Raw genomic sequence first — 47,817 nt, 5'->3', positions numbered from 1 at the left:
TACTGCAGGGGGGACCCTGTGGGAGAGTAGGACGCCGCCGAACAATCATTGTGGGAAAGCCCCGCACCAGTCATGGTGCGGGGCTTTCCTGCGTTTACCGGACGTGCATGTATACATCGCTGTAGACTCTGGTCATGTCCGACGCAATGATCCGAGTGCCGGCTGAGGTACGCGATCGCCTCGCGGTCATCGCCGAGTCCCGCGGCACGTCCATCAGAGCCCTGGTCCAGGAGTTCGCGGAGTCTACGCTGACATCCGAGGAGCGGCGCGAGCGGGCCGAACGGGCCCGTGAGTACATGGCCGAGCACTTCGGTGTGCGAGTGACGGATGAGGAGAGCGCGGAGATGGGGCGCAAGATCCGCCAGGCCTTCGCGGGCCGACAGGAGAATGCGGCGTGATCCAGCGGCACCTCGTCCTGGACAGTCCCTCACTGCTTGCCTTATCGGGCAACCGGCAGGTTTCGGCTCTGATCCACCAGGCTTTTCTCGACGGCGACACACGGCTGTGGGCGCCCGTGCTGGCGATCCTTGAGGCCGATCGGGAGCACCCGGGACTTGCCGAGCACGTCGGCCAGCTGGACGTCATCCATACCGTCGACCTTGACTACGCAGCCGTGTTGGCCGTGGCTCGGCTGTGTCGGAAAGGCGTACCTGCGGGAGTCGCCGCAGCAGCACAAGCCGTCCGCAACCTCCCCGACTGGGGTGCTGACGCGCTGGTGGCGACGATCGAGCCCAAAGTGTACGAGGGTCTGGACGTAGGCGTGCTCGACCTCGGTCGTTGAGGTGGGCTGCCGGTCTCACAGGCGGCCGGCGGACTTCAGGGCGAGGTAGGCGTCGGACAGGGCGGGGGCCAGGGTGTCGGGGGTGGCGTCGACGACGTGGACGCCGTGCCGGGCCAGGCGCTCCGAGGTGTGCCGGCGCTGGGCCTGCGACTGGGCCGCCGCCGCTGCCTCGTACACCGCGTCCAGGGAGCCGCGGGCTCCCGCCATCTCGGCCACCTTCGGGTCCGCCACCGAGGCCAGCAGGACCGTGTGCCGTTGGGTCAGGCGGGGGAGGAGGGGGAGCAGGCCCTCCTCCACCGGGGCCGCGTCCAGGCTCGTCAGGAGGACCACCAGCGAGCTGCGGGGGGCCGTGCGGAGGATCGTGGAGACCAGGGAGCGGGCGTCCGTCTCGATGAGTTCCGGTTCAAGGGGCGCCATCGCGTTCACGAAGGCCGGCAGCACGTCGCCCGCCGCGCGGCCCTGCACCTGGGCGCGGACCCGGCGGTCGTAGGCCAGGAGGTCCACGCGGTCGCCGGCCCGGGCGGCCAGGGCCGCCAGGAGGAGGGCCGCGTCCATCGAGGCGTCCAGGCGGGGGGCGTCGCCGACGCGGCCGGCCGAGGTGCGGCCCGTGTCCAGGCAGACCAGGATGTGCCGGTCGCGCTCCGGGCGCCAGGTGCGGACCGCGACGCCGTTCCGGCGGGCCGTGGCGCGCCAGTCGATCGAGCGGGTGTCGTCCCCCGGGACGTAGTCGCGGAGGCTGTCGAACTCGGTGCCCTCCCCGCGGGTCAGCAGGCTCGTCCGGCCGTCCAGTTCGCGCAGGCGCGACAGGCGGGACGGCAGGTGCTTGCGGCTGGTGAAGGGCGGCAGGACGCGTACCGTCCAGGGGACGTCGTGCGTGCCCTGGCGGGAGGCGAGTCCCAGGGGGCCGGAGGAGCGGATCGTGACGCGGTCCGCCCGGCGGTCGCCGCGGCGGGTCGGGAGGAGACGCGTCGTCACACGGCGGCGTTCGCCCGGGGGGACTGTCAGCGTGTGGCGGGACGCCGCCTGTTCGGCGCCCGGCAGCCAGCTGCTCGGCGGCCACGCGTCGCGGATCCGGGCGCGCAGGGGACGGGTTCCCGGGTTGGTGACCGACAGGTGGACCTCGGCCGGCTCGCCCAGGCGGACCGCCGTGTCGCCCGAGCGGGACAGGACCAGGCCGCGGACCGGCGCCGCCAGCGCGTAGTCGAGGGCGCAGGCCGCGGCCAGCGGGCCGTTCACCGCGAGGATGCCCGCCCACGACGGCTCCAGCAGGCCGACGGGGAGGGCGCCGAGGGCCGCCAGCAGGGCGGCGCGTCCGGTGAGGGCCATCAGCGGGGCACGGGGACGTGGGACAGGATCGCGTTCAGCACCGCATCCGGTGTCACGCCCTCCATCTCGGCCTCCGGGCGCAACTGCACCCGGTGCCGCAGCGCCGGCAGGGCCAGCGCCTTCACGTCGTCGGGGGTGACGTAGTCCCGGCCGGTCAGCCACGCCCACGCGCGCGCCGCGGCGAGCAGCGCCGTCGCGCCGCGCGGGGAGACGCCCAGCGACAGCGACGGCGACTCGCGGGTGGCGCGGCAGATGTCGACGACGTACCCGGCGATCTCCGGGGATACCGAGACCGCGGCGACGGCCTCGCGGGCCGCCCGGAGCTCCTCCGGGCCCGCGACCGGGCGGATGCCTGCCGCCTTGAGGTCGCGCGGGTCGAAGCCCGCCGCGTGCCGGGTCAGGACGTCCACCTCGTCCTGGCGGGACGGGAGCGGCACGTGCAGCTTCAGCAGGAAGCGGTCCAGCTGGGCCTCGGGCAGCGGGTAGGTGCCCTCGTACTCGACCGGGTTCATCGTCGCCGCGACCAGGAACGGCTCCGGCAGGCCGCGCGGGGCGCCGTCCACGGTGACCTGCCGCTCCTCCATCGCCTCCAGCAGGGCGGACTGCGTCTTCGGAGGGGTGCGGTTGATCTCGTCGGCGAGGAGGAGGTTCGTGAAGACCGGGCCCGCCTGGAACGAGAACTCGGCGGTGCGGGCGTCGTAGACCAGCGAGCCCGTCACATCGCTCGGCATCAGGTCCGGGGTGAACTGGACGCGCTTCGTGCCGAGGTCGAGGGAGGCCGCCAAGGCGCGCACCAGCAGGGTCTTCGCGACACCCGGGACGCCCTCCAGCAGGACGTGGCCGCGGCACAGGAGGGCGACGACGAGACCGGTGACCGCCGGGTCCTGGCCCACGACGGCCTTGCCGATCTCGGTGCGGATCGCCTCCAGGGCGGAGCGGGCGCTGTCCGTGGTGGACGTCATGAGGAGCGGACCTCTCTTTCGAGGGCGTCGAGGTGGTCGGCGAGCGCGACGAGTGCCGCGTCGGTTGCGGGCGGGGTGCCGAAGAGCAGCGCAGCCGTGTCCCGGTCCGGGCCGGCGGTGCGCGACGACACGGCGGGCAGCAGGACCGACGGGTCGTGGCAGCCCGACCGCGGTACGCCCGTCAGGGCGGCGAGGCGCTCCCGGGCGGCCGCCCGCAGCACCGTGGCCGCGCGCTCCCGGGCCGCGGCCTTGCGGTACAGGCGGGCGCGGCCCTCGGTGGCCTCCGAGGCGCGGACCGCGACCGGGAGGCGTTCGGTGACCAGCGGGCCGAGGCGGCGGGCCCGCCACAGTGCGGCCAGGACGGCCGCGATCAGCAGCTGGAGGAGGGCCCAGTGCCAGCCCGCCGGGATCAGGTCGGTGAGCGCGGTGTCGCCTCCCCCGCCGTCCCGCAGCTCGGCGGGGGAGGGCAGGTACCAGACGAGGTCGGGGCGGCTGCCGAGCAGCTGCAGGGCCAGGGAGGCGTTGCCCTCGCGGGCCAGGTCCTCGTTGAGGAGGAAGGCGGCGGAACCGGCGACGACGGTGTCGCCGCCCGCGGTCGCCGACGGCAGGACGAGCAGGGTCGGGCGGCCGCCGTCCGGGTAGCAGGCGAGCGCGCCGGCGGCCGTCGTCGTGTAGCGCAGGCCGCCTCCGGTGCCGGCGCGGCCCGCGGCGCGGGCGGCGGGCAGCGCGCAGTCCGGGGCGGGGGCGTCCGTGCGGGAGGCGCCGGCGGTGCGCACCGCGGGGGCCAGGTCCCGCAGGGCGGTGTCGCCGGGCGCGAGGAGGACGGTGCGGCCGCCGGACAGGTCGGCGGCCGAGCGGATCGTGCCGCGTGCCTGCGGGCCCAGCAGGTCGGGGCGGGCGACGAGCAGGGTGGTGCCGGGGCCGGCGGCGTCCGCGGCGGCGTCGGCGGTCGTGACGACGCGGGTGGCGACGCCGCGGTCGCGGAGCAGGGCGGCGACGGCCCGGGTGCCCGAGGGGTCCGCGGAGCGGGGGTCGAGGCGGCCGTGGCGGCCGCCCGGGTCGAGGGCGGCGAGGACGATGCCGGCGGTGGCCAGGACGGCGAGGGCGAGGAGGAGGCCGCGGGCCTGGCGCCACACCGCGGCCGGTGTCGTCGCCGGGCGGAACGTGCCGCCGGCGGGTCCGGGCTCGGGCGGGGAGGCCGGGGGCGGGGCGGCGGCGGTCATGCGGGGCCGCCCGTCAGGTGGGGCCGGGTGCCGGCCAGGGCCAGGTCGAGGTCGCGGAGGCGGGCGTAGGCGGCGGCGTCGGCGGTGCGGCCGCCGTAGGTGACGTCGTCGAAGGTGCGGGCCGCGGCGCGCAGGGCGTCGGCGTGGCCGGGGAGGGCGGGCGCGGCTTCGGCGGCGGCCTCGTCGGCGGTGCGGCCGGGCCGCGGGTCGAGGAGGGCGCGCTCCTCCAGGGAGCGGACGACGGCCCGCATGCGCTCCTGGACGGCTTCGTTCCAGCGGGCGGCCGCGGCGTGCGCCTCGGCCGCGGTGCGGTGGTCGGCGGCGCTGCGCGGGCCGTCGGCGAACAGGGCGGCCCCCTCGGAGGCCGTCCGGCGGGGCGTGCCGAGCCGCCACCACAGGGCGGCGGCCGCGAGGACGGCCAGGGCGGCCGCGGCGGCCAGTCCGGCGGTGCCGCCGGGGGCGGCCGCGCCGGCCCGGTCGAAGAGGTCGCCGACCCACTCCCAGAAGGCCTCCAGCGCGCGCCGGAGCAGCCCCGGGTCGTTCTGGTGGTAGGCCGGGTCGGACAGTTCCCGTTCGGCCGCCTCGCGGGCCGGTCCGCGAGGCGTCGTGACCGGCGGCGTCTCCCCGGCCGCCGCGCCCGCGATGAGGTCCCCCCAGCTCGCCACGGGCGGTTAGCCGGCCGTGGGCGGGGCCGCGGGGTCCGTGCCGTACCCGTGGAGGCCGGCCGCGCGGGCCAGCTCCAGGTCGAGGGCCTCGCGGCGGATGCGCTGGTCGACGTAGAGGAGGACGGTGACGCCGGCCTGCATCGGGATGGTGACGGTCTGCACGATGACCGCGCCGATGCCGGAGATGACCAGGAACGGCCAGCTGGTGGCCGTGGTCTGCTGGTCGAAGCCGTCGAGGCCGCCCGCGACGACGAGGGCGAGGGCGCTGATCGGCGTCAGGATGACGAACGACACCACGAGCGTGATGATCGCGGTGAGGGCCGTGATGCCGAAGATCCGCCACCAGGAGCCCTGGACGAGCCGGGAGGAGCGGCGCAGGGCGGTGACGATGCCGGACTTCTCCAGCATCAGCGCCGGCGAGGCCAGGGTGAACTTGATCGCGAGCCAGAGCAGCAGCGGCAGGGCGGCCAGGCCGCCGACCAGGAGGAGGCCGGTGTTCCGGGTGAGGAGGCCCGGCAGGAGCAGCACGGTGACGAGGGCGGCGGCGCCCAGGCCGATGGCCAGGGCCAGGCCGGCCAGGCGCGGCAGCTGCGGGCGGGCCTCGCGCCAGGCCTCGCCGACGGACGAGGAGCGGCCGACGACGGCCCGGCTGAAGACCATGGTGAGCAGGGCCGTCGCCAGGATTCCGGCGATGAACTGCACGAAGGCGCTGCCCAGGCTCGACACGACGGTGTCGGTGAGCGAGTCGACGAGCTCCTCCAGGTCCGGCTCCTCGCTCATGACGGGGACGGCCGGGAAGGCGTACTTCTTCAGCAGGACGTCGGCGGTCTGGACGACCGTGGCGATGACGAGGGTGATCGCGAAGACGGAGCGCCAGTGGCGGCGCATGGTGGCGACCGCGCCGTCGAGGATCTCGCCCATGTCGAGGGGGCGCAGCGGGATGACGCCGGGCTTCGCGGCCGGGGGCTTGCCCCACTTGCCGGGGCCGCCGGGGTGTCCGTACGGGCTGCCGGGGCCGGTGCCGCCGCCCCAGCCGCCGGGGGCGGGCTGCTGCGGGGCTGCCGGGGGCTCGGGGGTCTGCGGGGCGCCGGGGCTCTGCCAGTCGCCTGGCGGCGGCTGGCGCTCGGCCCACTTGCGGCCTTCGGCGGGGGGCCGGGCGTCGGAGCCGGGCCCGGGGGTGTCGGGTGCGCCGGGCCGCTCGCCGTCGGACGGAGAGGATCCGGGCGCGGCCCAGCCCGGAGAGTCGTTCATCGTCGCTCCTTCACGTGTGCCTGCCGGGGGCGGGGGCGCTGGTCGGCTGCCATCGTGCCACGTGGGAACAGCGTGCGGGCGGGCCGTCCCCCGCCGAACCGGGCCGCCTGCGGGTTCAATTGTCACCCCGATCCGGGGCAGACTGGTCGATGCGATCTCCACACGGAGCCGAGGGGCGGTTTCCGGCCATTCTGGCTGTGGGGCAGCTCACCGCCTGGTAACGATTGGCTAATGGGATGATGTCAAGCATGAAGGGACGCGTCCTTGTCGTCGACGACGACACCGCACTGGCCGAGATGCTCGGCATCGTGTTGCGTGGTGAAGGTTTCGAGCCGTCGTTCGTAGCGGACGGCGACAAGGCACTGGCTGCCTTCCGGGAGGTCAAACCGGACCTGGTCCTGCTGGACCTCATGCTGCCCGGACGGGACGGCATAGAGGTCTGCCGGCTCATCCGGGCCGAGTCCGGGGTGCCGATCGTGATGCTCACGGCGAAGAGCGACACGGTGGACGTCGTGGTGGGCCTCGAGTCCGGGGCCGACGACTACATCGTCAAGCCGTTCAAGCCGAAGGAGCTGGTGGCCCGCATCCGGGCGCGCCTGCGCCGCTCGGAGGAGCCCGCACCGGAGCAGCTGACCATCGGCGACCTCGTCATCGACGTCGCCGGGCACTCCGTCAAGCGCGACGGCAGCTCCATCGCGCTGACGCCGCTGGAGTTCGACCTGCTGGTCGCGCTCGCCCGCAAGCCCTGGCAGGTCTTCACCCGCGAGGTGCTGCTGGAGCAGGTGTGGGGCTACCGGCACGCCGCGGACACCCGCCTGGTCAACGTGCATGTGCAGCGCCTGCGCTCGAAGGTCGAGAAGGACCCGGAGCGCCCCGAGATCGTCGTGACGGTGCGCGGTGTCGGCTACAAGGCAGGACCGAGCTGACGTGATGTCCGGCAGGCCGCGGGGCGGCTCCCGCTGGGGGGCCCTGCGGGGCGGCCGGCTGCTCCAGGACGGAGCGCCCGGCGGTCCCCTGCTGCGGCTGCTCGTACGCCTCGTACGGCGGCCGCTGCTTCCGGCTGTCCGGCTGTGGCGGCGCAACATCCAGCTGCGGGTCGTCGCGGCGACCATGCTGATGTCGCTGGCCGTGGTGCTCGCGCTCGGCTTCGTCGTCATCGCGCAGGTCAGCAAGGGCCTCCTCGACGCGAAGGAGGAGGCGGCGCAGAGCCAGGCCGCGGGCGGCTTCGCCGTCGCGCAGGAGAAGGCGAACACGCCGGCGACGGTCGACGGCCCGGACGCCACCGACAACAAGGTCGGCCGGGACGCCAGCACCTGGATGAACTCGCTGGTCAAGCAGCTCGCGAGCGGCGGCCAGACCGCGTTCGAGGTGGTCGCGCTCGGCGTCGGCACCGGCACGGGCGCCCCCGGCGGCCCGGCCACCGGCGGCGTCACCGGCACCGGCCAGCCCGGCGGGCCCGGCGCCTCCGGAGTCAAGGGCGCCCGCGCCTCCGGCAACGTGGACCCGACCGCGAGCGTCCCGCCGGGGCTGCGGCACGCAGTGAACCACGCCACCGGCACCTTCAAGACGTTCTCGAAGATCAAGTACACGGCCGGGGCGGGGGACAAGGACCCCGAGCCCGCGCTGGTCGTCGGCAAGCGGCTCACCGACATCAACGGCGACCCCTACGACCTGTACTACCTCTTCCCGCTGACGCAGGAGGAGGAGTCGCTGAACCTGGTCAAGTCGACCATCGCCACCGCCGGCCTGTTCGTCGTCGTGCTGCTCAGCGCCATCGCCTGGCTCGTGGTGCGGCAGATCGTCACCCCCGTGCGGATGGCCGCGGGCGTCGCCGAGCGGCTGTCGGCCGGGCGGCTGCAGGAGCGGATGAAGGTCACCGGCGAGGACGACATCGCCCGCCTCGGCGAGGCCTTCAACAAGATGGCGCAGAACCTCCAGGGCAAGATCCAGCAGCTGGAGGACCTGTCGCGGATGCAGCGCCGGTTCGTCTCGGACGTCTCGCACGAGCTGCGCACCCCGCTGACGACCGTGCGGATGGCCGCCGACGTCATCCACGACGCCCGCGTGGACTTCGACCCGGTGACCGCCCGCTCCGCGGAACTCCTCGCCGGGCAGCTCGACCGCTTCGAGTCGCTGCTGGCCGACCTCCTGGAGATCAGCCGCTTCGACGCGGGCGCCGCCGCACTGGAGGCCGAGCCGATCGACCTGCGGGACGTCGTACGCCGGGTCGTCGAGGGCGCCGAGCCGCTCGCCGAGCACAAGGGCACCCGCATCCGGGTGCTGGGCGACACCCAGCCGGTCATCGCCGAGGCCGACGCCCGGCGCGTCGAGCGCGTGCTGCGCAACCTCGTCGTCAACGCCGTCGAGCACGGCGAGGGCCGCGACGTGGTCGTGCGCCTCGCCTCGGCGGGCGGCGCCGTCGCCATCGCCGTACGGGACTACGGCGTCGGCCTCAAGCCCGGCGAGGCCACCCGCGTCTTCAACCGCTTCTGGCGGGCCGACCCGGCCCGCGCCCGCACCACCGGCGGCACCGGCCTCGGCCTGTCCATCGCCGTCGAGGACGCCCGCCTGCACGGCGGCTGGCTCCAGGCCTGGGGCGAGCCCGGCGGCGGCTCGCAGTTCCGGCTGACGCTGCCGCGGACCGCCGACGAGCCGCTGCGCGGCTCCCCGATCCCGCTGGAGCCCGAGGACTCGCGGGCCAACCGGGCCCGCGCCGCGGCCGGCGCCGCCGACCGCCCGAAGGGCCCGCAGGCGCAGGCGCCGGCGCGCACCGACCGCTCGGCGATACCGCCCCGGCCGCCGGTCGGCGGGGCCGTTCCGGTGCCGGCCGACCCGACGGCCCTGCCCGGCAGCGGAGCCCGCGTCGTGGCCCGCCCCGCCGACCAGGCAGCACAGGAGGATGGAGCAGGTGGACGCTGAGCCGGTGGGCGCCGAGCCCGTACGAGCCGATGCCGGGGCGCCCGCGGGGCGCGGCGGCGCCCGCACCGGGCGCCGGCCGGCCGCCGCCCGCGCCTGCGCGCTCGGCGCGGGCCTGGTGCTGCTCGCCGGGTGCGCGTCCATGCCGGTCAGCGGCGAGATCCGGGAGGTGCGGGCCTCGCAGGGCGTGGACTCGCAGGTGCGGGTGTTCGGTGTGCCGCCGGCCGACAAGGCGGGCCCGACCGAGATCGTCGACGGCTTCCTGGAGGCCCTGACCAGCGACGACCCGCAGTTGCAGACCGCCCGCAAGTACCTCACCGCGGACGCGGCGCGGAACTGGAGGCCGGGCACGGCCGTCACCGTGCTCTCGGCGGGCATCGACCGCTTCTCCCTGCCCGGCGAGAAGGACGGCACCGGGCCCCGCTTCAAGATGTCCGGCAAGCGCCTCGCGACCGTGGACGAGCGCAGCGCCTACCAGCCGGCACCCGGCGACAGCCGCTACGAGGAGACCCTGCAGCTGGTGCAGGAGAACAAGCAGTGGCGGATCCAGACCCCGCCGGCCAGCCTCGTCCTCAGCGAGTCCGACTTCCAGCGCATCTACATGCCGGTGAACAAGTACTACTTCGCCGGCGGGACGCTCGTCGCCGACCCCGTGTACGTACGCCAGCGCAGCGACCCCGACTCGCGGATGGACCCGACGACGCAGACGGTGCAGTCGCTGCTGGCCGGGCCGTCCAAGTGGCTGGGCCCCGTGGTCACTTCGAGCTTCCCGACGGGGACGGAGCTGCGGGAGGGCACCAAGTCCCTGGCCACGGACGGGCAGAACATCCTGCGCGTGCCGCTGAACGCGAAGGCCGACGACGTCGCGCAGCCGCAGTGCCAGAAGATGGCCACCCAGATGCTGTTCACCGTCAAGGACCTGACGGCGTCCCGGCTGGAGCGGGTGGAGCTGCTGCGCTCCGACCGCTCCCTGCTGTGCTCGGTGACGGACGCGGGCGCCTCGGCGATCGCGCACCGCGTCCCGAGCCCCGACCACCAGTACTACGTCGACGCCGAGAGCCGCTTCGTGCGGATGAAGCTCGACGTCAACAGCGAGGACCAGCAGTACCGGGCCGAGCCCGTGCCCGGCCCGCTGTCGGGCAGCCCCGCCTTCAAGGCCGCCTCGGCCGCCGTGTCGTACGACGAGAAGCGCGCGGCCGCGGTCTCCGAGGACGGCCGCGGCATGTACCTGGTCAACCTGACGACCGCCGGGCCGATGCCGCCGCCGGTGCTCACCGCGAAGGGCGCCAAGCCGAACGGGCTGAGCACGCCCAGCTTCGACGCTGCCGGCGACGTGTGGGTCGCCGACCAGGACCCGCAGGCCTCGGCCCTGTACCGGGTGCCGGCGGGGACCTCCGTCGCGCAGAAGGTCGAGGTGGCCGGGCTGGACGGCCGGATCACCGCGGTGAAGGCCGCCCCGGACGGGGTGCGCCTCGCCCTGCTGGTGCAGAAGGGCAACCTCAAGAGCCTCTACATCGGGCGGATCGAGCGGCCCGAGGGCGGCAAGTCGGCGGTGGCGGCCGCGCCGCCGGTGACGGTGCGGGAGCTGCGCCCGGCGGCCCCGCAGATGGCCGACGTGACCGCGCTGAGCTGGGCGCCTCGCGGGCGGCTGCTCGTGGTGGGCCGGGAGAAGGGCGGCGTCGTGCAGGCCCGCTCCATGCTGGCCGACGGCTCGATGGTCGCGGCGAGCCTGCCCGGGGCGACCGGGCTGATCGCGGTGGCCGCCGCGGAGGACGACAAGAAGCCGGTCGTGGCCTGGTCGGAGGACGACGGCATCGTGTGGCTGCCGCCGGGCGCGCAGTGGCGTACGGTCGCGCTCGGCCGGGCCCCGGTGTACCCGGGCTGACGGGCCGCCCGGGCGGCGTTGTCCACAGGGGTGGCGGGGCGGCGGGCCGCCCGGCACCGTGGAGGCATGCGCGCGTGGTGGCGGGAGCTGTCGGGGCTGGTCCTGCCGCCGTGCTGCGCCGGCTGCGGGGCGGCGCGGGAGGTCCTGTGCGCGGCCTGCGGGCGGGTGCTCGCGGCGGGTCCGGTCGGCCGGGTGCGGCCGGCGGGCTGTCCGCCGGGGCTGCCCCCGGTGTACGCGGCCGCCGCGTACGGGGGTGCCGTACGGGCCGTGCTGCTGGCCCACAAGGAGCGCGGGGCGCTGCCGCTGGCCGGGCCGCTCGGCGGGGCGCTGTCCGGGGCGGTCCGCGCGGCCCTGGCGCGGGCGGAGGCCGGGGCGCGGGCGGGGCCGGGAGTGGTGCTGGTGCCCGTGCCGTCGGCGCGCCGGCAGGTGCGGGCGCGCGGCCACGACCCGGTGCGGCGCATCGCGCTGGCCGCGGCGGGGCGGCTGCGGCGGGCCGGGGTGGCCGCGCGGGTGGCGCCCGTGCTGCAGCAGGTGCGGCCGGTGGCCGACCAGGCCGGGCTGGGCGCCCGGGAGCGGCGGGCGAACCTGGCGGGGGCGCTCGGGGTGTGCCGGGGCGCGGGGCGTCTGGCGGCGGGGGCGCGGATCGTGCTGGTCGACGATGTGGCGACCACCGGGGCGACGCTCGCCGAGGCGGCGCGGGCGGTCGCGGAGGCGGGCCTGGGGGCTGTGGAGGGCGCGGCCGTGGTGGCGGCTCCGCATGGGGCGTTCGTACGAATCCGGCCGTTTACCCGGACAGACCAACTCCTGTGTGAATAGATTTGGAACTACGGGGGAAGGCGCATCGTTGCAGGTAGTGAGAGGGAGAAAGCTCCTGAACGGAGGTACGTTCCGGTAGCGGGTGCCGACAACCGTCATGGAGAGATATGTTCGGTTGTAAGGAACTGGCGACCCTGGGATTCGCACCGGATCGCACGTTTCGCAGGTCTTGAATCTTCGTGTCAGAGGCTGTCTCTCGACTCCGAAGTCGGTGGGGTGTAGATCTTGCCGATGGGGGAGGAGGAGGTGAAAGTCGCCAAGTCCGAGGCTCCGGTGCCCACCGGAGCCTGGTGCGAAAGGGAGACGCTTCGCCCCGAGGCGGAGCTATCCGGGAACGGAGTTCTGCGTGGACATCGTCGTCAAGGGCCGCAAGACCGAGGTGCCCGAGCGGTTCCGCAAGCACGTTGCGGAGAAGCTCAACGTGGACAAGATCCAGAAGTATGACGGCAAGGTCATCAGCCTGGATGTCGAGGTGTCCAAGGAGCACAACCCGCGCCAGGCCGACCGTTCCGACCGTGTGGAGATCACCCTGCGCTCGCGCGGACCGGTGATCCGTGCGGAGGCTGCCGCGGCCGACCCGTACGCGGCGCTCGACCTCGCACACGAGAAGCTCGAGTCCCGGCTGCGCAGGCAGCACGACAAGCGGCACAGCCGCCGCGGCGCGGGCCGCCTCTCCGCGGCCGAAGTCGCCGACGCGGTACCGGACGCCGCGACCCTGAACGGGAGCGGCCAGCCGGTCTCCGCCGACGAGGCGGACGCGATCCCGACCACCCGCATCGGATCGCTGGAGGTACAGGGCGAAGGCCCGCTCATCGTCCGCGAGAAGACGCACTCGGCCTCGCCGATGTCGCTCGACCAGGCCCTGTACGAGATGGAACTGGTCGGCCACGACTTCTACCTGTTCGTCGACTCCGACACCAAGATGCCGAGCGTCGTCTACCGGCGCCACGGCTACGACTACGGCGTGATCCACCTCAACTCCGACCAGGCCTCCAGCCACGGCGAGGCCGGTGCGGGGGGCGCGGGCGGCGCGCTGGGCGGCTGAGGCCGCACGGGATTTCCGCGCGGTGCCCCCGCCGGACGCCTCGGTGTCCGGCGGGGGCACCGCTGTGACCGGGCGGCCCCAGCCGCGGATGACCGGTATGCGCCGTTCGCGGTCCGGGCGCCCCCGCGGGGGGCCGCGGGCATGGAATCATGGCGGGCAGTCAACCGGCGGGCGCGCCCGGCGGGTTGGACGACAGCTCGGTACGTGCAGGGGGAGGAACGATGGCGGACGGTTTCGGGCCGGTGCGCGGCGAAGACGGCGGTGAGCCGATCCGGGTGCTCGTCGTCGACGACCACGCCCTGTTCCGGCGCGGGCTGGAGATCGTCCTCGCGCAGGAGGAGGACATCCAGGTCGTCGGCGAGGCCGGGGACGGCGCGGAGGCGGTGGACAAGGCGGCCGACCTGCTGCCGGACATCGTGCTGATGGACGTGCGGATGCCGCGCCGCGGCGGCATCGAGGCGTGCACCTCGATCAAGGAGGTGGCCCCCTCCGCGAAGATCATCATGCTGACGATCAGCGACGAGGAGGCCGACCTCTACGACGCGATCAAGGCGGGGGCGACGGGCTACCTGCTGAAGGAGATCTCCACGGACGAGGTGGCCACGGCGATCCGCGCGGTGGCGGACGGGCAGTCGCAGATCAGCCCGTCGATGGCGTCGAAGCTGCTGACCGAGTTCAAGTCGATGATCCAGCGGACCGACGAGCGCCGACTGGTGCCGGCGCCCCGGCTCACCGACCGGGAGCTGGAGGTCCTCAAGCTGGTCGCGACGGGCATGAACAACCGGGACATCGCCAAGGAGTTGTTCATCTCCGAGAACACGGTGAAGAACCACGTCCGCAACATCCTGGAGAAGCTCCAGCTGCACTCCCGGATGGAAGCGGTCGTCTACGCGATGCGCGAGAAGATCCTGGAGATCCGCTAGCCAGGCGTAGAAGGAGCGGGTCCGGCAGGGCGGGCGCGGCGCCGGTCAGAGCGCGGCCAGTTCCGCCGTGACGGCGGCCGCCTCCTGCGGGGAGGCGGCGCGTTCGACGCGGACGGCGTCGCAGCCGACCCACTCCGCCGCCTCGCGCAGGGCCGCCGCCATGTGCCGGGCGTCCCCGGGGGAGGCCAGCGACAGCTGCCGGGCCACCAGGGTGCCGCCCTCGCGGGCCGGGTCGACCCGGCCGCGCAGCCGCCCGCCCGCCAGCAGCGGCATCGCGAAGTAGCCGTGTATCCGCTGCGGCTTGGGCACGTAGGCCTCCAGCCGGTGCGTGAAGCCGAAGACCCGCTCGGTGCGCGCCCGGTCCCACACCAGGGAGTCGAACGGGGACAGCAGGGTGGTGCGGTGGCGGCCGCGCGGGACGGCGGCCAGGGCGGCCGGGTCCGCCCAGGCGGGCCTGCCCCAGCCCTCGACCTCCACGGGGACCAGGCCCGAGTCGGCGATCACCGCGTCGACCTGCTCGCCCTTGAGGCGGTGGTAGTCGGCGATGTCGGCACGGGTGCCGACGCCCAGGCTCTGCCCGGCGAGCGCGACCAGGCGGCGCAGGCACTCCCGGTCGTCCAGGTCGTCGTGGAACAGGGCGTCCGGCACGGCCCGCTCGGCCAGGTCGTAGACCCGCTTCCAGCTGCGGCGCTCGGTGCAGACCACCTCGCCGACGTCCAGCAGCCACTCCACGGCGATCTTGGTCTCGGACCACTGGAACCACTCGCCGCCGTTCTTGGCGCCGCCCAGCCCGGTGGAGGTCAGCGGCCCCTCGGTCCGCAGCCGGTCCAGCACGGCCCGGGTGGAGCGCTCCTGGTCCTCCAGGATGTGCCAGCGGTGGCCGCGGGCCCGGTTGGCGCGGCGCCGGAAGGAGAAGTGGGGCCACTCCTCCATGGGCAGGATGCAGGCCGCGTGCGACCAGTACTCGAAGGCGTGGCCCTCCGACCAGTACGCCGCCTCGACGGCCTTGCGGCCGACCGCGCCGAGGCGGGCGTAGGGGACCAGCTCGTGCGAGCGGGCCAGGACGGAGATCGTGTCGAGCTGGACGGCGCCGAGGTGGCGCAGCACGCCCCGCACCCCGGCCCGCCGGTCGGGGGCCCCGAGGAACCCCTGGGCGCGCAGGGCGATCCTGCGGGCTTCGTCGGCGGAGAGGGACACGGCGGCTGCGGGGGTCGTCATGGCCGCAGCCTAGGACGCGGCACTGACAGCGGGTCCCTGCCCGGGGGCCGGGAGGTAGGGAAGGGCGGATTCCATGCCCAGGTCGGCAGGGAGGAGGCCGCCCACCCAGCAGTCCCGCCAGGTGCCCCGGACCGGCAGGGCGGCCCGCAGGACGCCCTCGACGCGGAATCCGGCCTTCTCCGCGACGGCCCGGGAGCCGGCGTTGCCGACCTCGGCCCGCCACTCCACCCGCCCGGCGCCGAGCGCGGTGAACGCCCAGCGGGAGACCGCCCCGACGGCCTCGGCGGCGTACCCGCGGCCGCGGTGCTCGGCGGCCGTCCAGTAGCCCACCTCGTAGGCGGCGGGGCCGCGGACGTGCAGTCCGACCGCGCCGACGAGGGTGCCGGGGCCGGCGAGGCGGATCCCGAAGGAGTACTCGGTGTCCTCCCGCCAGGCGGCGGGCGCGACCTCGCCGGTCCAGGCGCGGGCGTGTTCCGCCTCGTACGGGGCGGGGACGGAGGTCCAGCGCTGGATGCCCGGGTCCTGGCAGGCCCGGTGGACTGCGTCGGCGTCCTCGGGGTCCCAGGGGCGCAGGACCAGCCGCGCGGTGGTCAGGGTGGTCGGTTCCATGACCGAATTCTGCTGGCGCTGCCCGGCCGGGGCGACCAGTTTTGCCGTGCGGCGGCACCTTCCGGCTCCCCCGTACGTTCTCATTCCGGGCGCTTGCAGCCCCGCGGCCACGGCGGACCTCCCGACGCGACCGGGTCCTCGCTTACGATGGCCGGTGCGGTGGGGCCCACCCTCCGTGCCCGCGTACGAACCAGTGCCAGGCCCGACCGGCAAGGAGACAAACCTCGGTGTCCGTCTTCAACAAGCTCATGCGTGCAGGCGAAGGCAAGATCCTGCGCAAACTGCACCGCATCGCGGACCAGGTCAACTCCATCGAAGAGGACTTCGTCAACCTCTCCGACGCCGAGTTGCGGGCGCTCACGGACGAGTACAAGCAGCGCTACCAGGACGGCGAGAGCCTCGACGACCTGCTCCCGGAGGCCTTCGCCACGGTACGCGAGGCCGCGAAGCGCGTCCTGGGCCAGCGGCACTACGACGTCCAGCTCATGGGCGGTGCGGCGCTGCACCTCGGCTACGTGGCGGAGATGAAGACCGGTGAGGGCAAGACCCTCGTCGGCACCCTGCCCGCGTACCTGAACGCACTGTCCGGCAAGGGCGTCCACCTGATCACGGTGAACGACTACCTCGCCGAGCGCGACTCCGAGATGATGGGCCGCGTCCACAAGTTCCTCGGCCTGAGCGTCGGCTGCATCCTGGCGAACATGTCGCCGGCGCAGCGCCGCGAGCAGTACAACTGCGACATCACCTACGGCACGAACAACGAGTTCGGCTTCGACTACCTGCGCGACAACATGGCGTGGTCGAAGGACGAGCTGGTGCAGCGCGGCCACAACTTCGCCGTGGTCGACGAGGTCGACTCGATCCTCGTCGACGAGGCCCGCACCCCGCTGATCATCTCCGGCCCGGCCGACCAGGCCACCAAGTGGTACGGCGACTTCGCGAAGCTGGTCACCCGCCTGACCAAGGGCGAGCCCGGCCAGCCGCTGAAGGGCATCGAGGAGACCGGCGACTACGAGGTCGACGAGAAGAAGCGCACCGTCGGCATCCACGAGGCAGGCGTCGCCAAGGTCGAGGACTGGCTCGGCATCGACAACCTCTACGAGTCGGTGAACACCCCGCTCGTCGGCTACCTGAACAACGCCATCAAGGCGAAGGAACTGTTCAAGAAGGACAAGGACTACGTCGTCATCGACGGCGAAGTCATGATCGTCGACGAGCACACGGGCCGCATCCTCGCCGGCCGCCGCTACAACGAGGGCATGCACCAGGCGATCGAGGCGAAGGAGGGGGTGGACATCAAGGACGAGAACCAGACGCTCGCCACGATCACCCTCCAGAACTTCTTCCGCCTGTACTCGAAGCTGTCGGGCATGACCGGTACGGCCATGACCGAGGCCGCCGAGTTCCACCAGATCTACAAGCTGGGCGTCGTCCCGATCCCGACGAACCGGCCGATGCAGCGCGTCGACCAGGCCGACCTGATCTACCGGACCGAGGTCGCGAAGTTCGCCGCCGTCGTCGACGACATCGCGGAGAAGCACGAGAAGGGCCAGCCGATCCTCGTCGGCACCACCTCGGTCGAGAAGTCCGAGTACCTCTCTCGGCAGCTGTCCAAGCGGGGCATCCCGCACGAGGTCCTCAACGCCAAGCAGCACGAGCGCGAGGCCGCGATCGTCGCCCAGGCGGGCCGCCGCGGCGCCGTCACCGTCGCCACCAACATGGCCGGCCGCGGTACCGACATCAAGCTCGGCGGCAACCCGGACGACCTCGCCGAGGCCGAGCTGCGCCAGCAGGGCCTCGACCCCGAGGAGCACATCGAGGAGTGGGCGGCCGCGCTGCCCGCCGCGCTCCAGCGTGCCGAGGAGGCCGTCAAGGCCGAGTTCGAGGAGGTCAAGGCACTCGGCGGGCTGTACGTGCTGGGCACCGAGCGGCACGAGTCGCGCCGTATCGACAACCAGCTGCGCGGCCGCTCCGGCCGTCAGGGCGACCCGGGCGAGTCCCGCTTCTACCTGTCGCTGGGCGACGACCTGATGCGCCTGTTCAAGGCGCAGATGGTGGAGCGCGTCATGTCGATGGCGAACGTGCCGGACGACGTGCCGATCGAGAACAAGATGGTGACGCGCGCCATCGCCTCGGCGCAGTCGCAGGTCGAGACGCAGAACTTCGAGACCCGCAAGAACGTCCTGAAGTACGACGAGGTCCTCAACAGCCAGCGCGAGGTCATCTACGGCGAGCGCCGCCGCGTCCTGGAGGGCGAGGACCTGCACGAGCAGGTGCGCTACTTCATGGACGACACGATCGACGCGTACATCGCGGCCGAGACGGTCGAGGGCTTCGCCGAGGAGTGGGACCTGGACCGGCTGTGGGGCGCGTTCAAGCAGCTCTACCCGATCAAGGTCACGATCGAGGAGCTGGAGGACGCGGCGGGCGACCGGGCGGGCATCACCGCCGAGTTCATCGCCGAGTCGGTCAAGGACGACATCCACGAGCAGTACGCGGCCCGCGAGAAGGCGCTCGGCTCGGACATCATGCGCGAGCTGGAGCGGCGCGTGGTGCTGTCCGTGCTGGACCGCAAGTGGCGCGAGCACCTCTACGAGATGGACTACCTCCAGGAGGGCATCGGCCTGCGGGCCATGGCGCAGAAGGACCCGCTGGTCGAGTACCAGCGCGAGGGCTTCGACATGTTCAACGCCATGATGGAGGGCATCAAGGAGGAGTCCGTCGGCTACCTGTTCAACCTGGAGGTCCAGGTCGAGCAGCAGGTCGAGGAGGTGCCGGTGCAGGACGCGCCGCCGTCCCTGGCCAAGGAGCCGGCGGGCGCCCGCCCGGAGATCCGCGCGAAGGGCCTGGACGTCCCGCAGCGGCCGGACCGCCTGCACTTCTCGGCGCCGACGGTCGACGGCGAGGGCGGTGTCATCGAGGGCGACTTCGACTCCGACGGCCAGCCGGGCGACGGCATGACGCGCGCCGAGCGCCGCAAGGCGCAGAAGGCGGCCGGCGGCCGCCGCCGCAAGAAGTAGGGGAGCCGCCCCCAGGGGCGCCCCGGCCGGGGCCGGACACCGCGTACGCGCGGGGTCCGGCCCCGGCGGCGTTCCGGGAGTCACGGGCGGGGGCCGCGGATCTCCACCGCGGCGCACCGCCAGCGCAGGTCCGGGCCCTGCTCCAGGCGGAACGCCATCGCGGAGACCCGCTCGCCGGTGGCGATGCGGGCGAACGCCTCGATGACGCCGGGCCCGGGGTGGAAGCGGCCGCAGTGGCGCAGGACGGGGCGTAAGCGGCGGCGCAGCGGGCCGGTGGGGGCGAGGCTCACGAGCTGGTCGTAGGCCGGTCCGACGGTCAGACCGAGCAGGGAGTGCACGGGGCGCTGGCCCGTGACGACGGCGAGCAGCCGCTCGGCGAACCAGTCGTGCGGGCCGCGGGGCCGTACGGGGGGCGCGGGGCGGGTGGAGCGGGGGCCGCGCCGGTCGCGGCGGGCGGGCGGCCTGGTGGTGTTCGCGGTCCGTGCGGTCATGGTCGTCCCCGTGGTGGGCGGGCCCGGCGGGTACCGGGCGGTAACTTGGTCGGTGATCTTCTACGGCCGCCCCGCCACGCTCCGCAACGGCCGGCGACCCCCGGGGCACGTTCCCCGCCGCTTCACCTATCCGGGTGGCGGGCCTCCGTTCGCCCGGGCCTGCCAGCCCGCCGGGCCGCCCGGCCGCCTGCCCGGCCGGCTGCCTCCGCGAAGCTCCGCCCGCCCGGCCAGGCCTTCCGTAGGGGCTGATGCGCCTCGCCGCCCCGGCCGGGCCCGGCCGAGGCGCCCGGCCGCCCCGCCCGCCCGTCCGCCCGGCCGGCCCCGCAGGGGCAGCCGCTCCGGCTGCCGCGCCCGCCGGGTCCCGTTTCTCCGGGGCGGTGTGCCGCGCCGCCCTGTGCGGCCCTCCCGGCGTGGGCCGGGGTGCGGCCGGGGCGCTCGAAGGGGGACCTCGGCCGTCACCCCGTGCAGTCGCCTCCCCCGGCCGGGGCGGGCCCGTGCCGGGGGCGGACGGCCGCGGGGCGGCGGCCGTATCCTGGGTGGGTTTCCGACTACCGAAAGCGGCCGGCCATGCGCGTGTACGTCCCCCTGACCCTCCCCGGGCTCGCCGAGGTGCACCAGGCGGGTGAGCTGGGCGGCGACCCGCTGCGCGCGTACGCCGTCACGCCCGGCCTGCGCGAGTGGTACGTGTCGGACGACATCGAGGAGCTGGAGTACGCGGCCCTCGGCCGGGCCGCCGAGGCCTCGCTGCGGCTGCTCGCCGAGGACGCCGCCGCCCCGCGCAAGCGCGTCGTGGTCGCCTTCGACGTCGCCGAGCGGGCGGTCGCCCCCGCCCCCGGCTCCGACGGGCCGGCGCTCGGGCAGGTCGCCCTGTCCGGGCCGGTGCGGCTCGCCGCGGCCGCCGCGGTGCACGTCGACGCCGACGACGCCGTCCCCGACGTGGCGGCCGCCGCCGAGGCCGTCGGGGCGGCCGACGCGGGCGACGCCGCGGCCCGCTCCGCCCTCGACGGCGCCGAGGACCACGAGCTGCTGTGGTTCGGCGTGCAGGAGATCCCGGGGCTGCTGGCGTGAGCGGCGGCCCGGCGTCCGCCCGCCGCCACATCGTCTGGGACTGGAACGGCACGCTCCTGCACGACATCGACGCCGTGATCGCGGCGACGAACGCCTCCTTCGCCGAGCTCGGGTTCGCGCCGATCACCCTGGAGCGGTACCGGGAGCTGTACGTCGTGCCGGTCCCGAGGTTCTACGAGCGCCTCATGGGCCGCCTGCCCACCGACGCCGAGTGGGTCGTCATGGACGAGGCCTTCCACCGCCACTACTGGGTGGCCGCCGCGGACGCCGGGCTCACCGACGGGGCGCGCGGGCTGCTGGCGGAGTGGGAGGCCGACGGGCTCACCCAGTCCCTGCTGTCGCTGGCGCCCCACGACCGCCTCGTCCCGCTGGTGCGCCGGCACGGCATCGAGCGGCACTTCCTGCGCGTCGACGGCCGTACCGGGCCCTCCCACACCTCCAAGGCCGGCCACCTGGTGCGGCACATGGAGGCCCTCGTCGCCCGCGGCGTGGCGCCCGAGCACACGGTCCTGATCGGAGACGCGGTCGACGACGCCTCGGCCGCCGCCCACGTGGGCGCTCGAGCCGTCCTCTACACGGGTGGTTCGCACAGCCGCTCCAGTCTGGAATCAGCCGGTGTCCCCGTCGTGGACAGCCTGGCAGAGGCCGTACGCACTGCTCGCGAGCTGGCCGAATAGGCACTGGCACGGTACGCGGGCCGCGTCACTGCGCACATCGTCAAACTTCCCGACTTGCTTTTGTACAGATCCGGCCCGTGACGCGGTGGGGGTGCGGCGAGATAGCCTGGTACCCGTGATCAGCGCGATATCCCTCGGGGGCGCCGAAGCCCCCGGCCTGCGCCCGGCGCACCACCGTGCCCGGGCCTTCGCTGGTCCCCGCCGCCGGGACGACGTGCCGATCTTGGCCGAATCCCTCCCGGACGGCCTTCACGACGACATAGCGTCGACTCCGGACGGACCACCCGCTTCGCGGCGCTACGTCATTCCTTCCTTCACCTACGTCACGCAATGGCGCGCGACAGGAGCCAGAGGACATGCAGACCAAGCTGGACGAAGCAAAGGCCGAGCTGCTCGCGCGGGCGGCCCGGGTAGCTGAGCACAGCCCGGCCGGGGGGGTACTTCCGACTGGGGCCGAGCAGGGCAAGCGGCCCGACCCGGACACCACCCTCGCCTATCTCCAGCGCTACTACCTGCACACCGCTCCCGAGGACCTCGTGGACCGGGACCCGGTCGACGTGTTCGGGGCGGCGCTGTCGCACTACCGGCTCGCCGAGAACCGGCCGCAGGGCACGGCCAACGTCCGCGTCCACACGCCGACGGTCGAGGAGAACGGCTGGACCTCCAGCCACTCCGTCGTCGAGGTCGTCACCGACGACATGCCCTTCCTGGTGGACTCCGTCACCAACGAGCTCTCCCGCCAGGGCCGCGGCATCCACGTCGTGATCCACCCGCAGGTCGTCGTCCGCCGCGACGTCACCGGCCGGCTCATCGAGATCCTCGGCCCCGACTGCGACGCCCACGGCCCCAGGACGTCCCGCCCGCACGACTCCCTCGTCGAGTCGTGGATCCACGTCGAGATGGACCGCGAGACCGACCGCGCCGACCTCAAGCAGATCACCGCCGACCTGCTGCGCGTCCTGTCCGACGTCCGCGAGGCCGTCGAGGACTGGGAGAAGATGCGCGACGCCGCGCTGCGCATCGCCGACGGCCTGCCCGACGAGCCGACCGCCCCCGACCTCCACGAGTACGAGCTCGAAGAGGCCCGGGAGCTGCTGCGCTGGCTCGCCGACGACCACTTCACCTTCCTCGGCTACCGCGAGTACAACCTCGTCGACGGCGACGCCCTGGCCGCCGTCCCCGGCACCGGCCTCGGCATCCTGCGCTCCGACCCGCGGCACGACTCCCGCGAGGACGCCCACCCCGTCTCGCCGTCCTTCAACCGGCTTCCGGCCGACGCCCGCGCCAAGGCCCGCGAGCACCGCCTGCTGGTGCTGACCAAGGCCAACAGCCGCGCCACCGTGCACCGCCCCTCGTACCTCGACTACGTCGGCGTCAAGAAGTTCGACGCCGAGGGCAACGTCGTCGGCGAGCGCCGCTTCCTCGGCCTGTTCTCCTCCGCCGCCTACACCGAGTCCGTGCGCCGCGTACCGGTCATCCGCCGCAAGGTCGCCGAGGTGCTGGAGGGCGCCGGCTTCTCTCCGTCCAGCCACGACGGCCGCGACCTGCTCCAGATCCTGGAGACCTACCCGCGCGACGAGCTGTTCCAGACCCCGGTCGACAAGCTCCGCGAGATCGTCACCTCGGTCCTCTACCTGCAGGAGCGCCGCCGGCTGCGGCTGTACCTGCGCCAGGACGAGTACGGCCGCTACTACTCGGCCCTCGTCTACCTGCCGCGCGACCGCTTCACCACCGGCGTCCGGCTGCGCCTGATGGACATCCTGCGCGAGGAGCTCGGCGGCACCAGCGTCGACTTCACCGCCTGGAACACCGAGTCGATCCTCTCCCGCATCCACTTCGTCGTCCGCGTCCCGCAGGGCACCGAGCTGCCCGCGCTGACCGACTCCGACGTCGAGCGCCTGGAGGGACGCCTGGTCGAGGCGGCCCGCTCCTGGGCCGACGGCTTCGGCGAGGCCCTGACCGCCGAACTGGGCGAGGAGCGCGCCGCCGAGCTGCTGCGCAAGTACGGCGGCTCCTTCCCCGAGGGCTACAAGGCCGACCACACGGCGCGCATGGCCGTCTCGGACCTGGTCCACCTGGAGCGGCTGGACGCCAGCGACCGCGACTTCGCGCTGTCCCTGTACGAGCCGGTCGGCGCCGGCCCCGGCGAGCGCCGGTTCAAGATCTACCGCACCGGCGACCAGGTCTCGCTGTCCGCGGTGCTGCCGGTCCTCCAGCGCCTGGGCGTCGAGGTCACCGACGAGCGCCCGTACGAGCTGCGCCGCAGCGACCGCACCAGCGCCTGGATCTACGACTTCGGCCTGCGGATGCCCGTCTCCGGCAACGGCGACGCCTACCTCGGCGACGACGCCCGCGAGCGCTTCCAGGACGCCTTCGCGGCGGTCTGGCGCGGCGACGCCGAGAACGACAACTTCAACACCCTGGTCCTGAGCGCCGGGCTGACCTGGCGGCAGGCCGTCGTCCTGCGCGCGTACGCCAAGTACCTGCGCCAGGCCGGCTCCACCTTCAGCCAGGACTACATGGAGGACACCCTCCGCAACAACGTCCACACCACCCGGCTGCTGGTCTCGCTGTTCGAGGCCCGGATGTCGCCCGGCCGCCAGGCCGCCGGCACCGAGCTCATCGACGCCATGCTCGAAGAGCTCGACGGGGCCCTGGACCAGGTCGCCTCGCTGGACGAGGACCGCATCCTGCGCTCCTTCCTCACGCTGATCAAGGCGACGCTGCGGACGAACTTCTTCCAGCTCAACGCAGCCGGCGAGCAGCACTCCTACGTGTCGATGAAGTTCGACCCGCAGGCCATCCCGGAGCTGCCGGCCCCGCGCCCGGCCTTCGAGATCTGGGTGTACTCGCCGCGCGTCGAGGGCGTCCACCTGCGCTTCGGCAAGGTCGCCCGAGGCGGCCTGCGGTGGTCCGACCGCCGCGAGGACTTCCGCACCGAGATCCTCGGCCTGGTCAAGGCGCAGATGGTGAAGAACACCGTCATCGTGCCGGTCGGCGCCAAGGGCGGCTTCGTCGCGAAGAACCTGCCGGACCCGTCGGTGGACCGCGACGCCTGGCTCGCCGAGGGCGTGGCCGCGTACAAGATCTTCATCTCGGCGCTGCTCGACATCACCGACAACATGGTCGGCGGCGAGGTCGTCCCGCCGAAGGGCGTCGTCCGCCACGACGAGGACGACACCTACCTCGTCGTCGCCGCCGACAAGGGCACCGCCACCTTCTCCGACATCGCCAACGGCGTCGCGCAGGAGTACGGCTTCTGGCTGGGCGACGCCTTTGCCTCCGGCGGCTCGGCCGGCTACGACCACAAGGGCATGGGCATCACCGCCCGCGGCGCGTGGGAGTCCGTCAAGCGGCACTTCCGCGAGCTGGGCCACGACACCCAGTCCCAGGACTTCACCGTCGTCGGCGTCGGCGACATGTCCGGCGACGTCTTCGGCAACGGCATGCTGCTCTCCGAGCACATCCGCCTGGTCGCCGCGTTCGACCACCGGCACATCTTCATCGACCCGAACCCGGACGCGGCGGTCTCCTACGCCGAGCGCCGGCGCCTGTTCGAGCTGCCGCGCTCCTCGTGGGCCGACTACGACACCGCGCTGCTCTCGGCCGGCGGCGGTGTCCACCCGCGCTCGGCGAAGTCCATCCCGGTGAACGCGCAGATGCGCGAGGCCCTCGGGATCGAGGCGGGCGTCACCAAGATGACCCCGGCCGAGCTGATGCAGGCCGTCCTGCACGCCCCGGTCGACCTGCTGTGGAACGGCGGCATCGGCACGTACGTCAAGGCGACCTCCGAGACGCACGCCGAGGTCGGCGACAAGGCCAACGACGCGATCCGCGTCAACGGCGCCGACGTCCGCGCGAAGGTCATCGGCGAGGGCGGCAACCTCGGCCTGACCCAGCTGGGCCGCATCGAGTTCGCCCGGAGCGGCGCCGGCGGCGGTGGCGGCAAGGTCAACACCGACGCCATCGACAACAGCGCGGGCGTGGACACCTCCGACCACGAGGTGAACATCAAGATCCTGCTCAACGCGGTCGTCGCCGACGGCGACATGACGGTCAAGCAGCGCAACGCCCTGCTGGCGGAGATGACCGACGAGGTCGGCACGCTGGTCCTGCGCAACAACTACGCGCAGAACACCGCCCTGGCCAACGCCAGCGCCCAGGCGCACAGCCTGCTCCACGCCCAGCAGCGCTTCATGCGCCGCCTGGAGCAGGCCGGTCAGCTCGACCGGAGCCTGGAGTTCCTGCCCGCCGACCGGCACATCCGCGAGCTGCTCGGCAGCGGCAGCGGCCTGACCCAGCCGGAGCTGGCCGTCCTGCTCGCCTACACCAAGATCACGGTGGCGGACGAGCTGATCCACACGCAGCTGCCCGACGACCCGTACCTGCGCCGCCTGCTGGACGACTACTTCCCGGCCCCGCTGCGCGCCCGGTTCCCCGAGCAGATCGCCTCCCACGCCCTGCGCCGGGAGATCATCACGACGCTCCTGGTCAACGACACCGTCAACACCGGCGGTTCGACGTTCCTGCACCGCCTGCGGGAGGAGACCGGCGCCTCCACGGAGGAGATCGTGCGGGCGCAGCTCGCGGCCCGCGAGATCTTCGGCCTGGCCGAGGTGTGGGACGCGGTCGAGGCCCTGGACAACGTGGTCGCGGCGGACGTCCAGACCCGGGTGCGCCTGCACTCGCGGCGCCTCGTCGAGCGCGGCACGCGCTGGCTGCTGAACAACCGGCCGCAGCCGCTGCAGATCACGGAGACGATCGAGCTGTTCCGGGAGCGGGTCTCCCGCGTCTGGGCGGAGCTGCCGAAGCTGGTGCGCGGCGCGGACCTGGAGTGGTACCAGCTGGTCCTGGACGAGCTGGCCGGCGAGGGCGTGCCGCCGGAGCTGGCGGCGAAGGTCGCCGGTTTCTCCTCGGCCTTTCCGACGCTGGACATCGTCGCCATCTCGGACCGCACCGGCGTGGACCCGCTGGGCGTCGCCGAGGTCTACTACGACCTCGCCGACCGCCTGGAGATCACGCAGCTGATGGACCGGATCATCGAGCTTCCGCGGGGCGACCGCTGGCAGTCGATGGCCCGCGCCTCGATCCGCGAGGACCTCTTCGCGGCGCACGCCGCGCTCACCGCCGACGTGCTGGCGGCGGGCGGCGGGGACGCCACGCCCGAGGAGCGCTTCAAGGCGTGGGAGGAGACCAACGCGGCGATCATCAGCCGTGCGCGGACCACGCTGGACGAGATCCGGGGCTCGGACGACTTCGACCTGGCCAACCTGTCCGTGGCCATGCGGACGATGCGCTCGCTGCTGAGGGCGCACGCCTAACCGCGCCGCCGCAGCCGAAGGGCCGGGCCCGGAACCCCCAGGGGTTCCGGGCCCGGCCCTTTTTCAAGAGAGTGCTGCGGGAAGCCTGTCGCACGCGCCCGACCTGCATACTCGACCCCACCACCAATCCCTGTGGAGCCACGTGGTCCACGCCGGGTCCACTGCGACCGGCGCGGGCGCGATCGCACCGCCCCCCAGCAGTCCTACAGGTGAAGCTCGGAGATCCTGCTGAGCAAGAGGTTGGTCTGCTGCTCCATGAGGCCGGCGCGTTCTCGACTCAGCTCCTCAAACTGACCATGAGCCGCCGCATTCCGCAGTCCCCCAACTTGCTCAAGATCCTTCGCTTCCTGCTTGGTGATCAGCTCCTCCCGACGGAGAAGCTGCGAGTACGTGCTGAGCGAGGGGCGCTCGGGCAGTTCCAGCCCGCGGGCCTCGATCAGCGCCCGCAGTGCGCTCTCCAATGCTGCACCGCACAGCACGATGGCCGCAGCAGGATGAGTCTGCTTGTCACTCAGTAGCCGCCGCACCTGGCCCATCATGTCCGTGCTGATCAGGCCGACCTCCGACCAAGCGCGAGCGCCCACGACTTCGCTGACGCCCGCTTCCACCTGGCGAACCCAGGTGAGCAGGACATCACCGACGGCGCGAGCTCCCGACTCAGTGGACTGGTTATCTCCCTTGCTTTGGTACACCTCAGCAGCACGGGAGGTCCAGAAGCTGTCCTCACCGGCGTACTGGCGCAGAAACTCCATGCCCGCGAACGCGTTCGCCATCAGGGCAGGAAGCTCCTGATGGTCCGATACCTGCCACCAGCCCCGACCGTCCCCGTTCCGACCGGGCTTCCACACCAGACCTTCTTGCAACGTCTGGGCCAGTGAGCGAGCGTACGAGAGGACCTGCTCCTGATTGGGCATATCAACACTCCGACTGCAGCGATGGAACTCTCGATCATCGCTGCAGAAGCTCACGTGCACATACGGTTTGAGAGTTACATGAGACTGTCGGTATGGCCAAGGAGTACCGAGTCGGGATCGTATGCACCGATAGGGGCCAGCACGCGCGAGTCCGTCTGACGATGGCCCGACGCGAAGCTGATGGCAGCCATGGGATGACCCATGCCTTCAGATACTTCGCGTCACCCATGCGGAACGCCGAGCCTGGGTCCATGATGGGTCGCGGTTCATACGTCTTCAGGTGCCCAGCATGCCCGCGCACGCCCCAGGTTGAAGCGACAAGGTGGTGGCAGCTCGTAGACGAAATGCGAGCTGCGGGCTTCACTGAGTTGGACGTCTCGTTGCTACCATGAATCTGCTGCCGTATGACTAGGGCAGCCCCTGGGCGAGGACGGGGTCACTTTCCAGTCACGTACGTGACGTTCGCCGCAAGCCCGCTCATCCGGTGGGTAGCTTTAAGCTGCCCATGGAGAGCACATGCAGGGCTTTCTCATCGACATCCTCGCCAATCTGGCGGCAAGCACTGTCACTACTATCGGTGCACTGGCGGGCCGGAGTGCACTCGCACGGTGGCGTCGCCGCGGTCGTCAGGAAGGCAACAACAGCTAGCCCTAGCTTCGTAACTGGCTGACAACAGATTGGCCCCCGCTCACGGTCTTGAGCGAGGGCCAATCACTCTTATCCGTGCCTCCTCAGGCCGGACACCTATTCGTCACTATGACGTGAATTTGATTGAACCTGGCAGTCCGTAGCTGTAGCTCTGCGATGCTGGAGACCGATCGAGAGGGGCCGCAGCGATGCAGTGGAAGATCCACGGTGAACGTCCGATCTACGAGAACAGCTGGGTGAACCTATGGCTCACCGACGTCGAGACGCCGGACGGGAACCGCTGGGAGCACCACGTCGTCAAGCTCCGACACCTGGCCGTGGCTGCCGTGGTCAACGAGCGACGCGAGGTGCTGATGATGTGGCGGCACCGCTTCATCACGGACGCCTGGGCGTGGGAGCTGCCCATGGGCCTGGTCGAGGAGGGCGAGACGCCGGCCGACGCAGCTGCCCGTGAGGTGCTGGAGGAGACCGGCTGGCGCCCCGGCCCGATCAAGCCGCTGATCTACGCCGAGCCGGCCAACGGCATCACCGACTCCCAGCACCACGTCTTCCGAGCCGACGGGGCGACGTACGAGGGTCCGCCGACCGAGAAGAACGAGTCGGACCGGATCGAGTGGATCCCGCTGGCCGACGTGCGGAGCATGATCGACCGGCGCGAGATCGTCAGCAGCGGCTCCCTGGTCGGGCTGCTCTACGTGCTCATGGACGAGGCGATCCGCTGACCTGACGGGGCAGCACCTCCCGGAGTCGGGACTCGAACGCCACCGCGGCCGGCTCCCGACGGAAGGGCTCCAGCTGCTCGTAGAACTCCCGGAGGTGGCCGGCGACTCGTTGCGAGCTGACGGCCGCCGCCGGGGCAAGGGCGTCCATGGCCGTATGGCATGCCTCGTCGAGTTTGCCGCGCTGGAGCTGGGTGCGGGCAAGCCAGAAGGCGTGGAAGGCGCGGCCTCGGTGGTTCGACTGGTGTTCTCGGCGGAGGGCGTCCGCGATAAGGGGTTCGGCGAGGGCGGCTTCGCCCAGGCGGCCGTGCGCGATGCCGGTGTCCACGATCAGCTTCGGTTCGTCGAAGTAGGCGACCCAGGCCGGGTCCGGATCACCAGTGCTGATCCGCCCGAACTGGGTGTGGGCTTCCGAGATCGCGGTGTGGGTCGCGCCGTGGTTGCCGAGGGTGGCGTGGGCGAAGGCTTCGCGCATCGCGAGCATGGCCAGCACGCGCGGTGTCGTCCCCGCAGCCGTTCGGGCCTGGTCCTGGGCGGCCGTGACGAGTGCGAGGGCGTCGCCGGGCTTATCCTGGTAGGTGGCCTGGAGGCTCATGCAGGCGAGGACGTTGGCCATGAACTGGCGGTCGCCGATGGCCTTGGCCAGTCCGAGGGATTCGGTGAAGTAGGCCCGTGCCTGGTTGTACTGGCGGGCGTCGAAGTAGGTCCATCCGGTGAGCCGGGCCAGCTCGGCCGCGATGCTGTGCAGGCCGTCCCGTAAAGGAGCCGGACGCTGCTCCTTGAGAAGGTCGACGACGTAGCGGAGCTGGCCGACGACCGCCGGCCGTAAGGTCTCGCCGCCGTGCTCGTCGTCCCGGCGCCAGTAGTCCGCGATCGACGAATGCAGCGCGTCCAGCGTCGAGGCGCTGAGATCCCGCTCGGCCGCCAAGGCGAGGATGCTGTCAACGTCCGCCCCTGGCAGTCCGGCGGCAAGCGGTTCGACGGCTGAGGCCGGTACCTCGGCCGGTTCGCGGGGTGTGACCGTCAGGCTGGGCGGCGTCTCCCAGGAGCGTCGGGCAAGTCCGAGCATGTGTCCGGGGATGCGCAATCCGTCCGAGATCCGTTCGATCACGTCCATGTGCAGCAGCTGCCGCCGTCCGGCGATCACCTCACCCACGCGGCTCGGGGTCAGGTCGCAGCGGCGCGCGATCATCGACGGGTAGATGCCTGCTCGTGCCTTGACCAGCTGAAAGATGCGGCCGAAGTCTCTGGCCTGGCATGCCTCGATCATCACTGGGTCCGTGAGCAGGCTGACCGGGAGTTCCTTCGAGCGAGACGGCTCGGGCATCGGGCACGCTCCGGCATGAGGACTACGGATCGCTGCACTTGGTCAACCGAGGGTGATGTTACCCAAGTTGGGTAATCCGCTTGGCCTTTCTGGCCGGGCCCGCGGATCGCGATGCTCCTGACCATGGCGAACGGACAGGACGACGTACGGATGACGTTGCGGGTTTCCCGTGACTCCGGCCAGACGTGGGGGCCTCGCACAGAGGTACGCGTGGGCGAGGACCCGGTGGTCCCGGAGAACCCGGGCCGCTACCCGCCGTGCGTCTGCCCCCGGTGCTCGAAGCAGGGACAGAACGCCGTCGCGTCCTTCCGGATGGTGTCGTGATGCGGTGCGCGCACTGGCGTCGGGTGCCCCTCGACCTGGCACGGGAAGCGCGGGAGAAGTCGACCGCCCTGTACATCGACCGGGCGGTGCAGTGCCAGCTGTCTGCGCACGACGAGGGTGAGCACTTCGGTATCCCCACCGACGCCGGCGCGTACGGGACCGCACTGTGGCTCCGCTGGCACGGGCCGGACGAGACGGAGCTCGTCGTACTGCCGGACTGCCCGGTGACCGCCCCGGGGCCCGACGGCGAGGGCTGCTGTCTGTTCGCCGACCACACCGCGCAGCACACCTGGGGAGACGCCCTGGAGGAGGTCTCGTGCACCAGCTGATCGCGAGCCCGCACAAGCCCCGGCGCCCTCGCTCGCCTCGCAACGAACGGTGCGGGGACTGCGGTGGCAGCGGCGCCAACTCGTCCGGCAAGACCTGCGGCACCTGCAACGGCCTGGGCGAGATCCACTGCCGCGTCGGCCGCCAGGAGTCCCGTGCGCTGTCCCGCTCCGTGATCCGGAAGGAGGGCCACCGATGGCCCACGCACTGATCGCCTCCCCGTTCCTCGACGGACACCTTCTCCTCAAGCCGGGAGCACGGGCCGGCGCCCGCCTCTCCTCCGACCACTACGAGGGCCTGCGTCAGGCCGCCACCGGCGGTGAGTCGCTTCCCGCCTGGGCAGTGCAGACCGCCGCCGACGTGTGGGGCCTGGACCTGGGCGGCCAGACCGCACAGGGCACGGTGCTGGTGCGCGAGCCGTCCCCGTACGGATACTGCCGGGCGTCCTGGGAAATCAACCTCGGCTGCAACTTCGGCTGCAAGCACTGCTACCTCGGCGAGCGGCCCTTCTCCGGCCTCGGCTGGGAGGACAAGGTGCGGCTGCTCGACATCATGCGCGAGGCGGGCGTCCTCTGGCTCCAGATCACCGGCGGTGAGCCCACCATGGACCCCCACTTCCAAGGCGCCTACCGGTACGCCTGGCAGGCCGGGATGATGCTCACCATCTCCACCAACGGCTCGCTGCTCTGGCGACCTGACCTCCTCAAGCTCTTCCGAGACTGCCCGCCCTACCGCCTGGTGGTCAGCATGTACGGGGCGAGCGAGGAGTCCTTCGACACGCTCACCCAGCGCCGTGGGGCGTGGAAGGCGTTCCGGCGCGGCATGGACGCCGCACGTGAGGCGGGGCTGCCGCTGCGGATCAACGTCGTGGTGACCGAGGACAACGCCTCCGAGGCCGACGAGATGGCCACCCTCGCCGACGAGTGGAACGTCGAGAACCACGCGTACACGAATATGACGCCCACGTTCTATGGCGGCGGTGAGCCGCTGCTCGCCCAGTCGGCCGCCCACCTGCGGCAGCGCAAGCCGTTCGCCGGCTGCAACGCGGGACACACCTTCTTCCACGCCGACCCCCACGCCAAGGTGTCGATCTGCAAGGTCGGTCGCGACGATCAGATCGACCTCATGGCCGAAGGCATCGACGGCCTCACCCGGCTCGGCGCCATCGCCGACCGCCTCATGCTTCGCACCGGAGGGTGCGAGGGCTGCGCCCTGTCCGGCACCTGCCGGGTCTGCCGCCCCCTGGCCAAGCACTACCAGGAGGCCAAGGCGCCGCTGCACAGCTACTGCCAGCACGGAGACAAGGAGAACGCCTCATGACCCCGCCCGTACCGGTGACCATCCTCCCCGGCCCGCCGGCCTCGGCCCGCCGCGCCGCCCCTCCTGTCGCGACCACGTCGATCACCGCCGTCCAGGACCTCGACGTGATCGTGGAGAGCGCGGAGTGCTCCTGCGATGCCGGGGACGACAACCCCCACTGACCGACACGATCCGGTCAACTCCGTTCAGGCCCTGGCGCGCTCGCGTCGGGGCCTGAGCCCTGCCCGGCCCACCATTAGGGTGCCGCTCATGTTCTTCCGCTGGGACTGGCTCCGGCCCCAACTGACCGCGCCGATCGTGCCGACTCTCGGTCCCATCCATCCCGATGCCCTGACCGTCAGCGTGTTCGAGGACATCCTGCGAGCGGCCGACACGGGTGACTTCCTGCCCTACGACAAGGACCGGCGCTGGGGCGGCGAGAAGGACGAGAAAGTCCTACGCAACGACGTGGTGCACCAGCGCGAGCACACCCTCATCCCCACCCTGAGTCGGCGTGAACGCGGCACCGTGAAGGTCTTCGGATACGGGCCCCCTGACAGCATCGTGGATGAGGCCGCCGAACTGGCCGCCAAGCTCGCCGCCGCGCACGACGTGGTCAACGCCCGGGTCGTACGCCCCCTCGGCCCCGAGACCACACACCCGCGGGGCACCCGCATCCAGCTGAAGAACTTCACCGTCGGCCCCTGCCCCGACCCAAGTGGTCCAGTCCGGCCCGTCACCGCCTGGCCGACCGCTGTGCAGGAGACCTTCGCCCCGTTCGCCGAGGCCATGGCGGGCGATGGCCTGGCCTTCCTCCACACCCAGATGCAGGCCGGCCAGTGCGGCCCGGTCCTCGCCGCCGCCATCGAGGACCGCGTCGTGGGCGCGATCGGCCCCATGGAGGTGCTCCCCGATGCCATCGGACGCCCCCAACTCATGCCCCAGTACTTCACCGTCCTACCCGAGGCCCGAGGCCAGGGCCTGGGACGCATCCTGTGGCGAGCAGCGATGCACTGGGGCCAGTCCCACGGCGCTGCCTACCAGCTCCTCCAGACCGAGGTCGACGGCCCCTCTGACCGGCTGTGCCAGGCCGAAGGACTGACCTCCCTCGGCTTCACCCACACCACAGCGGCGTAACCGCCGGTTCCAGGATGCCGCGAGGTCACAACCTGTCCAGTGTCTCTCGAGTGATCCACTGCATCGCCGCGCCTCGTCACCATCGATCCGTGTGTTGTGGGCGTACGTGATGTACGTCGTCGAGCCGACGCCTGGCGCGCACGATTGGGCTGGGCGTTCGGCCTCATAGCCGACGATCCCGCTGAGCGAGAGGCGGCACTCGCGCATCTGGATGGGGCCCGGAGGAGCAGTATCAGGAGCCGGCCTTCAAGCGGGCGCGCGAGGTGTACGCAGACATGTGTAGCCATTCCCTGCCCGAAGGACTGTGGGTGGGCGAGGGCGCCCGCGGGCCGAGTCTGCGCTATGCGCTTCTCTTCCTGGAGTGGGAAGCGCGGTTCCCCCGCGAGTGGACAGAGCGTGCAAAGGCGTGGGGCACTAAACAGTCGCTCATCGAAGCTCATCGACCTCGTCGAGATCGTCGTCCAGCGGGCCTACCGCTGCAAGGACCGTGAGTACGTTCGCGTCGCACGAGCAGTCGACGGTGAGGTTCTCCGCCACAGGCTCGGCACGGCCGCCGCCTCGGACAACCCATGGGCACGCCTTCACGCTGGCTATGTCCTCTGGCTTCTCGATCGCCCTGAGGTGCCGAACACGCGCCACGCTTGGCGAACGTGGGTCGCGGAAGCGTCCGGAAGGCAGCGTGGTTTCTCCGGTCCCTGCGGATAGTTCCGGGCTCCGGCACGCACCCGTCCCCCGTGCTCCCGGCGCCCGCCCTGAGTGTCAGGGTGTTCACGCGCCAACCACCGCCCACGCTCCGGCTGTTCGCTCATGCAGGCGCGGGTTTCCACGCCGCCCCAGCCACAGCTGGTTGAACGGCAATCCGCGGTAACCGGTGCGGACTTGGCATGCCCCCCGCTCCTCCTGGCCGTGCCGCCGCACCCGCGAGCAGATCACTTGCCTGGGCGGCTGCGCCCGACCGATCAACCTCGTCGGCCACACCATCACCCGCGACCACACCACCGGCGAAACGATCCGCTCGTACTCCACCAGCGACGCGCCGGGGTGGGGGCGGCGGCCGAGGCGGTGGTCGCTGGGGTCACGGGTGGTCGCTTTCGACGTGGTCCTTCGCGGGGCTTCGGGCATGGTCGTGCGCGGGCGCCGCGCAGCACGGGGCGACGAAACGGGTCCGTATCGTCGCTACGGGGACGTTACGGCCCCGCCGCCGTCGGGTTCGCCCGGATGTCCATCGAGGGCGTCGCCTGCCGGGCCGGTGTCGGCAAGACGGCCGTCTACCGGCGGTGGAAGTCCAAGCTCCCCCTGGTCCTCGACCTGATCGGCGCCTTCGCCGCGGACGGCCTGCCGGCGCCCTCCACCGGCTCCCTCCACGGGGACGTCCGCGCCCTCCTGGAGGTCTTCGCGAACCTCCTGCGCCACCCCGTGGCCTCGGCCGTCATCCCCGACCTGCTCGTGGAGGCGGCCCGCCACCCGGAGCTCGCGGACGCCGTCCGCGGAGCCCTGCTGGAGGGCCGCCGGCGCATGGCCCAGGCGGTCGTCGCGGCGGCGCAGGAGCGCGGCGAACTGCCCGCCGGCGTGGACCCCGCGGCCGCCTTGGACCTGGTGGCCGGGCCGCTCTACTGGCGCCAGACCGTCATCGGGCAGCCGCTCGACGGCCCCGAACTCGACGTGCTGGCCCGCCAGGTGGTGGGGGCCTGAAGGCGGCCCCCGCGGCGGGGTGAGCAGCAGCCGCCGGCGCCACGGGCCCGGCGGCAGCGACGCCGGCTCGCCGCCCCGGAAGGACCGGACGGTCACGGCCGGAAACCCGGTCCAGCGGCCGAACCGGGGCACGGCACACCAGGGACCGGCGCGGGCATGCGGCCCGGAAACCCCCCCGCTGCCGCGACCGGCGTACGGGGCGTTCACCGATCGGGAGACGCCGTCACTTCACGGCGCCGGCCGTCACCCCCGTGGTGAACTGCCGCTGGAACGCGAAGAACACGGCCAGCGGGACGGCCATCGACAGGAACGCCCCCGGGGCGAGGACGTCGATGTTGGCGCCGAACTGGCGGACCTGCTGCTGGAGGGCGACCGTGATCGGCGGGTTCGCGGAGTCCGCGAAGACCAGCGCGACCAGCATGTCGTTCCACACCCACAGGAACTGGAAGATGCCGAGCGAAGCGATCGCCGGACCGCCCAGCGGCAGCACCACTTGGGCGAACAGGCGCAGTTCGCCGGCCCCGTCGAGCCGGGCCGCCTCCAGCAGCTCCCGCGGGATCTGCGCGAAGAAGTTCCGCAGCAGGAACACGGCGAACGGCAGCCCGAAGGCGGTGTGGAACAGCACCACCCCCGCGGTGGTCTCGAACAGGCCGACCGCGCCGAAGAGTTCGGAGACCGGAATCAGGGCCACCTGCACCGGCACCACCAGCAGGGCGACGACGGCGAGGAACAGCGCGTCCCGGCCCGGGAACTCCAGCCAGGCGAAGGCGTACCCGGCGCACGAGCCCAGGACGAGGACGAGCAGGGTCGCCGGGACGACGATCGCGACGGTGCTCAGCAGCGAGCCGGTGATCGCCCCGTCCGAGAGGAGCCGCTCGTAGTTCGCGGTGGTCAGGCGGGCCGGGGCGGTCAGCGCCCGCCACCAGCCGCCCCGGTCCAGCTCGCCGGCGTCCAGGAACGAGGAGACCAGCAGGCCGATCGTCGGCAGCAGCCAGAACAGGGCCGCCAGGACCAGGAAGACGCGGACCGCCCCGCCGGCCGCCTTGGACGCCGCTGCGTGCACGAAGCTCATCGGCGGGCCTCCCGGCGCATCCGGCGGATGTTGTAGAGCATCACCGGCACCACCAGCACCAGCAGCAGCACCGCGATGGCGCTGCCGAGCCCCGCGTCGGCGTCGGTGCCGAAGGACGTCCGGTACAGCTGGAGGGCCAGCACGTTCGCGTCGTCCTGGACCGAGCCCGGGGCGATCACGAAGACCAGGTCGAAGATCTTCATCACGTTGATGACGAGCGTGACGAGGACGACCGCGAGGACCGGCGCCAGCAGCGGCACCGTGATCCGGCGGAACACCTGCCACTCGCCCGCCCCGTCCACCCGGGCTGCCTCCAGCAGCTCCCGCGGCACGGCCGCCAGCCCCGCCGCGATCAGCACCATCGCGAACCCGGCCCACATCCACACGTACGCCCCGATGACCGCCGGCGTGACCAGCGCCGGACCCAGCCACTCCACCCCCGCGTACGCCTCGCGGAAGTTCGAGGCGGGCAGCCGCAGCAGCGCCCCGTCCGCCTTCGCCGACAGGGTGAACGTGCCGTCGGGGCGGGTCGTCGCCGACTCGACCACCCGGCCGTTGCGGACCGCCTCGACGCGCATCCCGGCGAAACCCGACTCCGAGCCGTCGACCGTGTTCGGCCGGCCCCCGCCGCCCCGCGTGAAGTCCTGCCAGGCCGTCCCCGTCACCTTCCCGGGCTCGGCCGGCGCCGCACGGGCCGGCCGGGTCCCCTCCGGCAGCGCGTCCGGGGCGACGCCGACCAGCGGGAGCAGCACCGGCGTACCCGCCCGCACCGGTTCTCGCGTGGCGAAGCCGCCCGCGGCCGCGCCCTCCTCCGGGACCAGCGGCGAGTCGCGGCCGGGGCGGGCCCGCGGGAACGCCGAGGCCGGGGCGAAGGTGTCGTGCACCCCGACCCAGACCGCGTTCGCGACGCCCCGGTCGGGGTCGTGGTCGTAGACCAGCCGGAAGATGATCCCGGCGGCCAGCATCGAGATCGCCATCGGCATGAAGACCAGCAGCTTGAACGCGGTGCCCCAGCGCACCCGCTCCGTCAGGACCGCGAAGACCAGGCCGAGCGCCGTCGCCACGGCCGGCGCGAACACCACCCACACCGCCGTGTTCTCCACCGCCGTGCGGACCGCGTCGTCCCGCAGGAGCTCCGCGTAGTTGTCGCCGCCGACGAACACCTCGCCCGAACGGTCGAAGAGGCTGCGCCACACCGAGTAGCCGATGGGGTGCACGACGAGCGCGCCGAGCAGCACCAGCGACGGCAGGAGGAACGCCGCCGCGACCAGGCGCCGGCGCCGGGCCTGCCGGGACCCCGCGGTGCGCCCGGTGTGTCCGGGCCGCCCCCGGTCCCCGCCCCGCCCGGACGGCGCCGACAGCGCGGGCACGGCGGCCGGTGCCGCCGTGCCGTCCGAGGTCGCCACCGGGTCAGTTCCCGTAGGCATTGGCTGCGTCCGCCTCCAGTCTGGCCTGGGTGCCCGCCACGTCCGACGGGTTCGCCAGGAAGTCCTGGAGGGCCTTCCACTCGCCCGCGCCCGGGGTGCCGCCGAACGCCGCCGGCGCCTGGTCCGACATGTCGAAGCGGAAGTCGTCGCCCGCCGCGATCAGCGCCTCGGCGATGCGGCGCTGGATGGCGTCCGGGTAGGTCGCCGGGTCCACCGACTTGTTCGGTGAGACGAACCCGCCCTGCCGGGCCTGGATCTCCGCCGCGTCCGGCGACGCCAGGAACGTCAGCAGCGCCTGCGCGCCCTTCGACGGCTTCAGCGCGACCGCCACGTCCCCGCCCGACACCACCGGAGCCTTCTCTCCGACCGCCGGGAACGGGAAGACCAGCGCGTCCTCGCCGATCTTCGCCTCGGTCTGGGCGATGTTCACCGCCACGAAGTCCCCCTCGAAGACCATCGCGGCCGCCGGCCGGTCCCCGCCGGTGAACGTCTGCGTCACCGACTTCGGGAACTCCGTGGCCAGCGCCCCGCTCGGGCCGCCCGCCAGGAAGTCCTTCCGGCCGAACAGCTCGGCGAGCGTCGTCAGGGCCTGCCGGACGCTGTCGTCCGTCCACTTGATCTTGTGCTTGGCAAGCTTGTCGTACTTCTCCGGGCCCGCCTGCGAGAGGTAGACGTTCTCGAACCAGTCCGTCAGCGTCCACCCGTCCGCCCCGGCCACCGACACCGCCGGGGTGCCGGACGCCGACAGCGTGTCCGCGGCGGCGATCAGCTCCTTCCAGGTCTTCGGCGGCTGCACCCCAGCCGCCTCGAAGGCCTTCGCGTTGTACCAGATCAGCGACTTGTTCGCGGCCTTGTAGTAGACCCCGTACTGGGTGCCGCCGACGGCGCCCAACTCCTTCCAGCCCTGCGAGTAGTTCTTGTCGAGCTGTGCCTTCGCTTCGGGGCCGACCGGCTGCACCCACTTGTTCTGCACCGCCGCCGTCAGCGCCCCGACCTGCGGGAGCAGCGCCACGTCCGGCGGCTGACCGCCCGCGATCTTCGTACCGAGGAAGGTGACGATCGGGTCCTGGGCCGGGACGAACGCCACCGACGCACCCGTCCGCTTCTCGAACTCCTCCAGGACCTTCGTGAAGTTCGCCTGCTCCGGCCCCGTCCAGACCGCCGAGACCTCCAGCTTCTGCCCGTCCAGCCGCGGTAACTCCACCCGCGGCGCGGCCGACGGCCCGCCCGGCGGATCGGACTTCCCCGCGCCGCCGTCCCCGCAGCCCGCCAGCAGGAGGGCTCCCGCCGCGGCCAGCGCCGTCCAGGCGGCCGGGGCGCTCCTCCTGCGCGTGTGCGTACGGCTCGTTCCCTGCCCGTCCATGGCCTTCCCCCGATTCCCGTGGTGTGACCTGACCCCAGGTCTACGCCCGCGCTGCGCACCCCGCAATACCGCCTCCGCGGGCGGACGCGGCCGTACGGGTCACGGACCGCGGGCCGGGGCGCGGTCCGTGGGGCGGCCCGGACGGGGTCAGGGCGCGGCCGGGAAGGGGACGGGCACCGCGGAGACCAGGTGCGCGGCCCGGTCCAGGGCGCTGGCCAGCAGCGCGAGGTCGGTGGGGCCGTTGCCGAGTTCGCGCACCGGCCGGCGGGCGGGCGGATCACCCATCCGGTCCCACTCCAGAGGGACGACGGTCGGCCGCTGCGTCGCCGTCCGCGGGATCCGGCCGGTCACCCGGCCGCCCTGGAACGGCACCGCCCGCCCGTCGGCGCCGTGCAGCCGGCCGCGGCCCGGCCCCGGCCGGTCGGGCGGATCCAGCTCGACGCGCAGCGGGTTGCCGCGTACGAGTTCGGTGTCGGCCGTGACGTCCGGGCGGGCCGTGGAGGCCACCAGGTGCACGCCGAGCGCCGCCCCGTCGCGGGCCACCGCCTCCAGCGCGCGCACCACCGAGCCGGCGGCGGGGCGGCCCGCGCTGCCCAGGGCCGGGGCGACCAGGGCGTCGTAGTCGTCGACGAGGACCGCCAGCCGGGGCAACGGGCCGGGGCCGGGGGCGGGGTTGGTGCGCACGGCGGAGGCGCGCAGCCGGAGCGTGCCGGTCCGCGGCGGGGCCGCGTCACCGCCGAGCTGCTCGCCCGGCGCGGGCCGGCGCGGGGCGACCATCCGGTCGGACACTGCGCGGCGGGCGTGCCACTCGGCGAACGGGACACCCTCCAGCAGCTCGGCGCGCCGCTTCAGCTCGGCGCCGAGGGCCTGGGCGAACTCCCGCATCCGGACCGGGTCGGAGGCCACCAGGTGGGCGCAGGCGTGCGGGAGTTCGGCGGCCGGGGCGAGGCCGTCACCGCGTTCGCCGCCGGACCCGTCGACCAGGAGCAGGCCGAGCCGGTCCGGCCGGGCGGCCGCGGCCAGCGAGGCGGCCGCCGAGCGCAGCAGCTCCGTACGGCCGCTGCCGGCCGGGCCGGTGACGAGCAGGTGCGGCCCGTCCTGGACCAGTTCCGCCCCGACCGGGCCGGCCTGCCCGCTGCCGAGGACGAGCTCGGCCAGGCCGCCGACGCCCTGCCCCTGCTCGGTGGCCTCGGCCCAGCGGGCCATCAGGGACGCCGGGGTGGCCCGGGCCAGCCCCAGCTCGTCCAGCAGTCGTGCGGCGGCCGGGAGCGCGGCGGCGGCCGGCCGCTGCGGCTTCCCGCCGGCCGGCTCGGCCTTCAGTGGGGCGAGCGCGCGGGCGAACCGCTCGGCCCAGGCGGCGGACACGGCGTCGGCGGTCGCGGTCGTGCCGGGCGGGCAGGGGCGGCCGCCGGCGACGGCGAAGGTCCGCACGGCCGTGGCCACGTCGCCGCTGAGCAGGGCGGCCGCCCCGCAGTCCCGGAAGGCGGGGGCGGCCGCGCAGGCCGCCTCGTAGGTCTCGGCGAGCGGGGAGGCGGGCGTCGAGGCGGGCGTCTCCGCCAGGACGAGGACGTGGATGCCGGCGGCCGGGCCGTGGGAGGCGAGGCGGCCGGTGAGGTCGCGCAGGGCGGCGGTGCCGGGGTCGCCGTCGACGACGAGCAGGGTGCGGGGGCCGCCGTGGGCGGCCGCGGCCTCGCGGACGCGGGAGGGGTCGGCGGCCGCCCAGTCGGCGCCGAGGGGCCCGGCGTCGAGGCGGCGGGTCAGCTCGCCGGTGCGCGCGGCGGCCTGGTCGCGGTCGTAGGCGAGGAGCAGCCGGCAGTCCTGGCCGTGCGCGGGCCGGACGTGGGGGAGCCAGCCCAGCCAGCCCCACTCCTCGCGTCGCTGCGCGACGGTACGGGCCCGGTCGGCGCTGATCAGGACGATCTCCAGCTGCGCGGGCGCGTGCAGGGCGGCGAGCTGGGCCACGACCCACCGGGCGACGCCCGCGAGGCGGGCCCGCGGTCCGGCGATCGCGAGGGAGCCGCAGTCCTGGAGGGCGACGCGGCTCCCGGCGCCGAGGCCGGCGTCGAGGCGGCCGGGCGGCCGGGACCACAGCCGGGCGGTGGGCCCGAGGGCGGCCAGCAGCAGGGCGGCGGGGTCGTCGGCGTCGGGCACGGCGGGGGCGGGCGGCCCGGCCGGGGCGTGCTCCGGGGGCTCCTCCTCGCCGCGGACCCACTTGCGGGCCCAGGCGCCGAGGCCGCCGAGGGGGCGGCGGGGGGCCGCGGCGGAGGCGGGGGTGGTCGGGGCGGGCGCGGCGGCGGGCGGCGCCGGGGGGACGGCCGGGGCGGGCGGGGCGGCGGGGTGCGCGGTTCCGGCGGGGCGGTCGCCGGCGGGAGCGGGCGCGGCGGGCCCCGCGGCGGGGGCGGCGGAGGGCGCGGGTCCGGCCGGGCGGAGGTGGCCCTCCAGGTCGGGGACCACGGGCAGCGGCGGCGGGGCCCCCTCCGCCAGCCGCAGGGTGGACTCCCCGATCCGCAGCAGGGCGCCCGGTGCCAGGGGGACGGGCCGGCGCCCGACCTCGGCGCCGTCGAGGGTGGTCCCGTTCGTCGAGTCCAGGTCCGCCACGGCGACGCGCCCGTCCGGCAGCACGGTCACCGTGCAGTGCAGCCTCGAGACGTCCGGGTCGTCCAGCGGCACGTCGGCGTCGGCCGAGCGGCCGATCCGGATCATGCCCGGGTGCAGCAGGTGCACCCCGCCCGCGTCGGGCCCGGCCACCACGTGCAGCTGCGCGCCCTCCGCCCCGTCGGGGGCGGCGTCCGGGACGGGGCCGTGCAGGCCCAGGACGGCGCCGTCCACCAGCGGCGGCTCGCCGAGGACGTGGCGCTGCGGGTCGAGGCGGCGCTCCCCCGCGTACAGGACGGCGGAGCCGCCGGTGTCGGGACCGCCGGCGGTCGCGGCGAGCCCGGAGGCGACCGCGGAGAGCGGGGTTCCGGCGGGCGCGGTGACGAGGACGTCACAGCCGGCGGGCACGGTCTGGTGGCCGCTGCGCGACCCGAGGACGGTCAGCCGGATCTGCATCGCCGTCAGCGGTCCCTTCTGCGCGGTGCGCGGTGCGTGCGCCCGGCGGGGACGGCGGACAAGCCCGCCCGGCCCCCCACCCGGCACGGCGCGTCGTCCGGTCAGGTCTGTACGGGAGCGCGGGCTCCCCGCCCCCGCTTCCGCACGGGTGCATCCTCGCACCTGTTGCGGACGACACGCCCGGCACCCGCAGATAAATGATCTTGAATGAGAGGGGTGCGGTGCAAGGGGCGTGCGCGTGCGGATGCGCTCCCCCGGGAAACGCGAGGAGAGCGGCCCTCCACCGGGGCAAAACGCCTCCGGCATACGCCGCGAACATCACACTTCGCACATATGTGCGGCAACCAACCGCCGCCACCCGGCGTCTTTGCGGAGGACACCCCCTAGAGTGGGCCGCAAAACCGAACGACATGCACCACCCACCACGACAGCAGGGAGCGCGAGACGTGCGGCCAGTCGGCAGCAAGTACTTGCTCGAGGAGCCGCTCGGGCGCGGCGCCACGGGCACCGTCTGGCGAGCCCGCCAGCGCGAGACCGCCGGCGCCGAGGCCGCCGTGGCCGGACAGCCGGGCGAGACCCTGGCCATCAAGGTCCTCAAGGAGGAGCTGGCCCAGGACCCCGACATCGTCATGCGCTTCCTGCGGGAGCGCTCCGTCCTGCTGCGCCTGACCCACCCCAACATCGTCCGCACCCGCGACCTCGTCGTTGAGGGCGACCTCCTCGCCCTGGTCATGGACCTCGTCGAGGGCCCGGACCTGCACCGCTACATCCGGGAGAACGGCCCCTTCACCCCGGTCGCCGCAGCCCTGCTGACCGCGCAGATCGCCGACGCGCTCGCCGCCAGCCACGCCGACGGCGTCGTCCACCGCGACCTCAAGCCCGCGAACGTGCTGCTCGACGAGGGCGACGGCCGCATGAAGCCGATGCTCACCGACTTCGGCATCGCCCGCCTCGCCGACTCCCCGGGCCTGACCCGCACCCACGAGTTCGTCGGCACCCCCGCCTACGTCGCCCCCGAATCCGCCGAGGGCCGACCGCAGACCTCCGCCGTCGACATCTACGGCGCCGGCATCCTGCTCTACGAACTCGTCACCGGCCGCCCGCCGTTCGCCGGCGCCACCGCGCTCGAAGTCCTCCACCGCCACCTCAGCGAGGACCCGCAGCGCCCGCCGAGCCTGCCCGAGCCGCTGTGGATCGTGATCGAGCGCTGCCTGCGCAAGGAGCCGGGCGAGCGCCCCAGCGCCGAGAACCTGGCCCGCGGCCTGCGCGTCGTCGCCTCCGGCATCGGCGTGCACAGCGCCCCCGCCGAGGTCGAGGCGGCGCTCGGCGTCGGTGCGCTGCTCGCCCCCGACCCCTCGCCCGCGCCCGTCCCGGAGACCCCGGCGGCCGGCCCCGGCACCGCGGACGCCACGCAGGTGCTGCCCGGCCGCACCCCCGGCCAGGACGGCGCGTACGACCCCAACGCCATGACGAGCGTGCTGCCGCCGGTCGGCGCCGCCGACGCCACCACCGTGCTGCCCAGCACGGCCGGCCCCGGCGACGGCGTCCCCGAGGCGGCCGCCACCTCTGTCATGCCGCCCGTGGAGCGCCCGGACCAGCCGCACCCCTGGCAGACGCAGATGCGGGCCGCGCGGGACCGCAACGAGCAGACGCAGATGCACTACCTCGACCCGAGCGAGGACCCGCTGCGCCGCCGGCCGCAGCGCCAGGCGCCCCCGCCGCCGCCTCCGCAGCAGCGGCCGCAGCAGCCCCCGCAGTACCGTCAGGCGCCCCCGCCGCAGTACCCGCCGCAGCCGCAGCACCCCCAGGCGCCCCAGTACCAGCAGCCGCCCCAGCAGCCGTACTACCCGCAGCCGCAGCAGGCGCCCCCGCCGCCGCAGCCCTACCGGCAGCAGCAGCAGCCGCAGGCGCAGCCGTACCGGCAGCCGCAGGCCCCGCAGCAGCCGCAGCAGGCCCCGCCGCCGCAGCGGCCCGCCCGCGAGCCCCGAGAGCCGCGCCGCCGCAGCGCGAACCCGGTCCGGATCCCCGGCCTCGGCTGCCTCAAGGGCTGCCTCGTCATGATCCTGGTCTTCTTCGTCGCGGGCTGGCTGGTCTGGGAGCTCACCCCGCTCCAGGAGTGGATCGGCACCGGGAAGGGCTGGTTCGACCAGCTCTGGAGCTGGGGCACCGGCATCGTCGACTGGGTCACCTCCCTCGGCGACGCCGCCGGAACGGGCAGCGGAACGGGCGCGGGCACACCCTGAACGGGCCCGCACGGTCCCGACTTCGTGGATTTGTCGACATCCGGGACGTGATTTCGCCCGCAGAAGTGAAGGTCACCGTGTTCCGGGGCGCCGGGCGCCCGCGCGACCGCATAGCTTTGGTGCCGTACGCCAGCCGCTGAGGGAGCAGTCGTGGCACGGAAAATCGGCAGCCGGTACACCGCGCACCAGATCCTGGGTCGCGGAAGCGCGGGCACGGTGTGGCTCGGCGAGGGGCCCGACGGGCCCGTCGCCGTCAAGCTGCTGCGCGAGGACCTCGCGTCCGACCAGGAACTGGTCGGGCGCTTCGTCCAGGAGCGCAGCGCGCTGCTCGGCCTGGACCACCCGCACATCGTCTCGGTCCGCGACCTCGTCGTCGACGGCAACGACCTCGCCCTGGTCATGGACCTGGTGCGCGGCACCGACCTGCGCACCCGGCTCGACCGGGAGCGCCGCCTCGCCCCCGAGGCGGCCGTCGCGATCGCCGCCGACGTCGCGGACGCGCTCGCCGCCGCCCACGCCGCCGGGGTCGTCCACCGCGACGTGAAGCCCGAGAACGTCCTCCTCGACATGCAGGGCCCCCTCGGGCCCGGCGGCGCCCACCCGGCCCTGCTCACCGACTTCGGCGTCGCCAAGCTGATCGACACCCCGAAGCGGATCGGGGCCGCCGCGGGCGGCGGCGGGCGGGCCTCCGCCACCGCGACCCGGATCATCGGCACCCCCGACTACCTGGCGCCGGAGATCGTCGAGGGGCTGCCGCCGCGCGCGGCCGTGGACATCTACGCCCTCGCCACCGTGCTGTACGAGCTGCTCGCCGGGTTCACGCCGTTCGGCGGCGGACACCCCGGGGCGGTGCTGCGCCGCCACGTCACCGAGACCGTGGTGCCGCTGCCCGGCATCCCCGAGGAGCTGTGGCAGCTGATCGTCCAGTGCCTCGCCAAGGGGCCGGCCTCCCGGCTGCGGGCCTCCGAGCTGTCCGCCCGGCTGCGGGACCTGCTGCCGATGCTGGCGGGCATACCCCCGCTGGACGTGGACGAGCCCGACGACGCCGAGCCCGAGCCGGAGCAGGCCGGGGAGGCGCCCGCCGCGCCCGCCCGGCGGCGCGGGGCCGTCCCGCTGGTGCCGGGCTCGGCGACGGACTCCAACCGGGACACGCACACCTCGATGCGCGTGCCCGGCCCGGAGGAGCTGGCCGGGGGCGCGCTCGGCACCGCGCGGGTGCCGCGCCCCGCGGGCGGGCACCGGCCGGGGTCGGCGCGGCACCGGGCCGACACCGTGCGCCGGAGGCGGCTCGTGCTGTCCGCGGGGGCGGTCGCCCTCGCCGCCGCGGTCGGCGTCGGCGGCTGGCTGGCCTCCTCGGACGGCGACGAGCGCCCGCACGCCCCGGCGTCGAAGAACTCGGCCCCGCCGAAGCCCTGAGGCCGCCCCCGGCGGGCCGCCCCGCGCCCCCCGGGGTCGCAGGTGCGGCTGCCGGGCCGCCGGTCAGGCGCCGACGAGCTCCGGGTGCCAGCGGCGGGCCACCTCCGGGTGGGCGCGTACCCACCCCTTCAGCTCGTTGCGCCCGTACTCCGCGTGCAGCGGGTTCGACGCGTCGTGCGTGAGGCCCGGCGCGGACCTCAGGTAGTCGCCCGGCACCGTCTCCACGACCGCGTCGAGCCGCGGGTTGTAGAAGAACGGCACGGAGAACCGCTCCACCGCGCCCGGCGGGCTCACCACCCGGTGGTCGGTGGCCGTCAGGTACCCCTCCGTCGCGATCTCCAGCAGCTCGCCCAGGTTCACCACGAACGCCCCCGGCATCGGCGGCACGTCCACGTACCCGCCGTCCTTGACGACCTGGAGCCCGCCCACCGAGTCCTGGAGCAGCAGCGTCAGGAACCCGTAGTCCTTGTGCGCGCCGACGCCCTGGTCGGCGCCCGACGGGGCGGACCCGGGGTAGCGGATCAGCTTGGTGTGCAGGTGCGGGCGGTCCGCGAAGGCGGCGTCGAAGAAGTCGTGCGGGGCGCCGATGGAGGCCAGCAGCTCCTGGAGCAGCCGGTGCGCCACCCCGGCGAGCCGGCTCTGCCAGTCCAGGACGACGGTCCGCAGCTCGGGCAGGGCGGCCGGCCACTGGTTGGGCCCCTCCAGCCACAGGTACGCCGGGTCGTCCGGGCCCAGCCGCGGGGCGGGGCGCTCGGCGCCCACGTCGAGCTGGTCGCGCCAGTCGGAGGCGCCGCCCGTCAGCTCGTGGCCGATGCGGGTGTAGCCGCGGAAGTGCGGCGAGTTCAGGTTGCTGACGGCGAGCCTGTCGGCCTCGGGCAGGGCGAAGAAAGCCCTGGTCACGTCCAGTATGCGGGCGCTCTCCGCCTCGGAGATCCCGTGCCCGGTGAGGTGGAGGAAGCCGGTGTCCCGGGCGGCGGCGTGGAGTTCCTTGAGGAACCCGGGCCGCAGGGCGGGGTCGTCGGCCTGGGAGAGATCGATGACGGGGAGGGAGTGCGCGGACGGCATGACGGCTCCGTTTCGGATGTCACGGGGTCCTGTTCCCCGGTGGTGGCGGGGCAGCGGAGGGGGAGGGCCGGCCGGCAGGGATGGCGCCGGAGCCGCGTGGGCCGCGTACAGGACCAAGTCGGATCGGGTGGATCAGGCTTGTGTTCGGTCCGGCGGCTGACAGCTCGTCGTCGTGACACGCATGTGGTCCACATGGCGGCGCTTGACGAGGAGGAGAGTCATACCGTGAGCGTACGCCCGTATCGGCGTCCATCAGAACGGGTGAACCGGACGGGCCGGACGGGCGCGCCCGGGAACCGGCTACGCTGGACCCGTGGCAGTCGTCGATGTTTCCGAAGAGCTGAAGTCCCTCTCCTCGACCATGGGGTCGATCGAGGCCGTCCTGGACCTCGACAAGCTGAGGGCAGACATTGCCGTGCTCGAGGAGCAGGCCGCGGCCCCGTCCCTGTGGGACGACCCCGAGGCTGCCCAGAAGATCACGAGCCGGCTTTCCCACCTCCAGGCCGAGGTCCGCAAGACCGAGGCGCTGCGCGGCCGCATCGACGACCTCGCGGTCCTCTTCGAGCTCGCCGAGGAGATGGACGACGCGGACACCCGCGCCGAGGCCGAGGCGGAGCTCGCCGCGGTCCGCAAGGCGCTGGACGAGATGGAGGTCCGCACCCTCCTCTCGGGCGAGTACGACGAGCGCGAGGCGCTGGTCAACATCCGCGCCGAGGCGGGCGGCGTCGACGCCTCCGACTTCGCCGAGCGCCTCCAGCGCATGTACCTGCGCTGGGCCGAGCGGCACGGCTACTCCACCGAGGTGTACGAGACCTCGTACGCGGAGGAGGCCGGCATCAAGTCGACGACCTTCGTCGTCAAGGCGCCGTACGCCTACGGCACCCTCTCGGTCGAGCAGGGCACGCACCGCCTGGTCCGCATCTCGCCCTTCGACAACCAGGGCCGCCGCCAGACGTCCTTCGCGGGCGTCGAGGTGCTCCCCGTCGTCGAGCAGTCCGACCACGTCGAGATCGACGAGACCGAGCTGCGCATCGACGTCTACCGGGCCTCCGGCCCCGGCGGCCAGGGCGTCAACACCACCGACTCGGCGGTGCGCATCACGCACATCCCGACCGGCATCGTGGTGTCCTGCCAGAACGAGCGCAGCCAGATCCAGAACAAGGCCAGCGCCATGAACGTCCTCCAGGCGAAGCTGCTGGAGCGGCGCCGGCAGGAGGAGCAGGCCAGGATGGACGCCCTCAAGGGCGACGGCGGCAACTCGTGGGGCAACCAGATGCGCTCCTACGTGCTGCACCCGTACCAGATGGTCAAGGACCTGCGGACGGAGTTCGAGGTCGGCAACCCGCAGTCGGTGCTCGACGGCGACATCGACGGCTTCCTGGAGGCCGGCATCCGCTGGCGCAAGCAGCAGGAGCAGACGACGGCCTGAGCCGCCGGACCGTGCGCCCCGGGCGGGGCGCACGGCGCGTGAACGCAGGGCGGGGGGGGGGGAAAAAAAAGGGGGGGGGCTCCCCCCCACTTTTCCCCCCCCCCCCCCCCAGGAGGGGGGACAAACGAGCCAGGAGTGTTTTGTGGGGTGCGACCGCGACCCCCCAC

Annotated in this window: 36 protein-coding genes; 21 read left to right on the top strand and 15 right to left on the bottom strand. The window is 73.4% G+C overall.

From position 1 onward, the window contains the following. Nucleotides 1–134 precede the first annotated feature (134 nt). Together ACZ462_RS29830 and ACZ462_RS29825 are read left to right on the top strand one after the other, a co-directional pair. Complete coding sequence (locus ACZ462_RS29830) at nucleotides 135–398, top strand: hypothetical protein (RefSeq protein ID WP_467809746.1); 264 nt, start codon at nucleotides 135–137, stop codon at nucleotides 396–398. Beyond that, entirely contained in the window at nucleotides 395–781 is a 387-nt protein-coding gene (locus ACZ462_RS29825; protein WP_467809747.1) for a PIN domain-containing protein, read from the top strand. Before ACZ462_RS29830 ends, ACZ462_RS29825 begins: the two co-directional genes overlap by 4 nt. 15 nt (nucleotides 782–796) lie before the next feature. Here ACZ462_RS29825 and ACZ462_RS29820 read toward each other — a convergent pair whose 3' ends face one another. From ACZ462_RS29820 to ACZ462_RS29800, 5 genes are read right to left on the bottom strand one after another with little or no spacing between them, the layout of a single operon-like run. Further along, entirely contained in the window at nucleotides 797–2,107 is a 1,311-nt protein-coding gene (locus tag ACZ462_RS29820) for a DUF58 domain-containing protein (RefSeq protein WP_467809748.1), read from the bottom strand. Next, a complete protein-coding gene (locus ACZ462_RS29815) occupies nucleotides 2,107–3,069 on the bottom strand; it encodes an AAA family ATPase (RefSeq protein WP_467809750.1) in 963 nt (320 codons plus the stop codon). The genes ACZ462_RS29820 and ACZ462_RS29815 overlap by 1 nt, the downstream gene beginning before the upstream one ends. Continuing rightward, nucleotides 3,066–4,292, bottom strand: coding sequence for a DUF4350 domain-containing protein (locus ACZ462_RS29810; protein WP_467809751.1), 1,227 nt, complete (start codon nucleotides 4,290–4,292; stop codon nucleotides 3,066–3,068). The genes ACZ462_RS29815 and ACZ462_RS29810 overlap by 4 nt, the downstream gene beginning before the upstream one ends. After that, nucleotides 4,289–4,957: a DUF4129 domain-containing protein gene (locus ACZ462_RS29805; RefSeq protein WP_467809752.1), complete on the bottom strand. Its 669-nt coding sequence runs from the start codon at nucleotides 4,955–4,957 to the stop codon at nucleotides 4,289–4,291. The genes ACZ462_RS29810 and ACZ462_RS29805 overlap by 4 nt, the downstream gene beginning before the upstream one ends. Nucleotides 4,958–4,963: 6 nt before the next feature. Further along, a complete protein-coding gene (locus tag ACZ462_RS29800) occupies nucleotides 4,964–6,208 on the bottom strand; it encodes a DUF7847 domain-containing protein (RefSeq protein ID WP_467809753.1) in 1,245 nt (414 codons plus the stop codon). 236 nt (nucleotides 6,209–6,444) lie between these two features. On the opposite strand from ACZ462_RS29800, the gene mtrA reads away from it, so the two are divergent. The 6 genes from mtrA to ACZ462_RS29770 all read left to right on the top strand — a co-directional run bounded on the left by mtrA (nucleotide 6,445) and on the right by ACZ462_RS29770 (nucleotide 13,793). Then, nucleotides 6,445–7,134 (top strand): two-component system response regulator MtrA, encoded by a 690-nt coding sequence (gene mtrA / locus ACZ462_RS29795; protein ID WP_189812656.1) that lies wholly within the window; start codon nucleotides 6,445–6,447, stop codon nucleotides 7,132–7,134. Between the two features lie 4 nt (nucleotides 7,135–7,138). Then, nucleotides 7,139–9,127, top strand: a complete 1,989-nt coding sequence (gene mtrB / locus ACZ462_RS29790; RefSeq protein WP_467809754.1) for an MtrAB system histidine kinase MtrB — start codon at nucleotides 7,139–7,141, stop codon at nucleotides 9,125–9,127. Continuing rightward, a complete protein-coding gene (locus tag ACZ462_RS29785) occupies nucleotides 9,117–11,009 on the top strand; it encodes an LpqB family beta-propeller domain-containing protein (protein ID WP_467809755.1) in 1,893 nt (630 codons plus the stop codon). Before mtrB ends, ACZ462_RS29785 begins: the two co-directional genes overlap by 11 nt. A gap of 66 nt (nucleotides 11,010–11,075) precedes the next feature. Further along, nucleotides 11,076–11,825, top strand: coding sequence for a ComF family protein (locus ACZ462_RS29780; protein WP_467809756.1), 750 nt, complete (start codon nucleotides 11,076–11,078; stop codon nucleotides 11,823–11,825). A 346-nt stretch (nucleotides 11,826–12,171) separates the two neighbouring features. Next, a complete protein-coding gene (hpf, locus tag ACZ462_RS29775; protein ID WP_467809757.1) occupies nucleotides 12,172–12,870 on the top strand; it encodes a ribosome hibernation-promoting factor, HPF/YfiA family in 699 nt (232 codons plus the stop codon). Between the two features lie 221 nt (nucleotides 12,871–13,091). Next, nucleotides 13,092–13,793 carry a response regulator transcription factor gene (locus ACZ462_RS29770; protein ID WP_365514755.1) on the top strand — a complete coding sequence of 234 codons (702 nt, stop codon included), beginning with the start codon at nucleotides 13,092–13,094 and terminating at the stop codon, nucleotides 13,791–13,793. A gap of 45 nt (nucleotides 13,794–13,838) precedes the next feature. Here the strand turns inward: ACZ462_RS29770 and ACZ462_RS29765 are convergent, their stop codons facing one another. Continuing rightward, entirely contained in the window at nucleotides 13,839–15,011 is a 1,173-nt protein-coding gene (locus ACZ462_RS29765; protein ID WP_467809758.1) for a winged helix-turn-helix domain-containing protein, read from the bottom strand. A 9-nt stretch (nucleotides 15,012–15,020) separates the two neighbouring features. Further along, complete coding sequence (locus tag ACZ462_RS29760) at nucleotides 15,021–15,620, bottom strand: GNAT family N-acetyltransferase (protein ID WP_467809760.1); 600 nt, start codon at nucleotides 15,618–15,620, stop codon at nucleotides 15,021–15,023. A gap of 227 nt (nucleotides 15,621–15,847) precedes the next feature. Between ACZ462_RS29760 and secA the strand changes: the two genes are divergently transcribed. Next, entirely contained in the window at nucleotides 15,848–18,640 is a 2,793-nt protein-coding gene (secA, locus tag ACZ462_RS29755; protein ID WP_467809761.1) for a preprotein translocase subunit SecA, read from the top strand. 80 nt (nucleotides 18,641–18,720) lie between these two features. On the opposite strand, the gene ACZ462_RS29750 is transcribed toward secA, so the two are convergent. Then, on the bottom strand, nucleotides 18,721–19,131 hold the full coding sequence (locus tag ACZ462_RS29750; RefSeq protein WP_467806958.1) for an Rv3235 family protein: 411 nt from the start codon (nucleotides 19,129–19,131) through the stop codon (nucleotides 18,721–18,723). A 567-nt stretch (nucleotides 19,132–19,698) separates the two neighbouring features. Between ACZ462_RS29750 and ACZ462_RS29745 the strand changes: the two genes are divergently transcribed. The 3 genes from ACZ462_RS29745 (at nucleotide 19,699) to ACZ462_RS29735 (ending at nucleotide 26,197) form a co-directional block, all read left to right on the top strand. Next, complete coding sequence (locus tag ACZ462_RS29745) at nucleotides 19,699–20,199, top strand: DUF6912 family protein (protein ID WP_467806960.1); 501 nt, start codon at nucleotides 19,699–19,701, stop codon at nucleotides 20,197–20,199. Further along, nucleotides 20,196–20,876 (top strand): HAD family hydrolase, encoded by a 681-nt coding sequence (locus ACZ462_RS29740; RefSeq protein WP_467806961.1) that lies wholly within the window; start codon nucleotides 20,196–20,198, stop codon nucleotides 20,874–20,876. Before ACZ462_RS29745 ends, ACZ462_RS29740 begins: the two co-directional genes overlap by 4 nt. A gap of 356 nt (nucleotides 20,877–21,232) precedes the next feature. Further along, nucleotides 21,233–26,197: an NAD-glutamate dehydrogenase gene (locus ACZ462_RS29735; protein ID WP_467806963.1), complete on the top strand. Its 4,965-nt coding sequence runs from the start codon at nucleotides 21,233–21,235 to the stop codon at nucleotides 26,195–26,197. A gap of 203 nt (nucleotides 26,198–26,400) precedes the next feature. Here ACZ462_RS29735 and ACZ462_RS29730 read toward each other — a convergent pair whose 3' ends face one another. Beyond that, complete coding sequence (locus ACZ462_RS29730; RefSeq protein ID WP_467806965.1) at nucleotides 26,401–26,970, bottom strand: DUF4145 domain-containing protein; 570 nt, start codon at nucleotides 26,968–26,970, stop codon at nucleotides 26,401–26,403. 977 nt (nucleotides 26,971–27,947) lie between these two features. On the opposite strand from ACZ462_RS29730, the gene ACZ462_RS29725 reads away from it, so the two are divergent. Next, nucleotides 27,948–28,481: an NUDIX hydrolase gene (locus tag ACZ462_RS29725; RefSeq protein ID WP_467806966.1), complete on the top strand. Its 534-nt coding sequence runs from the start codon at nucleotides 27,948–27,950 to the stop codon at nucleotides 28,479–28,481. Here the strand turns inward: ACZ462_RS29725 and ACZ462_RS29720 are convergent. Beyond that, the gene (locus ACZ462_RS29720) at nucleotides 28,459–29,805 is read right to left on the bottom strand and encodes a hypothetical protein (protein ID WP_467806967.1); all 1,347 of its coding nucleotides are present in this window, start codon (nucleotides 29,803–29,805) and stop codon (nucleotides 28,459–28,461) included. The genes ACZ462_RS29725 and ACZ462_RS29720 overlap by 23 nt on opposite strands. 347 nt (nucleotides 29,806–30,152) lie before the next feature. On the opposite strand from ACZ462_RS29720, the gene ACZ462_RS29715 reads away from it, so the two are divergent. The 5 genes from ACZ462_RS29715 (at nucleotide 30,153) to ACZ462_RS29695 (ending at nucleotide 34,584) form a co-directional block, all read left to right on the top strand. Next, nucleotides 30,153–30,458: a hypothetical protein gene (locus ACZ462_RS29715; RefSeq protein ID WP_467882597.1), complete on the top strand. Its 306-nt coding sequence runs from the start codon at nucleotides 30,153–30,155 to the stop codon at nucleotides 30,456–30,458. 193 nt (nucleotides 30,459–30,651) lie between these two features. Further along, nucleotides 30,652–31,776, top strand: a complete 1,125-nt coding sequence (locus ACZ462_RS29710; protein WP_467806969.1) for a radical SAM protein — start codon at nucleotides 30,652–30,654, stop codon at nucleotides 31,774–31,776. Continuing rightward, on the top strand, nucleotides 31,773–31,937 hold the full coding sequence (locus tag ACZ462_RS29705; protein WP_382775465.1) for a hypothetical protein: 165 nt from the start codon (nucleotides 31,773–31,775) through the stop codon (nucleotides 31,935–31,937). The genes ACZ462_RS29710 and ACZ462_RS29705 overlap by 4 nt, the downstream gene beginning before the upstream one ends. Nucleotides 31,938–32,025: 88 nt before the next feature. Next, nucleotides 32,026–32,892 (top strand): GNAT family N-acetyltransferase, encoded by an 867-nt coding sequence (locus tag ACZ462_RS29700; protein ID WP_467806970.1) that lies wholly within the window; start codon nucleotides 32,026–32,028, stop codon nucleotides 32,890–32,892. A 1,062-nt stretch (nucleotides 32,893–33,954) separates the two neighbouring features. Continuing rightward, on the top strand, nucleotides 33,955–34,584 hold the full coding sequence (locus tag ACZ462_RS29695) for a TetR/AcrR family transcriptional regulator (RefSeq protein ID WP_467807056.1): 630 nt from the start codon (nucleotides 33,955–33,957) through the stop codon (nucleotides 34,582–34,584). A gap of 223 nt (nucleotides 34,585–34,807) precedes the next feature. Here ACZ462_RS29695 and ACZ462_RS29690 read toward each other — a convergent pair whose 3' ends face one another. The 4 genes from ACZ462_RS29690 to ACZ462_RS29675 all read right to left on the bottom strand — a co-directional run bounded on the left by ACZ462_RS29690 (nucleotide 34,808) and on the right by ACZ462_RS29675 (nucleotide 41,497). Continuing rightward, on the bottom strand, nucleotides 34,808–35,656 hold the full coding sequence (locus ACZ462_RS29690) for a carbohydrate ABC transporter permease (protein WP_467806971.1): 849 nt from the start codon (nucleotides 35,654–35,656) through the stop codon (nucleotides 34,808–34,810). Continuing rightward, nucleotides 35,653–37,083, bottom strand: a complete 1,431-nt coding sequence (locus tag ACZ462_RS29685) for a carbohydrate ABC transporter permease (RefSeq protein WP_467806972.1) — start codon at nucleotides 37,081–37,083, stop codon at nucleotides 35,653–35,655. The genes ACZ462_RS29690 and ACZ462_RS29685 overlap by 4 nt, the downstream gene beginning before the upstream one ends. Continuing rightward, complete coding sequence (locus ACZ462_RS29680; RefSeq protein WP_467806974.1) at nucleotides 37,067–38,446, bottom strand: ABC transporter substrate-binding protein; 1,380 nt, start codon at nucleotides 38,444–38,446, stop codon at nucleotides 37,067–37,069. The genes ACZ462_RS29685 and ACZ462_RS29680 overlap by 17 nt, the downstream gene beginning before the upstream one ends. A 147-nt stretch (nucleotides 38,447–38,593) precedes the next feature. Next, nucleotides 38,594–41,497, bottom strand: coding sequence for an FHA domain-containing protein (locus tag ACZ462_RS29675; protein WP_467806976.1), 2,904 nt, complete (start codon nucleotides 41,495–41,497; stop codon nucleotides 38,594–38,596). Between the two features lie 446 nt (nucleotides 41,498–41,943). Between ACZ462_RS29675 and ACZ462_RS29670 the strand changes: the two genes are divergently transcribed. After that, nucleotides 41,944–43,740, top strand: coding sequence for a serine/threonine-protein kinase (locus tag ACZ462_RS29670; RefSeq protein WP_467806977.1), 1,797 nt, complete (start codon nucleotides 41,944–41,946; stop codon nucleotides 43,738–43,740). Between the two features lie 150 nt (nucleotides 43,741–43,890). After that, nucleotides 43,891–45,156, top strand: coding sequence for a serine/threonine-protein kinase (locus ACZ462_RS29665; protein WP_467806978.1), 1,266 nt, complete (start codon nucleotides 43,891–43,893; stop codon nucleotides 45,154–45,156). 63 nt (nucleotides 45,157–45,219) lie between these two features. Here ACZ462_RS29665 and ACZ462_RS29660 read toward each other — a convergent pair whose 3' ends face one another. Continuing rightward, entirely contained in the window at nucleotides 45,220–46,221 is a 1,002-nt protein-coding gene (locus ACZ462_RS29660) for an isopenicillin N synthase family dioxygenase (protein WP_467806979.1), read from the bottom strand. 313 nt (nucleotides 46,222–46,534) lie between these two features. On the opposite strand from ACZ462_RS29660, the gene prfB reads away from it, so the two are divergent. Next, entirely contained in the window at nucleotides 46,535–47,650 is a 1,116-nt protein-coding gene (prfB, locus tag ACZ462_RS29655) for a peptide chain release factor 2 (RefSeq protein ID WP_114057748.1), read from the top strand. The last annotated feature ends 167 nt before the right edge of the window (nucleotides 47,651–47,817 follow it).

This window comes from Streptomyces sp. NPDC031121 (assembly GCF_055570615.1).
The sequence above is the reverse complement of the archived record's forward strand: the minus strand, read 5'-3'. Positions and strand labels throughout refer to the sequence as shown.

What these genes read in the sequence shown, in the direction of transcription:
- ACZ462_RS29830 (WP_467809746.1), top strand. Translation starts at nt 135, where the DNA reads ATGTCCGACGCAATGATCCGAGTGCCGGCTGAGGTACGCGATCGCCTC.
- ACZ462_RS29820 (WP_467809748.1), bottom strand. Translation starts at nt 2,107, where the DNA reads ATGGCCCTCACCGGACGCGCCGCCCTGCTGGCGGCCCTCGGCGCCCTC.
- ACZ462_RS29815 (WP_467809750.1), bottom strand. Translation starts at nt 3,069, where the DNA reads ATGACGTCCACCACGGACAGCGCCCGCTCCGCCCTGGAGGCGATCCGC.
- ACZ462_RS29810 (WP_467809751.1), bottom strand. Translation starts at nt 4,292, where the DNA reads ATGACCGCCGCCGCCCCGCCCCCGGCCTCCCCGCCCGAGCCCGGACCC.
- ACZ462_RS29800 (WP_467809753.1), bottom strand. Translation starts at nt 6,208, where the DNA reads ATGAACGACTCTCCGGGCTGGGCCGCGCCCGGATCCTCTCCGTCCGAC.
- mtrA (WP_189812656.1), top strand. Translation starts at nt 6,445, where the DNA reads ATGATGTCAAGCATGAAGGGACGCGTCCTTGTCGTCGACGACGACACC.
- mtrB (WP_467809754.1), top strand. Translation starts at nt 7,139, where the DNA reads ATGTCCGGCAGGCCGCGGGGCGGCTCCCGCTGGGGGGCCCTGCGGGGC.
- ACZ462_RS29780 (WP_467809756.1), top strand. Translation starts at nt 11,076, where the DNA reads ATGCGCGCGTGGTGGCGGGAGCTGTCGGGGCTGGTCCTGCCGCCGTGC.
- ACZ462_RS29770 (WP_365514755.1), top strand. Translation starts at nt 13,092, where the DNA reads ATGGCGGACGGTTTCGGGCCGGTGCGCGGCGAAGACGGCGGTGAGCCG.
- ACZ462_RS29765 (WP_467809758.1), bottom strand. Translation starts at nt 15,011, where the DNA reads ATGACGACCCCCGCAGCCGCCGTGTCCCTCTCCGCCGACGAAGCCCGC.
- ACZ462_RS29760 (WP_467809760.1), bottom strand. Translation starts at nt 15,620, where the DNA reads ATGGAACCGACCACCCTGACCACCGCGCGGCTGGTCCTGCGCCCCTGG.
- ACZ462_RS29750 (WP_467806958.1), bottom strand. Translation starts at nt 19,131, where the DNA reads ATGACCGCACGGACCGCGAACACCACCAGGCCGCCCGCCCGCCGCGAC.
- ACZ462_RS29745 (WP_467806960.1), top strand. Translation starts at nt 19,699, where the DNA reads ATGCGCGTGTACGTCCCCCTGACCCTCCCCGGGCTCGCCGAGGTGCAC.
- ACZ462_RS29735 (WP_467806963.1), top strand. Translation starts at nt 21,233, where the DNA reads ATGCAGACCAAGCTGGACGAAGCAAAGGCCGAGCTGCTCGCGCGGGCG.
- ACZ462_RS29730 (WP_467806965.1), bottom strand. Translation starts at nt 26,970, where the DNA reads ATGGCGAACGCGTTCGCGGGCATGGAGTTTCTGCGCCAGTACGCCGGT.
- ACZ462_RS29725 (WP_467806966.1), top strand. Translation starts at nt 27,948, where the DNA reads ATGCAGTGGAAGATCCACGGTGAACGTCCGATCTACGAGAACAGCTGG.
- ACZ462_RS29720 (WP_467806967.1), bottom strand. Translation starts at nt 29,805, where the DNA reads ATGCCCGAGCCGTCTCGCTCGAAGGAACTCCCGGTCAGCCTGCTCACG.
- ACZ462_RS29710 (WP_467806969.1), top strand. Translation starts at nt 30,652, where the DNA reads ATGGCCCACGCACTGATCGCCTCCCCGTTCCTCGACGGACACCTTCTC.
- ACZ462_RS29705 (WP_382775465.1), top strand. Translation starts at nt 31,773, where the DNA reads ATGACCCCGCCCGTACCGGTGACCATCCTCCCCGGCCCGCCGGCCTCG.
- ACZ462_RS29700 (WP_467806970.1), top strand. Translation starts at nt 32,026, where the DNA reads ATGTTCTTCCGCTGGGACTGGCTCCGGCCCCAACTGACCGCGCCGATC.
- ACZ462_RS29690 (WP_467806971.1), bottom strand. Translation starts at nt 35,656, where the DNA reads ATGAGCTTCGTGCACGCAGCGGCGTCCAAGGCGGCCGGCGGGGCGGTC.
- ACZ462_RS29685 (WP_467806972.1), bottom strand. Translation starts at nt 37,083, where the DNA reads ATGCCTACGGGAACTGACCCGGTGGCGACCTCGGACGGCACGGCGGCA.
- ACZ462_RS29680 (WP_467806974.1), bottom strand. Translation starts at nt 38,446, where the DNA reads ATGGACGGGCAGGGAACGAGCCGTACGCACACGCGCAGGAGGAGCGCC.
- ACZ462_RS29675 (WP_467806976.1), bottom strand. Translation starts at nt 41,497, where the DNA reads ATGCAGATCCGGCTGACCGTCCTCGGGTCGCGCAGCGGCCACCAGACC.
- ACZ462_RS29660 (WP_467806979.1), bottom strand. Translation starts at nt 46,221, where the DNA reads ATGCCGTCCGCGCACTCCCTCCCCGTCATCGATCTCTCCCAGGCCGAC.